55 protein-coding genes and 1 other RNA gene (1 of these 56 running past the window's edge) are annotated in these 56,246 nt (G+C 59.2%); 33 read left to right on the forward strand and 23 right to left on the reverse strand.

The annotated features are described in order from the left end of the window. Nucleotides 1-570 precede the first annotated feature (570 nt). The 5 genes from pilB to yacG all read left to right on the forward strand — a co-directional run bounded on the left by pilB (nt 571) and on the right by yacG (nt 5,541). On the forward strand, nt 571-2,277 hold the full coding sequence (gene pilB, locus RT21_RS20645; protein ID WP_046164233.1) for a type IV-A pilus assembly ATPase PilB: 1,707 nt from the start codon (nt 571-573) through the stop codon (nt 2,275-2,277). Between the two features lie 2 nt (nt 2,278-2,279). Continuing rightward, on the forward strand, nt 2,280-3,503 hold the full coding sequence (locus RT21_RS20650; RefSeq protein ID WP_046164234.1) for a type II secretion system F family protein: 1,224 nt from the start codon (nt 2,280-2,282) through the stop codon (nt 3,501-3,503). Nucleotides 3,504-3,507: 4 nt separating this feature from the next. Next, nucleotides 3,508-4,371, forward strand: coding sequence for a prepilin peptidase (locus RT21_RS20655; protein WP_046164235.1), 864 nt, complete (start codon nt 3,508-3,510; stop codon nt 4,369-4,371). Between the two features lie 367 nt (nt 4,372-4,738). Beyond that, nucleotides 4,739-5,347, forward strand: coding sequence for a dephospho-CoA kinase (gene coaE / locus RT21_RS20660; protein ID WP_046164236.1), 609 nt, complete (start codon nt 4,739-4,741; stop codon nt 5,345-5,347). Continuing rightward, nucleotides 5,344-5,541: a DNA gyrase inhibitor YacG gene (yacG, locus tag RT21_RS20665; protein ID WP_046164237.1), complete on the forward strand. Its 198-nt coding sequence runs from the start codon at nt 5,344-5,346 to the stop codon at nt 5,539-5,541. The genes coaE and yacG overlap by 4 nt, the downstream gene beginning before the upstream one ends. Nucleotides 5,542-5,594: 53 nt before the next feature. Here the strand turns inward: yacG and RT21_RS20670 are convergent, their stop codons facing one another. Together RT21_RS20670 and RT21_RS20675 are read right to left on the reverse strand one after the other, a co-directional pair. Next, nucleotides 5,595-6,287 (reverse strand): energy-coupling factor ABC transporter permease, encoded by a 693-nt coding sequence (locus RT21_RS20670; protein WP_046164238.1) that lies wholly within the window; start codon nt 6,285-6,287, stop codon nt 5,595-5,597. A gap of 90 nt (nt 6,288-6,377) precedes the next feature. Then, nucleotides 6,378-7,415, reverse strand: a complete 1,038-nt coding sequence (locus tag RT21_RS20675) for an NADP(H)-dependent aldo-keto reductase (protein ID WP_046164239.1) — start codon at nt 7,413-7,415, stop codon at nt 6,378-6,380. 397 nt (nt 7,416-7,812) lie between these two features. On the opposite strand from RT21_RS20675, the gene rplM reads away from it, so the two are divergent. From rplM to RT21_RS20710, 7 genes are all read left to right on the forward strand, one after another. Beyond that, on the forward strand, nt 7,813-8,241 hold the full coding sequence (gene rplM / locus RT21_RS20680) for a 50S ribosomal protein L13 (protein ID WP_019342644.1): 429 nt from the start codon (nt 7,813-7,815) through the stop codon (nt 8,239-8,241). 14 nt (nt 8,242-8,255) lie between these two features. Continuing rightward, complete coding sequence (gene rpsI / locus RT21_RS20685; protein ID WP_021209313.1) at nt 8,256-8,648, forward strand: 30S ribosomal protein S9; 393 nt, start codon at nt 8,256-8,258, stop codon at nt 8,646-8,648. A 263-nt stretch (nt 8,649-8,911) separates the two neighbouring features. Continuing rightward, complete coding sequence (gene petA, locus RT21_RS20690) at nt 8,912-9,505, forward strand: ubiquinol-cytochrome c reductase iron-sulfur subunit (RefSeq protein WP_045424793.1); 594 nt, start codon at nt 8,912-8,914, stop codon at nt 9,503-9,505. Further along, a complete protein-coding gene (locus tag RT21_RS20695; RefSeq protein ID WP_045424796.1) occupies nt 9,505-10,716 on the forward strand; it encodes a cytochrome b in 1,212 nt (403 codons plus the stop codon). Before petA ends, RT21_RS20695 begins: the two co-directional genes overlap by 1 nt. Continuing rightward, nucleotides 10,716-11,525: a cytochrome c1 gene (locus tag RT21_RS20700; protein ID WP_046164240.1), complete on the forward strand. Its 810-nt coding sequence runs from the start codon at nt 10,716-10,718 to the stop codon at nt 11,523-11,525. The genes RT21_RS20695 and RT21_RS20700 overlap by 1 nt, the downstream gene beginning before the upstream one ends. 88 nt (nt 11,526-11,613) lie before the next feature. Then, nucleotides 11,614-12,231, forward strand: coding sequence for a glutathione S-transferase N-terminal domain-containing protein (locus RT21_RS20705; protein WP_045424802.1), 618 nt, complete (start codon nt 11,614-11,616; stop codon nt 12,229-12,231). Nucleotides 12,232-12,245: 14 nt separating this feature from the next. Continuing rightward, nucleotides 12,246-12,659, forward strand: a complete 414-nt coding sequence (locus RT21_RS20710; protein WP_046164241.1) for a ClpXP protease specificity-enhancing factor — start codon at nt 12,246-12,248, stop codon at nt 12,657-12,659. 86 nt (nt 12,660-12,745) lie between these two features. On the opposite strand, the gene RT21_RS20715 is transcribed toward RT21_RS20710, so the two are convergent. The 4 genes from RT21_RS20715 to RT21_RS20730 all read right to left on the reverse strand — a co-directional run bounded on the left by RT21_RS20715 (nt 12,746) and on the right by RT21_RS20730 (nt 16,155). After that, complete coding sequence (locus tag RT21_RS20715) at nt 12,746-13,324, reverse strand: BON domain-containing protein (protein ID WP_046164242.1); 579 nt, start codon at nt 13,322-13,324, stop codon at nt 12,746-12,748. Further along, entirely contained in the window at nt 13,321-13,914 is a 594-nt protein-coding gene (locus tag RT21_RS20720; RefSeq protein WP_045424810.1) for a phosphoheptose isomerase, read from the reverse strand. Before RT21_RS20720 ends, RT21_RS20715 begins: the two co-directional genes overlap by 4 nt. Before the next feature lie 109 nt (nt 13,915-14,023). Further along, nucleotides 14,024-14,392, reverse strand: coding sequence for a YraN family protein (locus RT21_RS20725; RefSeq protein ID WP_046164243.1), 369 nt, complete (start codon nt 14,390-14,392; stop codon nt 14,024-14,026). Next, complete coding sequence (locus tag RT21_RS20730) at nt 14,389-16,155, reverse strand: penicillin-binding protein activator (protein WP_046164244.1); 1,767 nt, start codon at nt 16,153-16,155, stop codon at nt 14,389-14,391. The genes RT21_RS20725 and RT21_RS20730 overlap by 4 nt, the downstream gene beginning before the upstream one ends. Before the next feature lie 92 nt (nt 16,156-16,247). Here RT21_RS20730 and rsmI point away from each other — a divergent pair, with 92 nt between their 5' ends. From rsmI to lpxC, 18 genes are all read left to right on the forward strand, one after another. Further along, a complete protein-coding gene (gene rsmI / locus RT21_RS20735) occupies nt 16,248-17,153 on the forward strand; it encodes a 16S rRNA (cytidine(1402)-2'-O)-methyltransferase (protein ID WP_234463413.1) in 906 nt (301 codons plus the stop codon). Nucleotides 17,154-17,246: 93 nt separating this feature from the next. Further along, nucleotides 17,247-17,605: RNase P RNA component class A (gene rnpB, locus RT21_RS23085), an RNA gene on the forward strand. Between the two features lie 292 nt (nt 17,606-17,897). Beyond that, entirely contained in the window at nt 17,898-18,353 is a 456-nt protein-coding gene (mraZ, locus tag RT21_RS20740; protein ID WP_046164246.1) for a division/cell wall cluster transcriptional repressor MraZ, read from the forward strand. Continuing rightward, on the forward strand, nt 18,350-19,297 hold the full coding sequence (gene rsmH, locus RT21_RS20745; RefSeq protein WP_046164247.1) for a 16S rRNA (cytosine(1402)-N(4))-methyltransferase RsmH: 948 nt from the start codon (nt 18,350-18,352) through the stop codon (nt 19,295-19,297). The genes mraZ and rsmH overlap by 4 nt, the downstream gene beginning before the upstream one ends. Before the next feature lie 17 nt (nt 19,298-19,314). Further along, nucleotides 19,315-19,584, forward strand: coding sequence for a cell division protein FtsL (gene ftsL, locus RT21_RS20750; RefSeq protein WP_234463424.1), 270 nt, complete (start codon nt 19,315-19,317; stop codon nt 19,582-19,584). Further along, a complete protein-coding gene (locus RT21_RS20755) occupies nt 19,581-21,311 on the forward strand; it encodes a peptidoglycan D,D-transpeptidase FtsI family protein (RefSeq protein ID WP_046164249.1) in 1,731 nt (576 codons plus the stop codon). The genes ftsL and RT21_RS20755 overlap by 4 nt, the downstream gene beginning before the upstream one ends. Continuing rightward, on the forward strand, nt 21,311-22,774 hold the full coding sequence (locus RT21_RS20760) for a UDP-N-acetylmuramoyl-L-alanyl-D-glutamate--2,6-diaminopimelate ligase (protein ID WP_046164250.1): 1,464 nt from the start codon (nt 21,311-21,313) through the stop codon (nt 22,772-22,774). The genes RT21_RS20755 and RT21_RS20760 overlap by 1 nt, the downstream gene beginning before the upstream one ends. Further along, complete coding sequence (gene murF / locus RT21_RS20765) at nt 22,767-24,143, forward strand: UDP-N-acetylmuramoyl-tripeptide--D-alanyl-D-alanine ligase (RefSeq protein ID WP_046164251.1); 1,377 nt, start codon at nt 22,767-22,769, stop codon at nt 24,141-24,143. The genes RT21_RS20760 and murF overlap by 8 nt, the downstream gene beginning before the upstream one ends. Next, on the forward strand, nt 24,143-25,225 hold the full coding sequence (gene mraY, locus RT21_RS20770; RefSeq protein ID WP_046164252.1) for a phospho-N-acetylmuramoyl-pentapeptide-transferase: 1,083 nt from the start codon (nt 24,143-24,145) through the stop codon (nt 25,223-25,225). Before murF ends, mraY begins: the two co-directional genes overlap by 1 nt. Before the next feature lie 6 nt (nt 25,226-25,231). Further along, nucleotides 25,232-26,575 (forward strand): UDP-N-acetylmuramoyl-L-alanine--D-glutamate ligase, encoded by a 1,344-nt coding sequence (gene murD, locus RT21_RS20775; protein ID WP_046164253.1) that lies wholly within the window; start codon nt 25,232-25,234, stop codon nt 26,573-26,575. Beyond that, nucleotides 26,575-27,807, forward strand: a complete 1,233-nt coding sequence (gene ftsW, locus RT21_RS20780) for a putative lipid II flippase FtsW (RefSeq protein WP_046164254.1) — start codon at nt 26,575-26,577, stop codon at nt 27,805-27,807. The genes murD and ftsW overlap by 1 nt, the downstream gene beginning before the upstream one ends. Then, complete coding sequence (gene murG, locus RT21_RS20785) at nt 27,797-28,867, forward strand: undecaprenyldiphospho-muramoylpentapeptide beta-N-acetylglucosaminyltransferase (protein WP_046164255.1); 1,071 nt, start codon at nt 27,797-27,799, stop codon at nt 28,865-28,867. Before ftsW ends, murG begins: the two co-directional genes overlap by 11 nt. After that, a complete protein-coding gene (murC, locus tag RT21_RS20790; RefSeq protein ID WP_046164256.1) occupies nt 28,860-30,320 on the forward strand; it encodes a UDP-N-acetylmuramate--L-alanine ligase in 1,461 nt (486 codons plus the stop codon). The genes murG and murC overlap by 8 nt, the downstream gene beginning before the upstream one ends. Next, complete coding sequence (locus tag RT21_RS20795) at nt 30,317-31,261, forward strand: D-alanine--D-alanine ligase (RefSeq protein WP_046164257.1); 945 nt, start codon at nt 30,317-30,319, stop codon at nt 31,259-31,261. Before murC ends, RT21_RS20795 begins: the two co-directional genes overlap by 4 nt. Before the next feature lie 3 nt (nt 31,262-31,264). After that, complete coding sequence (locus RT21_RS20800) at nt 31,265-32,122, forward strand: cell division protein FtsQ/DivIB (RefSeq protein WP_046164258.1); 858 nt, start codon at nt 31,265-31,267, stop codon at nt 32,120-32,122. A 12-nt stretch (nt 32,123-32,134) separates the two neighbouring features. Beyond that, nucleotides 32,135-33,382 carry a cell division protein FtsA gene (gene ftsA, locus RT21_RS20805; RefSeq protein WP_045424855.1) on the forward strand — a complete coding sequence of 416 codons (1,248 nt, stop codon included), beginning with the start codon at nt 32,135-32,137 and terminating at the stop codon, nt 33,380-33,382. 47 nt (nt 33,383-33,429) lie between these two features. Continuing rightward, entirely contained in the window at nt 33,430-34,617 is a 1,188-nt protein-coding gene (ftsZ, locus tag RT21_RS20810) for a cell division protein FtsZ (protein WP_045424857.1), read from the forward strand. A 111-nt stretch (nt 34,618-34,728) separates the two neighbouring features. Next, nucleotides 34,729-35,640: a UDP-3-O-acyl-N-acetylglucosamine deacetylase gene (gene lpxC / locus RT21_RS20815; protein WP_046164259.1), complete on the forward strand. Its 912-nt coding sequence runs from the start codon at nt 34,729-34,731 to the stop codon at nt 35,638-35,640. 81 nt (nt 35,641-35,721) lie between these two features. On the opposite strand, the gene RT21_RS20820 is transcribed toward lpxC, so the two are convergent. The 3 genes from RT21_RS20820 to RT21_RS20825 form a co-directional block, all read right to left on the reverse strand. Next, the gene (locus RT21_RS20820; protein ID WP_046164260.1) at nt 35,722-36,255 is read right to left on the reverse strand and encodes a ferritin-like domain-containing protein; all 534 of its coding nucleotides are present in this window, start codon (nt 36,253-36,255) and stop codon (nt 35,722-35,724) included. 106 nt (nt 36,256-36,361) lie between these two features. Next, on the reverse strand, nt 36,362-36,493 hold the full coding sequence (locus RT21_RS24225; RefSeq protein ID WP_256203910.1) for a hypothetical protein: 132 nt from the start codon (nt 36,491-36,493) through the stop codon (nt 36,362-36,364). Between the two features lie 11 nt (nt 36,494-36,504). Further along, nucleotides 36,505-36,903, reverse strand: a complete 399-nt coding sequence (locus tag RT21_RS20825; RefSeq protein WP_046164261.1) for a Rho termination factor N-terminal domain-containing protein — start codon at nt 36,901-36,903, stop codon at nt 36,505-36,507. A 375-nt stretch (nt 36,904-37,278) separates the two neighbouring features. Between RT21_RS20825 and rfbD the strand changes: the two genes are divergently transcribed. Beyond that, a complete protein-coding gene (gene rfbD, locus RT21_RS20830) occupies nt 37,279-38,205 on the forward strand; it encodes a dTDP-4-dehydrorhamnose reductase (protein WP_046164262.1) in 927 nt (308 codons plus the stop codon). 134 nt (nt 38,206-38,339) lie between these two features. Beyond that, on the forward strand, nt 38,340-39,239 hold the full coding sequence (locus RT21_RS20835) for an AEC family transporter (RefSeq protein WP_046164263.1): 900 nt from the start codon (nt 38,340-38,342) through the stop codon (nt 39,237-39,239). A gap of 9 nt (nt 39,240-39,248) precedes the next feature. On the opposite strand, the gene RT21_RS20840 is transcribed toward RT21_RS20835, so the two are convergent. Then, complete coding sequence (locus tag RT21_RS20840; protein WP_045431606.1) at nt 39,249-39,995, reverse strand: VC0807 family protein; 747 nt, start codon at nt 39,993-39,995, stop codon at nt 39,249-39,251. Between the two features lie 88 nt (nt 39,996-40,083). After that, complete coding sequence (locus tag RT21_RS20845) at nt 40,084-41,034, reverse strand: lysylphosphatidylglycerol synthase transmembrane domain-containing protein (RefSeq protein ID WP_046164264.1); 951 nt, start codon at nt 41,032-41,034, stop codon at nt 40,084-40,086. Nucleotides 41,035-41,356: 322 nt separating this feature from the next. Between RT21_RS20845 and RT21_RS20850 the strand changes: the two genes are divergently transcribed. After that, on the forward strand, nt 41,357-41,788 hold the full coding sequence (locus RT21_RS20850) for a cytochrome P450 family protein (protein WP_052724783.1): 432 nt from the start codon (nt 41,357-41,359) through the stop codon (nt 41,786-41,788). A gap of 123 nt (nt 41,789-41,911) precedes the next feature. Here RT21_RS20850 and RT21_RS20855 read toward each other — a convergent pair whose 3' ends face one another. From RT21_RS20855 to RT21_RS20910, 12 genes are all read right to left on the reverse strand, one after another. Further along, the gene (locus RT21_RS20855) at nt 41,912-44,710 is read right to left on the reverse strand and encodes a hybrid sensor histidine kinase/response regulator (protein ID WP_046164265.1); all 2,799 of its coding nucleotides are present in this window, start codon (nt 44,708-44,710) and stop codon (nt 41,912-41,914) included. A 115-nt stretch (nt 44,711-44,825) separates the two neighbouring features. Then, nucleotides 44,826-46,115, reverse strand: coding sequence for a phosphoribosylamine--glycine ligase (purD, locus tag RT21_RS20860; RefSeq protein ID WP_046164266.1), 1,290 nt, complete (start codon nt 46,113-46,115; stop codon nt 44,826-44,828). 87 nt (nt 46,116-46,202) lie between these two features. Further along, on the reverse strand, nt 46,203-47,807 hold the full coding sequence (purH, locus tag RT21_RS20865; RefSeq protein WP_046164267.1) for a bifunctional phosphoribosylaminoimidazolecarboxamide formyltransferase/IMP cyclohydrolase: 1,605 nt from the start codon (nt 47,805-47,807) through the stop codon (nt 46,203-46,205). Between the two features lie 83 nt (nt 47,808-47,890). After that, on the reverse strand, nt 47,891-48,211 hold the full coding sequence (fis, locus tag RT21_RS20870) for a DNA-binding transcriptional regulator Fis (RefSeq protein ID WP_021208373.1): 321 nt from the start codon (nt 48,209-48,211) through the stop codon (nt 47,891-47,893). Then, nucleotides 48,208-49,221 carry a tRNA dihydrouridine synthase DusB gene (dusB, locus tag RT21_RS20875; RefSeq protein WP_046164268.1) on the reverse strand — a complete coding sequence of 338 codons (1,014 nt, stop codon included), beginning with the start codon at nt 49,219-49,221 and terminating at the stop codon, nt 48,208-48,210. Before dusB ends, fis begins: the two co-directional genes overlap by 4 nt. A gap of 200 nt (nt 49,222-49,421) precedes the next feature. Continuing rightward, nucleotides 49,422-50,696, reverse strand: coding sequence for a DUF3426 domain-containing protein (locus tag RT21_RS20880; RefSeq protein WP_046164269.1), 1,275 nt, complete (start codon nt 50,694-50,696; stop codon nt 49,422-49,424). Between the two features lie 96 nt (nt 50,697-50,792). Then, the gene (gene prmA / locus RT21_RS20885; RefSeq protein ID WP_046164270.1) at nt 50,793-51,674 is read right to left on the reverse strand and encodes a 50S ribosomal protein L11 methyltransferase; all 882 of its coding nucleotides are present in this window, start codon (nt 51,672-51,674) and stop codon (nt 50,793-50,795) included. Between the two features lie 144 nt (nt 51,675-51,818). Beyond that, complete coding sequence (gene accC, locus RT21_RS20890) at nt 51,819-53,168, reverse strand: acetyl-CoA carboxylase biotin carboxylase subunit (protein WP_045424888.1); 1,350 nt, start codon at nt 53,166-53,168, stop codon at nt 51,819-51,821. A gap of 17 nt (nt 53,169-53,185) precedes the next feature. Beyond that, on the reverse strand, nt 53,186-53,641 hold the full coding sequence (accB, locus tag RT21_RS20895) for an acetyl-CoA carboxylase biotin carboxyl carrier protein (RefSeq protein WP_046164271.1): 456 nt from the start codon (nt 53,639-53,641) through the stop codon (nt 53,186-53,188). 80 nt (nt 53,642-53,721) lie between these two features. After that, the gene (gene aroQ, locus RT21_RS20900) at nt 53,722-54,165 is read right to left on the reverse strand and encodes a type II 3-dehydroquinate dehydratase (protein WP_046164272.1); all 444 of its coding nucleotides are present in this window, start codon (nt 54,163-54,165) and stop codon (nt 53,722-53,724) included. 152 nt (nt 54,166-54,317) lie between these two features. After that, on the reverse strand, nt 54,318-56,099 hold the full coding sequence (locus tag RT21_RS20905; protein WP_046164286.1) for a protein-disulfide reductase DsbD: 1,782 nt from the start codon (nt 56,097-56,099) through the stop codon (nt 54,318-54,320). A gap of 71 nt (nt 56,100-56,170) precedes the next feature. Further along, on the reverse strand, nt 56,171-56,246 hold the 3' end of the coding sequence (locus tag RT21_RS20910; RefSeq protein WP_046164273.1) for a Rieske (2Fe-2S) protein. The gene runs 248 nt beyond the window's last position; the window shows 76 of its 324 coding nt (coding positions 249-324); its start codon lies beyond the right edge, outside the window; the stop codon is at nt 56,171-56,173.

Here is a 56,246-nt window from a genome sequence, read left to right on the forward strand (position 1 = left end):
TCAGGTGTTGCACTCAGTTTTTGCCGCCGCCCCCTTTTGCTTCTTAATGGACTTCATGGAAAAGCTCCTTTGTTGGTGAGGTCGTTGGACCTGTAAATACATGAGCAGCTTCTGTGCCAGGCGAGGGAGGGTGGTCGGGCTGGAATCTGCAGTTGTGCGGTGGCGCACTTTTTTTGGGCCGTGAGGCTTCTGCTTTGCGGATCGTCATTTGTGCGTCGGGAAATTGTTTTCGCCGCGGGGCGCGCTTTCCATAGGGCGGGTGCTGGACTGATAGCCCCGCTGGGCTGGGGTTGTGGGCTTTGCGCGGAGCGTGTCGGATGGTGGGCCGGAGGCGGACAAAAGCCGGTAGATAAGGTAGGGGTGAAGCGTTCGCCGCGGAGCGCGCCTCCCCCATAAGAAAGCGGTGGGGGTGTGCGGGTTGGTAGGGAAAAGGACGGCTGGCTTGGGGATTGATTTAGCCTTTCAAGTCAGCATGTGACAAAAATTGCCACTTAGTTTTCATGCGTTTGGCACGCCTCTGGAACTACGTTATAAGGGCGCCACATTTCCCTGGCCTCTATAGGCAGTTCAATGAACGAAAACGCTCCCCTCGGTGGCTTGGCTCGCCAGTTAGTATTGGTCGGTCAGCTTGATGAAAAGATTGCGCTGCAGGCGCAGCAGCAGGCCCAGCGCAACCAGGTGCCACTGGTGTCCTGGCTGGTGCAGAACAAGCTGGTTAAGAGCCGGGCGGTGGCAGAGCTGGCGGGGGAGCATTTCGGCGTTCCGTACTTTGATCTGACTACGTTGGATAAAGAAACTCAGCCTCAAGATCTCGTCAGCGAAAAGTTGGTCCGGCAGCACCGGGTGCTGCCTCTGCAGCGCCGTGGCAATAAACTGTATGTGGCGGTGTCCGACCCAACCAATCACCAAGCCATCAGCGATATCCAGTTCAATACTGGGCTGTCGGTAGAGTCGGTGTTGGTGGAGGATGACAAGCTAGGTGAGGCCATCGAAAAGCTTTTCGAGTCGGCCAATACGGCGCTTGATGGACTGTCCGACTCCGATCTGGACGATCTGGACATCGAAGTGGGGGGCGGTGCGGCCGAGAAGGAAGAGGGCGAGCATAACGAGGCGGATGACGCCCCGGTTGTCCGTTTCGTCAATAAGATGCTGCTGGATGCAATCAAGCGCGGCTCATCCGACCTGCACTTCGAGCCCTACGAGAAATCCTATCGTGTTCGGTTCCGTACGGATGGCGTGTTGCATGAAGTGGCGAGGCCACCGGTGCAGTTGGTCAGTCGCATTTCGGCACGGCTAAAGGTCATGGCGGCGCTGGACATTGCCGAGCGGCGCAAGCCCCAGGATGGCCGGATCAAGATGAAGGTTTCCAAGACCAAGTCCATCGACTTTCGTGTCAACAGCCTGCCCACGCTGTGGGGCGAAAAGATCGTGATGCGAATCCTGGATTCGTCCAGCGCCAAGATGGGTATCGATGCGCTGGGCTATGAGGAAGAACAGAAAGCATTGTACATGGCCGCGCTCAAGCAGCCGCAGGGCATGATCCTGGTCACCGGGCCGACCGGCTCGGGCAAGACCGTTTCCCTGTACACCGGGCTAAATATTCTTAACACCGTCGATGTGAACATCTCTACGGCCGAAGACCCGGTGGAGATCAACCTCGAGGGTATTAATCAGGTCAACGTCAATCCGCGCCAGGGCATGGACTTTGCCCAGGCGCTACGTGCCTTCCTGCGTCAGGACCCGGACATCATCATGGTGGGGGAAATTCGAGACCTGGAGACTGCGGAGATTGCCGTCAAGGCCGCCCAAACCGGCCATATGGTCATGTCGACCCTTCACACCAACAGTGCTGCGGAGACGCTCACTCGTCTGCGTAACATGGGCGTACCGGCCTTTAACATCGCTACCTCAGTCAACCTGATCATTGCCCAGCGGCTCGCTCGTAAGCTTTGCTCTAGCTGTAAAAAGGAAGTGGAGGTGCCACGCGAGGCGCTTTTGAAGGAAGGGATACCAGAAGACAGGATTGGCACGTTTCAGCTCTACGGGCCGGTGGGTTGTGATAATTGCAACGGCGGCTACAAGGGCCGTGTCGGTATTTATGAAGTGGTTAAAATCACGCCTGCCCTGCAGCGGCTTATCATGGAGGAAGGTAACTCCATCGATATCGCCATTCAGGCGCGCAAAGATGGTTTCAATGATTTGCGCATTTCCGGTCTGGTTAAAGCCATGAATGGCATTACCAGCCTGGAGGAAGTCAACCGTGTGACCAAGGATTAACCATGGCGCAGCAGAAAGCGTTGAAAACCAGTGTGTTCAGCTGGGAAGGGACGGACCGCAAGGGCAGCAAGATCAAAGGGGAGCTCTCAGGCCAGAGCTCAGCGCTGATCAAGGCACATCTCCGCAAGCAGGGCATCAATCCGCTCAAGGTGCGCAAGAAGGCTGTCTCGCTGTTCGGGGCCGGCAAGAAAATCAAGCCGATGGACATCGCCCTTTTTACTCGGCAGATGGCCACCATGATGAAAGCGGGCGTGCCGCTGTTGCAGTCTTTCGACATCATCGGTGAGGGCTTCGACAACCCCAGCATGCGCAAGCTGGTGGACGAGGTTAAGCAGGAGGTGGCGGCGGGTAATAGCTTCGCTGGCTCGCTGCGCAAGAAGCCGCAGTACTTCGATGACCTCTATTGCAACCTGGTCGAGTCCGGCGAGCAGTCGGGTGCGCTGGAGACTTTGCTTGATAGGGTCGCTACATATAAGGAAAAGACCGAGCAGCTCAAAGCGAAGATCAAAAAGGCAATGACCTATCCCATTTCGGTCATTGTGGTTGCGATTGTGGTCTCAGCGATATTGCTAATCAAAGTAGTGCCGCAATTTCAAGATGTGTTTGCTGGCTTCGGGGCCGAACTACCCGCTTTTACGCTTATGGTAATTGGGTTGTCAGAGGCATTGCAGGAGTGGTGGTGGCTGGTTTTGTTTGTTGCTGGTGGTACGGCCTTTGCTTTCAAGGAAATGCTCAAACGTTCCGAGCGTTTTCGTAACGGTGTTGACCGAACTATGCTCAAAGTCCCAATCGTTGGGGCTATTTTGTATAAATCTGCTGTAGCCCGCTACGCTCGGACATTATCAACAACTTTCGCGGCGGGTGTCCCACTGGTGGATGCGTTGAATTCCGTTTCGGGGGCGACCGGTAACGTTGTGTTCAGGAACGCTGTCGATAAGATCCGCAACGACGTTTCATCAGGTGTGCAGCTGAACTTCTCGATGAGAACAACTGGGGTTTTCCCGTCTATGGCCGTCCAGATGACTGCCATCGGCGAAGAGTCTGGCTCTCTGGATGAAATGTTGGATAAGGTGGCTGGCTTCTACGAGGAAGAAGTAGACAATATGGTCGACAACCTCACCACATTGATGGAGCCGATGATCATGGCGGTCCTGGGCGTATTGGTGGGTGGTCTAATCATTGCCATGTATCTGCCTATCTTCCAGCTAGGCGGCGTGGTCGGATAAAGCAATGATTCTCGACGTTCTGGCCAGCAGCACGCTGGCCTTTGTTTTATGTGCACTGGTGCTGGGTTTGCTGGTGGGCAGTTTTCTCAACGTTGTTATCCACCGTCTTCCGATCATGATGCAGCGGGACTGGCGTGCTCAGGCGCGTGAATATCTTGATTTGCCGATCGAGCCGACTGCGACCTTCAATTTGGTTCTGCCCAACTCTCACTGTCCGCAGTGCGATCATGAAATACGCCCGTGGGAGAACATTCCCTTGGTCAGCTGGCTAGCGCTGCGTGGCAAATGCTCGTCGTGCCGTGCGCCGATCAGCAGTCGCTACCCCTTGGTCGAACTGCTGTGCGGTGTTTTGTCCGGCTATGTGGCCTGGCACTTTGGCTTTTCCTGGCAGGCCGGTGCGATGCTGTTGCTGACGTGGGGCCTGCTGGCGATGAGCATGATCGATGTTGATCATCAGTTGTTGCCTGACTCCCTTGTGTTGCCTCTGCTTTGGCTGGGCTTGATCGCTAACCATTTTGGTTTGTTTGCGCCGTTGCCTGATGCAGTGTGGGGGGTTGTTGCTGGCTATCTGAGCCTGTGGTCGGTGTACTGGCTGTTCAAACTTGTAACTGGCAAGGAGGGCATGGGTTACGGCGACTTCAAGCTGCTGGCGATGCTGGGCGCTTGGGGTGGTTGGCAAGTTTTGCCGCTGACCATTTTGCTTTCGTCCGTCGTGGGGGCGGTGTTGGGTACGATCATGCTGCGCATGCAGAAGGCCGATAGCGGCACGACAATTCCCTTTGGCCCCTACCTCGCCATTGCGGGATGGGTCGCTTTGCTCTGGGGCGACCAGATCACTTCGGCCTATCTGCAATTTGCCAGGTTCTAGCGGTTGGTGTATCCGGGGCTGGTTCGCTTTAGCGGTTTCCCGCCGGCTAGTTGGCCACCCCACGCACTAGCGGGGGAGTGATAGGCTGGCCCCATAGGCAGAGCAGGAGCTCACTGCTGGTCTCGCTTCTGAGAGCTGCTTGTAGCACCACGATTGCAAAGATAAGTGCAGCGACGTCGACTCCCCGCCATCGCTCAATAGGCTGCAACGTGTTGCTTTGGTATGACGTTCGTCCCCCTTGGCTAATGCTGGCTTCTTCAGTGCTAGAAAGGTCGGTCAACTCGGGCACGCATCGACCTTGCTCTTGCACACTCGCAATCCAAACGTTACTACTGCGCGTCGTTTTTTGCCTTTTGGACGGTTCCTGATGAAGCCTTGGGTGCTTGGTTTGACCGGTGGTATCGGTAGCGGCAAGAGCGCGGTTGCGGAAGCGTTCGGCCGCCTCGGGGTGCATTGGGTCGATGCTGACCATGCCGCACGCTGGGTTGTCGAGCCAGGCCGGCCGGCCCTAGGGCTGATTGTCGAGCGGTTCGGTGAGATTGTTCTCGCGTCTGACGGTGGTCTGGATAGAGCGGTACTGCGTGAGCTGGCGTTTAGAGAGCCGGACCAGCGCAAGTGGCTTGAGCAACTGTTGCATCCGCTGATACGCCAGGAAGTCGCTGAGCATCTTGCTCGGGCGACCTCGCCGTACGCGATCATGGTATCGCCCTTATTGGTGGAGTCCGGTCAACACCAGCAGGTTGCGCGCGTGCTGGTTGTCGATGTGCCAGAGGCGCTGCAGTTGGAGCGCGCCATCCAGCGCGATCAATCCAGCGAAGCGCAGATCCGCGCCATTCTCGACGCACAGACCAGCCGCGAAGAGCGTTTGCGTCATGCTGATGATGTGCTGGTCAATGATCGGGACCGGGCCTGGCTGGAGAGTGAGGTTAAACGTTTACATGATTTTTATCTGACGCTAAGAGGAGGTCAGGAATGAGTATTCCTGTTGTCGAGTGCCCGACATGCGGCGCGCCGGTCGAGTGGAGTGTCAAAAGTGCAAATCGACCTTTCTGTTCGGAACGGTGCAAGCTGATCGACTTAGGTGCCTGGGCATCGGAAGAGCATGCGATCCCGAGTAATGAGCTTGAGGATGATCTTTTCTCGGAGGACATGCCGCCGCGCCAGCACTGAGCTGGCGGTGGAGGAAGGCTCTAGTATGGGGTCGGTTTGCGCAAGAGGCTCGCTCAAACTTCGTCGCTGCCGTCATCCTTCCATGGGGCTTGCAGATAACGACTGCGGTTGAAGGTTTCCATCCAGTCCGGGTAGAACACCACTAATGCACTAACGACCGCGCCGTTGATAAAAGCCTCGGGAAACATCACCAACCAGATGTACCCGGCGAAGTCATCCAGCCAGGGCGGCATTGGATAGAGGCCGTCGATTAGCAAGATTCCGAGCCCTGCCAAGATGCAGATCAGGGTCGCGAGGCCGGCCGCAAAAAAACCTGAGAAGAATATATAGACGAATAGGTTGCGAGGCTGGGTGCGCTCCACGGCGATCGCGCAAGCTTCAGTGACCGTCACGGGTATCAATACCAGCAGCACGCCATTCAGGCCGAGGGCAACCAATTGCTGGTGGCCTGTGACCGTCAATCCAAGTTGGGCGACAAAGGCAGCGAGAATCGCCAAGGGCCAGTCGAGCAGTAGCGTGACCGCAGTCAGTCCAATGAAGTGGAAAGACAAACCCGAATCGAAGTCTCGGCGGACCAGCCAAAGCAGAAAGACCGCGAGGACCGCGCCGAACAGCAGGTGCTGGCGCCGCGTATCGCTAAACAGCTCGACCCAGGGCGCACGGATGCAGGCCCATATCAGTCCGGCGGCGTATAGCAGCCAACCCAGCACAAGGCTGGTCGGGGCAAGCAATTCGGCAGCGATCATCTATGCGCTCCTTGCGCCAAAGGCTATGAGTGGTGGCGCCGGCAGGGTTTGCGCAGTGCTGCCATTGCCGGGTGGTTGGTCCATTATCCCTCAGGGTGCGGGATTGGGTTGCGCAGTGTGAATGGCTTCTATGGCTTCGAGCACCTCGGCTGATAAATGCAGTTCCGAGCTTGCGAGATTGCTTTCTAGCTGTTCGATTGAAGTTGCGCCGATGATGTTGCTGGTTACGAAAGGCTGTTGGGTTACATAGGCCAGGGCCATTTGTGCAGGGTCCAGTCCGTGCTCCTTGGCAAGCGCCACATACCGTGAGCAAGCCGCCTGCGATTCCGGCTTGGCGTAGCGCGCGAAACGACTGAATAGCGTCAGTCGTGCTCCGGCTGGCTGTGCGCCTTGCTCGTACTTGCCGCTGAGCATGCCGAAGGCCAGCGGAGAGTAGGCGAGGAGTCCGCATTGCTCGCGCATGGCGATTTCGGCGAGCCCGACCTCAAAGCTTCGATTGAGCAGGTTGTAGGGGTTCTGGATGGATACGGCGCGCGGCCAGCCTCGGGCTTCCGCGATCTGCAGGAACTTCATGGTGCCCCATGGTGTTTCGTTCGATAGCCCGATATGGCGGATCTTGCCGGCTCTTACTTGCTCGTCGAGCACCTCTAGCGTTTCCTCGGTCGGCGTGAAGTCCTGATCCTGGTGACGGTAGCCGAGCTGGCCGAAGAAGTTTGTGCTGCGCTCCGGCCAATGCAGCTGATAAAGATCTATCCAATCCGTTTGCAGGCGCTGCAGGCTCGCATCCAATGCAGCAACGATGTGCTGGCGATTCATCTTCAGTTGGCCGTCGCGGATGTGGCTGATGCCGTTGCCGGGGCCGGCGATCTTGCTGGCCAGGATCCAGTCGGCACGATTACCGCGTGCCTTGAAGTAGTTACCTATGTAGCGCTCAGTGGTGGCATAGGTGTCCGGCTTCGGCGGTACCGGGTACATTTCGGCGGTGTCGACGAAATTGATGCCTGCAGCTTTCGCGCGATCCATCTGGGCGAAAGCTTCACTTTCATTGTTCTGCTCGCCCCAAGTCATGGTGCCCAGGCAGAGTGCCGTGACGTCAAGATCAGTACGGCCTAGTTGGCGCTTTTCCATGCAGTGTCCTTGCGTTTGAAGAGATCTCGGTTGGGATGGTAGTGCAGGCGATAAGTTTCCTGCTTCGCAGTGGTGCGGGGGTATTCGTCACGGTAGGCGGGTACTGGCAGCAGCTCCCTGATTTCGCCGCGGCACGCCGTCTGCTCAGAACGGCGATAAGCTGCTTGCTATTTGGCTGGTAATCCGGATAATTCCGCAGCCTGTCGCCGGGGATGCCTAGCCCGTTGACGCAAAAACAAGGTAGGGGATGCCTAGCCTACCGAACACTGCCGTAGCGGACGCGCTGACCCGAGCCCCCGATAGCGTCTGTTTCCGGCTGTCCTGGTCTTGCCAGGGCGAGCACCATTCAGTAAGATTCGCCGTCTTATTTTCAGGGCGGCCCCTGAGGCTATAACGAATGAAGACTTTTACTGCTAAACCGGAAACCGTCAAGCGCGACTGGTTCGTCGTCGACGCTGCCGGCCAGACCCTGGGTCGTCTGGCAACCGAAATCGCTAGCCGCCTGCGTGGCAAGCACAAGGCGGAATATACCCCTCACGTCGATACCGGTGATTACATCGTCGTTATCAATGCCGAGCAAGTGCGTGTTACCGGTGCGAAAACCACCGACAAGATGTACTACTCTCACTCCGGTTTCCCGGGTGGCATCAAGTCGATCAACTTCGAGAAGCTGATCGCCAAGGCGCCAGAGCGTGTGATCGAGACCGCGGTCAAGGGCATGCTGCCTAAGAACCCGCTGGGTCGCGACATGTACCGTAAGCTGAAGGTGTATAAGGGTGCCAATCATCCGCATACCGCTCAGCAGCCCCAAGAACTGAAGATTTAACGGAATAGTTCATTATGTCGGCGACTCAAAACTACGGCACTGGCCGTCGTAAGACTGCAACCGCGCGCGTATTCCTGCGTCCGGGTACTGGCAAAATCTCAATCAATAACCGCGAGCTGGACAACTTCTTCGGGCGTGAAACCGCTCGCATGGTCGTTCGTCAGCCTCTGGAACTGACCGAGACCGTCGAAAAGTTCGACATCTACGTAACCGTTCTGGGTGGTGGTGTGAGTGGTCAGGCCGGTGCGATCCGTCACGGTATCACTCGTGCGCTGATGGAGTATGACGAGACTCTGCGTCCTGCTCTGCGCAAGGCTGGCTTCGTCACTCGCGATGCTCGCGAAGTTGAACGTAAGAAAGTCGGTCTGCGTAAGGCGCGTAAGCGTCCGCAGTACTCGAAGCGCTAATTCAGGCTTCTCAAAAAGAACGCCCAGCTTCTCACGGAGCTGGGCGTTTTTTTATGGCTGCCGTTTCGCTGCTGCGACAGCTTGTCACGCGTCAGGCCCCGATTTTAGGGGCCTGACGTAAGGTTGTATCCTGTTATTACCTTGTCATGCGAGGGGGTTTTCTTTACCATTTGGCGAATTTTTAGCGGCCTCGTTTTACAGTAGACGCACGTAGTAGACGCCTGCTTTCGGTAGGCCATAAGAAACTGATGGGAGACGACTGAATGAGCAATGACGGCGTGAATGCTGGCCGGCGTCGCTTCCTGGTAGCCGCTACTTCGGTAGTAGGTGCTGCAGGAGCGGTGGGTGCCGCGGTCCCGTTTGTGGGATCGTGGTTCCCAAGTGCCAAGGCCAAGGCAGCCGGTGCACCGGTTAGGGTCAATATCAGCAAGATCGAGCCAGGCCAGCAAATGGTGGCAGAGTGGCGCGGTCAGCCGGTGTTTATCGTTCGTCGTACCGATGAGGCGCTGGCGAATCTGGATAAGCTCACCGATACGGTAGCCGATCCCAAGTCCGAGGCCTCGGTGCAGCCTGCCTATGTGGATCCGCAGGTTCGCTCGATCAAGCCGGAAGTTCTGATTGTCGTCGGGCTCTGTACGCACCTTGGTTGCGCTCCATCGTTCCGTCCGGAAGTGGCGGCGGCTGACCTCGGAGCTGATTGGCTTGGTGGCTATTTCTGTCCGTGCCATGGTTCGAAATACGATATGGCTGGCCGTGTCTACAAGGGTCAACCTGCGCCATTGAATCTGCCGGTTCCCCCACACACCTACGAAACTGACTCTGTGGTCATTATCGGCGTGGATCAGGAGAGCGCGTGATGAGCAAATTCATGGAATGGGTCGATGCGCGCTTCCCCGCGACCAAGATGTGGGAAGACCATCTAAGCAAGTACTACGCGCCGAAGAACTTCAACGTTCTGTATTTCTTCGGCTCCCTCGCCTTGTTGGTTCTGGTGAATCAGATCCTGACCGGCATTTGGTTGACGATGAGCTTCGAGCCGTCTGCAGAGGGTGCATTCGCCTCAGTCGAATACATCATGCGGGACGTCGAATACGGCTGGATCATTCGCTACCTGCATTCTACGGGGGCGTCGGCATTCTTCGTCGTGGTCTATCTGCACATGTTTCGTGGGATCCTGTATGGCTCCTATCAGAAGCCGCGCGAGCTGGTTTGGATCTTCGGCATGATGATCTATCTGGCGTTGATGGCTGAGGCCTTCATGGGCTACCTCCTGCCGTGGGGTCAGATGTCCTACTGGGGCGCCCAGGTGATTATCTCGCTGTTCGGTGCCATACCTGTCATCGGCGACGATCTGACTCAGTGGATTCGCGGTGATTACCTGATCTCCGGCATCACCCTGAATCGCTTCTTTGCGCTGCATGTCATCGCACTGCCGATCGTGATCCTCGGGCTGGTCGTGCTGCACATCCTCGCGCTGCATGAGGTGGGGTCGAACAACCCGATGGGTGTCGACATCAAGAAGACCAAGAACGAAGCTGGCGTGCCGCTCGATGGCATTCCGTTCCATCCGTACTACACGGTTAAAGATATCGTGGGTGTGGTGGTGTTCCTCTTCGTGTTCTGCGCCATCGTGTTCTTCTTCCCGGAAATGGGCGGCTATTTCCTCGAGAAGCCGAACTTCGAAGTGGCGAACGCCTTTAAGACGCCTGCTCACATCGCTCCGGTTTGGTACTTCACTCCGTTCTACGCAATTCTGCGTGCCGTACCGGACAAGCTGCTTGGCGTGATTGCCATGGGTGCCTCGATTGCCGTGCTATTTGTGTTGCCATGGCTTGATCGCAGTCCAGTTAAGTCCATGAAGTACAAGGGCTGGATGAGCAAGATCGCGCTGCTGGCGTTCTGCATCTCCTTCATCATTCTCGGTGTGCTTGGCGTACTGGCTCCGACTCCTGAGCGCACGCTTCTCGCGCGGATCTGTACTGCTATCTACTTCGGCTACTTCATCCTGATGCCGTTCTATACCAAGCTCGAGAAGACCAAAGTGGTTCCGCAAAGGGTGGCTGGCTGATGAAAAAGCAATTTGCTGCATTGATTCTTGCTCTCGTGCCGGCATTTGGTTTCGCCGCTGGTACTGATGTTCATCTTGATCCGGTCGATATTGACCTAACCGATAAGGTGGCCCTGCAGGACGGTTTACAGACCTTTACAAACTACTGCATGGGCTGCCACAGCGCGAAGTACCAGCGGTACGAGCGTGTTGCGACAGATTTGGGTATCCCCGAAGAGATTATGCTCGACAACATCGTGTTCACTGGCGCCAAGATCGGCGACCACATGAAGATCGGCATGACGCCGGACGATGCAAAGACCTGGTTTGGTGCCGCTCCGCCGGACCTGACGCTGGTAGCGCGAGTGCGTGGGAACGACTGGCTATATACCTACCTGCGCAGTTTCTATGAAGATCCTACGCGTCCGTATGGGGTCAACAATACGGTGTTCCCTAATGTCGGCATGCCGCATGTTCTGGCCCCGCTGCAGGGGCGTCAGGTGTTGCCAAGCAAGCTGCCTGAAGGTGAGTCGGTAGCGTGTAAGCAGGTTCAGATCGTCGAAGACGGTCGTAAGCAATTCGATCCGCTGACCGGTACTCCGATTACGCACGAAGACTGCCATGCCATGACGGTCGTGCCGGGTAGTGGTGAGCTCACCGAGGCCGAATACGACGAGAAGATCAAGAACCTGGTGACCTTTCTCGCTTACTCGGCCAACCCGGTCAAGCTGGAAAGCCAGCGCATCGGTACCTATGTGTTGTTGTTCCTGGCGTTCTTCTTCGTATTCGCTTATCTGCTCAAGCGGGAATACTGGAAAGACATTCACTGATCCTGTGCTGTTTTGCGTTACCCTGCGCGCGCCCTGATGGGCGCGCGTTTTTTTCTGCCATTACATAATTCCAATGAGGAGGGACCCTATGGCCGCTACCAATCGGTTGGCCTGCTATTCCGATCCCGCCGACCACTATTCGCATCGTGTGCGTTTCGTCCTGGCCGAGAAGGGCGTCAGTGTCGAAATCATCGACGTCGACGCAGCGCATTGCCCAGTAAGGTTGACCGAAGTAAATCCCTACGCGAGCGTGCCCACGTTGGTGGATCGTGATCTAGCGCTCTACGAGCCGAGCGTGATCACTGAGTATCTCGAGGAGCGTTACCCTCATCCGCCCCTGCTACCGGTTTATCCCGTGGCCAGAGCGAACACTCGTCTTCTGGTGCACCGGGTTCAGCGGGATTGGTGCAGCCTGGTGGACAGGATCGCTGATCGCCGTACTGCCGATGCTTCGCGAGCGCAGGCGCGCAAGGAATTGCGTGAAAGCCTCACCGGCGTTTCCCCTGTCTTCGCCGAAAAGCCGTTCTTCATGAGTGATGAGATTAGTCTTGTGGATTGTTGCCTGTTGCCTATCCTTTGGCGTTTACCGAAACTGGGGATTGAGTTGCCGCGGGCGGCGAAACCGCTTCTCGACTACATGGAGATCAACTTTGCTCGCGAGGCATTCCAGGTCAGTTTATCCACCGTTGAGCGCGACATGCGCTAAAGAGGGGGTTGTATATGACATCGAGTCGACCTTATCTGGTACGGGCGTTGTACGAGTGGATCGTCGACAATGACTGCACTCCGCATCTGCTGGTCAACGCTGATCATGCAGGCGTTCAGGTGCCGGATGGTTTTGCCGGTGATGGCCAGATCGTCTTGAATGTGGCGCCCAGTGCGGTGCGTCAATTGAAGATGGATAACCAGGCGATCAGCTTCGAAGGGCGCTTCGGTGGTGTTCCGCATAGCTTGCACGTCCCGGCTGCAGCGGTCATGGCTATCTACGCAAGGGAGAATGGGCAGGGGATGGTATTCGAGGTTGAGCCTACTCCGCCGGATGGCGAGACTCCATCCGATGATGCCTCGGCCGGCACCAGCGCGCCGTCACGTCCAGCCCCAGGTGGGCGTCCTAGCTTGAAAGTAGTTAAATAATAGAAATCGATAGGCGCTTGAGGCTGAAAGGCAAGGCGGTGGTATGCAAGGCTGCATCCACCTGTGCGCTTGCCGCCTCCGGGCCTTTAATCGATATATTCGAACAGTTTGACGATGCGCTGCACGCCGGAAACGCCTTGCACCACGCTCGTTGCACGATTGGCTTCCTGTCTCGTGACGAGGCCAAGCAGGTAAACAATGCCGTTCTCGGTAATGACTTTTATGCGTGAGCCAGGAACGCTAGCGTCTGCCAGCATCTGTGCCTTGATCTTGGTTGTCAGCCAGGAATCGTTGCTGCGAGCCAGGGCGGATGAAGGTTTCAGAACCTGAATTTCGTTGTGTACACGTTTGACGCGCTGAACTGAGCTGGCGGCCTGTTCGGCTAGCTGCTTCAATTCTGCACGTGGTGTTTGGCCTGCCAGCAGAACCACGCCGTTGTAGCTGGCAACGATGACATGGGATGCCTGATCGAGGTCCGGGTGGGCCTTGGCAATATTCACGGCTGCTTTCGTTTCGATTAGCGAGTCGTCAATGGTGCTGCCGATCGTGCGGGTTCCCCGATTATCGTCAATTGGGTCGTCGCGTGTGGCGGTAAGCACGGAACTGCAGCCAGTGACGGCGAGGCACAGCGCGAGCGTAAGCGCATGCAGGTGAACTGAAGTCATTCTTCGCTCCCAAAGAGTTGGTTGTCGATCAGGTCGCATAGGCAATGAATGGTCAGCAGATGGACCTCTTGAATGCGTGCGGTCACCTTGGCTGGCACTCGGATTTCAACGTCTTCCGGTAGCAGTAGCGAAGCCATTCCACCACCGTCGCGACCGGTGAGGGCGACCACCACCATTTCCCGGTCGTGCGCGGCCTGTATCGCCTGGATAACATTAGCGGAGTTGCCGCTGGTTGAAATTGCCAGCAGCACATCGCCCGGCTGACCCAGTGCGCGGATCTGCTTGGAAAACACCTCGTTGTAGCTGTAGTCGTTGGCGATGGATGTCAGTGTCGAACTGTCCGTGGTCAGCGCGATTGCCGGCAGGCTAGGGCGCTCCCGCTCGAAACGGTTGAGCAGCTCTGAGGAGAAATGCTGTGCATCGCCCGCGGAGCCGCCATTTCCGCAGGTCAGGATTTTTCCTTCACTGAGCAAGGTATTGACCATCACTTGCCCGGCCTGCTCGATGCTGGGTGCGAGCACTTCCATCGCGCTTTGTTTGGTTTCGATGCTGGCGAGGAAGAGCTGACGTATACGGGATTGCATGTCCATCGGAAATAAACCTTCAGGTGACGGGCTGGGCTGCTTTAGCCGTGCCGCAAGGAATCTTTGGTGCAGATGTGATGCTGACGAGATGCTGCGAAACCCGCATGTCGCGTTTTTAGCTATCGAAGGCATTTCGAATCCAGCTGGGCTTCGTTCCGCTCTCGGTCGAATCTATGGCAACGACATCGAAGCGACACGGATGCTTTGCCCAGCGACTCTCCTTTAGTAGGAACAGCTGGGCCGCCTTGATCAGCTTCTGCTGTTTGCGCAGGTCTACGCTCTCGAGTGCGCCGCCCCATGCGGCATGGCGCCTGTACCGAACCTCGACGAATACTACTGTATCGCCATCGAGCATGACCAGATCAAGCTCGCCACTACGGCAGCTCCAGTTGCGACAGAGCAGGTGTAGACCGTGCGCCTGGAGGTGCTGCAGTGAAAAATCTTCTGCGCGCTTTCCACTGAGCTGTTTGCTGGTCGCTATCAATCTGGAATATCCGCGAGCGGTTGGACTTCCCCGTCGCGGAACTCGGCCCAAGGCAAGCGCCGTTCGATCCGCTGCTGCGGAGTTAGGCTGAGCGTTCCTGAAAGGCCATCAATCCGTGTGTCAGGTAGCGCAAGAAGCTGATTCAGGCGCGGCGCCAGCTGGTAGGCATCGGCGCCCATGGCATACAGCCTGCCGAGGCTGCCCCGGGCTTGCGGCCACTTGCGCTCGATCTCCTGGCGCAGGGGCAGTTGCGGGTCAAGCAGCCATGGGGTTTCGGTAAAGCGAATGCCTTCGAGATCCAGGTATTGCGTGCGGTTATCAGTGGCGGCATGAAGGTGCGAAGTCGCGTAGACCGGGAGGTCGCCGGCGTACTGAAAAATCAGGGTGGGTTTGACTTGTTGCGCCTGTTGCGGCGTGGCGGCAAGAAAAAGGAAATCAATATCTTGGCGACGCGATGGCTGCGACTCATCGCTGCCTCCGTTGCTGCGTATCTGCAGCATATCCGCAATCTGGTTTGCCAGCTCGATGGGCTCGGCCAGGGGTTCAGCGGCAACCACTGTGCCACCTAGCGTCTGCCATTCCTGGCGGAAAGCTTCAAACACCCGATTGCCCCAGTCGCCGCGAGGCGTCAACGCCACTGCGCGGCGGTGCCCATCGGCCCAGGCGCGGCGCGCAACTTCACGAGCTTCGTCTTCTGCCGCCAGTCCGAACTGGAACAGTTGCGGCGGCACCTGTTGGTTCGCATCGCTGTAGTTCAGGGCCAGGGTCGTAATGGGCAGCTGTTCGCGATCGGCCAGTTGGCGGACCATATCCTTTTCCAATGGGCCGATCACCAATTCAACACCCGAGGCAGACGCTTGCCGGTAAAAGTCGTCTAGAGAAGACAGGCGGGTGCTGTCGAACAGTTCGATTTTCAGGTCCTGTTGCCCTGCAAGATGGGCTGCTAGGAATCCGTCGCGCAAGGCGCGTGCAACGCTGGCCAGCGGCCCTTCCATCGGCAGCAGAAGCGCTACGTGCGATAAGGGTTTGTCTGCCAGCTGCTTGAGCTTTAACAGCGGGTCGGGCAGGCGCCGTGCGGCTGGGTGATTAGGGTTTTGCTGCTGCCAGGCCTCGATGGCGCGTTTTTGCTGGCCGAGCGTGCCGGCCTGCTTAACGGCTGTGGCCAGCGATATCCAGCCTGCGAGGTCGGTGTCGGCGGTTTGTTGCAGTTGCTCCGGCGCGAGATTCGAGACCAGAGACCAGATCGTCTCATGATTTTGCTCAGCCGCTTCACCGCTGAGTAGGGGTGCGATGAAGGTGCGCTCGCGCGCTGCATCGAGCGGCTGGTTGTTTGCTTCGAACGCCTCGGCGCGAGCCAGTTGGGTGCGAAGCTGTTGCTCTACAGGGAGTTCTGCGAGACGTTCAAAGGCTGGATGCTGTAACGCCTGGAGCGCACTTTCGGGCTTCCCAGCGGCCAGGGCCAGCTCGGCTTCCAGCGTTTTGGCGAACATCTGCTGGGCTGGCATCAACTGGTCAATGGCGACTTGTTCCAGTATCTGTCGCGCTTGGGTCAGGTTGTCTTGCTGCATGCTCTGGTCGGCCGCTGACAGCCGCAGCAACGCAGCCTTGCCTGGATCACTGGCATCGGCATCTTTCAGCAATTGTTGCGTCGATGCCTGTGGGGTGCGAGGCAGTTCGCCGAGGGTGGAGGATGGTGAGCTGGCGCAGGCCGACAGCAAGGCAGCAATGCATAAGAAGATTAGCGGGCGAAAGCGGGCCGTCATGTGTTCATTCCTGAAAAGGCGCTGGCGGGTGTCGGTGGATTGTACCCAAGCGTTGGCGGGGTCGCGATGTCGCGGCCCGTAAACGGGCTACAATGCGCGTTTTAGTGACTGAGGTAAGCGTTGTGACTGCGACAGATGATGTGAATTCCGCGGCGGGAACGCTCTATGTCGTCGCCACACCTATCGGTAATCTCGAAGATATAAGCGCGCGGGCTTTGCGCGTGTTATCCGAGGTCGCGCTGATTGCGGCGGAAGATACCCGGCATTCATCTCGCCTGCTGCAGCACTTTGGCATCACCACACCCTTGGCTGCATGTCATGAGCATAACGAGCGAGACGAGGGAGGGCGTTTCATCCGGCGGCTGTTGGCTGGCGAAGATGTGGCCTTGATCTCCGATGCTGGCACGCCTTTGATATCCGACCCGGGTTACCACCTCGTCAGGCTGTCTCGCGCCGCGGGTGTCCGGGTCGTTCCGCTGCCCGGTGCGTGTGCGCTTATTGCCGCGCTTTGCGCCGCTGGGCTGCCGTCCGATCGTTTTATCTTTGAGGGGTTTCTGCCTGCTAAGCAGGCTGCACGCCTTGCTCGCCTAGAGCATCTTCGGGCTGAGCCGCGTACGTTGATCTTCTACGAGGCGCCGCATCGTATTCTTGCTGCGCTTGCTGACCTCGAATCAGTGTTCGGTTCCGACCGACCTGCGGTGTTGGGGCGGGAGCTGACCAAGACGTTCGAGACGTTGAAAGACCTTCCTTTGGGTGCATTGCGCGCTTGGGTAGAGTCCGATGCCAATCAGCAGCGCGGCGAGTGCGTGCTTGTAGTGGGGGGCTGGCAAGCGCCGAATGAAGACGAGGCGGTCGATGCGGATGCGCGCCGGATTTTGGATCTGCTCTTGGCTGAGCTGCCGGTCAAACGAGCCGCGGCGCTTGCTTCTGCAATTACCGGAGTCAGAAAGAACCTGCTTTATCAGCTGGCCTTGCAAGAAAAGGGTGCGAGTCAGTAAGTGCACTGGTGGCCAGTTCGAGTGCTTCTGAGGCTAAGGTGGCCAACTATCAAGCTTGCGGGTGTCGGCGTAGACAAGTACCCTGGCCGCCGGAGAGTCGATCGGACAGTCGCTGTCTCTTTTTGTTCCGCAAGAAGGGAGGGAGGAAAGTCCGGGCTCCATAGGGCGAAGTGCCAGGTAACGCCTGGGAGGCGTGAGCCTACGGAAAGTGCCACAGAAAATAACCGCCTAAGCGTTTCGGCGCCGGTAAGGGTGAAAAGGTGCGGTAAGAGCGCACCGCGCGGCTGGCAACAGTCCGTGGCTAGGTAAACCCCACTTGGAGCAAGACCAAATAGGGATCCATTGGCGTGGCCCGCGCTGGATCCGGGTAGGTTGCTAGAGGCAGTCAGTGATGGCTGTCGTAGAGGAATGACTGTCCTCGACAGAACCCGGCTTACAGATCGACTCTCCGACTTTTCTTGAAATATCCCGCCTGTCTTAGTCCAAAAAATTCTTGCTCTTCACAAAGTACTTTAACTTCGAAGTGCAGGCTTCTGCGTTTGCTGAATATCTCTATCAGCTATCCCTTCCGGTTTACCGTTTATCTCCGTTTCGGTTGCTAAATTCCCGTCACATAAGGGTTTTTCCCGTCAGGCGTACCTTGACGGTGGGGCTGCTGCATTTCTATAGTGCGCACAAGTGGTAGAAAGTGGAACGAAGTGGGTATTTATGGGCATGGAAAGCTAAATCAGGGGAAGCGCAACCGTGTTTCGCGGAGCAAACGCCATCAGTCTCGATGCCAAAGGCCGGCTAGCCATGCCCAGCCGGTATCGTGACGAGCTCGTTTCGCGTTGCGAGGGGCAGCTGATCATCACCATTGATGCCGTCGACCGTTGTCTCGGAATTTACCCATTGCCGGAATGGGAGCAGATCGAAGCCAAGTTGCGCGAGCTGCCCTCTCTCAGAGAAGAAAGTCGCCGGCTGCAGCGCTTGCTCATTGGTAATGCGGTCGATCTTGAGATGGATGGCAATGGTCGCGTCCTGGTGCCACCGCGTTTGCGCGAATACGCCGGTCTGGACAAGCGGGCCATGCTGGTCGGTCAGCTGAACAAGTTCAGCCTGTGGAACGAGGACGACTGGAACGCGCAAGCAGATGCGGACCTGGCGGCCATCAAACAACCCGGTGCTTTGCCGGAAGAATTGCGTGATCTAATCCTGTGAACCAGACCAGCAGCTATAACCATGTGACCGTTTTGCTCGACGAGGCCGTCGCGGCACTCGCCGTGCGCCCGGATGGCCGCTATCTGGACGGGACCTTTGGGCGCGGCGGGCATAGCCGTCTGCTGTTGCGGCAGCTTGGGCCTGATGGCTGTTTGCTAGGATTCGATAAAGACCCGCTAGCAATCGTTACGGGGCAAGCACTGGCGGCCGAGGATGGCCGCTTTGTCGTTGTGCAGAGAAGTTTTGCCGAGCTTGGCGCAGAGCTCGCGCAGCGCGGCTGGACTGGCACATTGAGCGGTGTGCTGCTAGATCTTGGCGTGTCTTCGCCGCAGCTGGACGACCCCGAGCGCGGTTTCAGCTTCCTGCACGATGGCCCATTGGACATGCGCATGGACCCAAGTCGAGGGATCAGCGCTGCCCAGTGGATCGCAACGGCCGACGAAGACGATATCGTCCGAGTGCTCAGGGAGTACGGTGAGGAGCGCTTTGCCAAACGCATGGCCCGTGCCGTGGTACAGCGTCGGGCTGTGCAGCCTTTCGAGCGTACGGCGGATCTCGCCCAAGTGTTGACGGTGGCCAATCCCGCTTGGGAGAAAGGCAAGAACCCAGCGACACGCGCCTTTCAGGGGCTGCGCATTTTTATCAATAACGAGCTTGGCGACCTGGAAGCTGGGCTTGAAGCCGCTCTTGAAGCGCTGGACGTCGGCGGCCGGCTGGTGGTCATCAGCTTTCACTCGCTGGAAGACCGCATCGTCAAACAGTTCATGCGCCGGCATGCGAAAGGCGAGGCCGATACCTTGCCGCGCGACCTCCCGATCATTCCTGAAAAATTCGTGCCGCGTCTGAAGCTGCTGGGCAAACCGCAATACGCGTCCGCCGAAGAGGTCAAAGCAAACCCCCGTTCGCGCAGTGCAGTGATGCGTGTGGCGGAGAAGTTGCGGTGAATCAGCTGCGCCGCGCCATGCCCCACGGCAGCCTGCTGATGCTGGTGTTGTTTATTGCCGTGCTGATGTCGGCGATTGCTGTCGCCTATAGCGCGCACTGGAACCGCCAGTTGCTCAATGAGCTGTACGGCGAACTCAGTGTGCGTGACAAGGCGCAGGCTGAATGGGGCCGCCTGATACTTGAGCAGAGCACTTGGACTGCTCACAGCCGCATCGAGACCTTGGCTTCCGAGCAGTTGAAGATGCACATTCCTGAAGCGGGCGCTGTCAGGCTGGTGGCTCCATGAAACTCCAGGGCGCGCTCTATCCATGGCGTTTTCGCATCGTGCTCGCTCTGCTGGCACTGATGGTAGGGGCCATTGCTTGGCGAATTGTCGACTTGCAGGTGCTGGATCAGGGGTTTCTAAAAGGGCAGGGAGATGCGCGCAGCGTGCGGCATATTCCAATCCCCGCACACCGTGGCCTCATGACCGATCGTCATGGCGAGCCTCTGGCGGTGAGTACCCCTGTCACCACGCTTTGGGCGAACCCACGCGAAATGCAAAGTGCACAGGCCCGCTGGCCCGAACTGGCTGAAGCGCTGGGGCAGGACACTGCTGGGCTGCATCAGCGCCTCAAGGATCAGGCCGAGCGAGAGTTCATGTACCTGGTACGCGGCCTGACCCCTGAGCAGGGGCAGCGAGTTCTGGATCTGAAGATACCGGGCGTTTACGCGCAAGAAGAGTTTCGCCGCTTCTACCCCGCTGGCGAAGTGGCCGCTCACGTGGTGGGTTTTACCGATATCGATGACCACGGTCGTGAAGGCATGGAGCTGGCCTATAACGAGTGGCTGGCCGGTGTTCCGGGCAAGCGACAGGTGCTCAAGGACCGTCGTGGCCGTCTGATCAAAGATGTTCAGGTCGTCAAGAATGCCAAGGCCGGCAAGGCGCTTGCGCTGTCCCTTGACCTGCGCCTGCAGTATCTGGCGCATCGCGAGCTGCGTAACGCTTTGCTGGAGTTCGGCGCAAAGGCCGGCAGCTTGGTCGTGCTCGACGTGAAAACGGGCGAAGTGCTGGCCATGGTCAATCAGCCGACCTATAACCCGAACAATCGCCGGAATCTGCAACCAGCGGCGATGCGTAACCGGGCAATGACGGACCTGTTTGAACCGGGTTCGACGATGAAACCCATCTCTATGAGCGCGGCCCTTGAAACGGGCCGGTGGAAGCCCAGCGACCTGGTTGAGGTATGGCCAGGGTCGCTGCGCATCGGTCGCTACACAATCCGCGACGTCTCCAGAACAGAAGGCCGTGAGCTTAGCCTGACGGGCATCCTCATTAATTCTTCCAACGTCGGTATGAGCAAGGTTGCTTTTGATATCGGCGGCGCTGCGATTCATGAGGTCATGCGTAAGATCGGTTTTGGACAAGACACCGGTTTGGGCTTCCCTGGCGAACGAGTCGGCAATCTTCCAACACATCGTGAATGGCGCCAGGCCGAAACTGCCACGCTTTCATATGGTTATGGCCTGTCGGTAACCGCCGTGCAACTGGCTCACGCCTATGGCGCGCTAGCCAACGATGGCCGCTTGGTGCCGATGTCATTGACCAGGGTCGATCACAAGCCAGAAGGCGTAGAGGTGGTGTCGCCGGAGGTCGCGAAAACCCTCCAAGGCATGCTGCAGGAGGTCATCGAGGCCCCGCGTGGAGTGTTCCGCGCCCAGGTGCCGGGTTATCACGTAGCTGGCAAGAGCGGTACCGCGCGCAAAGCTTCGACCGACAGTCGGGGTTATCAGGAAAATGCCTACCGTTCGATGTTTGCAGGTTTCGGGCCCATGAGTGATCCGCGTATTGCCATAGCAGTGGTCATCGATGAGCCCAGCAAGAGCGGCTATTACGGTGGACTGGTTTCGGCTCCGGTGTTCAGTCGCGTGATGTCCGGCGCGCTGCGCCTGATGAATGTTGCTCCTGACAACTTACCGCCCGAAGACGTCAAAACCGCCGACGCTGACAAGAGCAAGGGAGGGCGTATCTGATGCCGATGCCGCTGAATCAGTTACTGCCTCAAGCTGCCAGCGATACCCTCATTCGAGAGCTGACGCTGGACAGCCGCAAGGTCCGTCCGGGCGATTTGTTTCTGGCTGTGCCCGGTTACCAGCAAGACGGCCGCGTGCACATTGCCGATGCGATTGCCCACGGCGCAGCCGCTATCGCCTACGAAGCCGAAGGTGCTGCGAAAATGACTGCGGCAAGCGCCGAGTTGGTGCCGGTTCGCAACCTGGCAGGGCAGCTATCGGCTATCGCAGGGCGGTTCTACGGCGAGCCAAGCCGCAGTCTGCACCTGGTCGGCGTTACCGGGACCAATGGCAAGACCAGCGTGACCTACTTGATTGCCCAGGCTCTGGATCGTTTGGGTGAGCGTTGCGGGATCATCGGCACCCTCGGGACCGGCTTTCACGGAGAGTTGGTCCTTGGTCAGCACACCACGCCTGATGCCATCGGTGTACAGGCCAATCTGGCGAGCCTGCGGAAGCAGGGCGCGCGCGCCGTTGCCATGGAGGTGTCCTCGCATGGCCTGGCGCAGGGCCGGGTTGCCGCGCTCGCGTTCGATGTGGCGGTGTTTACCAATCTTTCCCGAGACCACCTCGACTATCACGGTTCCATGGAAGCCTACGGCGAGGTCAAGGCGCGGCTGTTCAATATGCCGGGGCTCGGCTGTCGGGTGATCAATCTGGACGACGCGCTGGGCCGATCGCTCGCGCAAGAGCACCCGGAATCGCGCTTGATCACTTATAGCCTGGAGGATGCTTCGGCTTACCTCTATTGCCCAGAGGCGCGGCTGGACGACAGCGGAATCCACGCGCGTCTGGTGACCCCGCAAGGGGAGCGCTCGCTGCGTAGCCCGCTACTGGGTCGGTTCAATGTCAGCAATGTGCTTGCGGCGGTAGGCGCCTTGCTGGGCATGAATTACGCCCTCGACGAAGTTTTAGCAGTGCTGCGTGAAATTGACGGCCCTGCCGGCCGCATGCAGCGGCTAGGTGGTGGCGATTGTCCGTTGGTGGTGGTCGATTACGCCCATACGCCGGATGCGCTTGAAAAGGTACTTGTCGCTCTACGCCCGCATGCCAGCGGCCAGTTGCTGTGTCTGTTCGGCTGCGGTGGCGACCGTGACCGTGGCAAGCGCACGTTGATGGCTCAGGTTGCCGAGCGTTTGGCAGACCGCGTTACAGTCACCGATGACAACCCGCGTAATGAGGATCCGCAGCAGATCCTCGATGAGATTCGTGCAGGTTTCAACGCGCCCGAACAAGCGCTATTTGTGCCAGGGCGCGCTGCGGCCATTGCTCGCTGTATTGAGAGCGCCAGCATTGACGATGTGGTGCTGCTGGCCGGCAAGGGGCATGAGGACTACCAGGAAATAAAAGGCGAGCGCCTGCCATTCTCCGATCTCGAACAGGCCTTGACGGCCCTGGCTGCCTGGAGGGGTTCTCATGCTTGAAGCCAAGCGTCTTAGTGCTCTGGTCGAGCCGTTGTCAGCCAAGTTGATCAATGCCGATGCAGCGTTTAGCTCTGTCAGCACCGACAGCCGCGCAATCGAAACTGGGCAGCTTTTCGTCGCGCTCACCGGGCCTCGCTTCGACGGCCATTCCTACCTTGCAGAAGTTGCGGCCAAGGGCGCCGTCGCTGCGCTGGTTGAGCGCCATGTGCCAGAGGTTTCGTTGCCTCAGCTTGTTGTTGCTGATAGCCGTATCGCCCTAGGCCAGCTGGGCGCATTGAACCGCAACGCGTTCAACGGTCCGGTCGCGGCCATTACCGGCTCCAGTGGCAAGACCAGCGTCAAGGAGCTGCTTGCCAGCATCCTGCGCGCTGCCTATGGCGACGATGCGGTTCTCGCCACCCGCGGCAATCTAAACAACGATCTGGGCGCACCGCTCACGCTGCTGGAGTTGGGCGCACAGCACAAGGCTGCGGTGATTGAGCTAGGCGCTTCACGTGTCGGCGAAATTGCCTATACCGTCAGCCTGACTCGGCCAGATGTCAGCTTGATTACCAACGCGGGCACGGCTCATGTTGGAGAATTTGGTGGTCCGGAGAAAATCGTCGAGGCCAAGGGCGAGATTCTCGATGGCCTCAGCCCAAAGGGCGTTGCCGTGCTCAATCGAGACGACCGCGCCTATTCAGTTTGGGAGCGCCGAGTAGCAGGCAAGCACGTCGTGAGCTTTGCGTTAACGAGTCCGCTGGCCGACATCCACCCCGCTTCGATTGCCTACGACCTTCGCGGCTGTCCCAATTTCGTCCTGACTGGACCGACCGGGTCGGCGCGCGTCCAGCTGAACTTGCTCGGACGCCACAGCGTAGCCAATGCCCTAGCCGCCGCCGCCGCCGCCAGCGCGTTGGGCGTTTCGCGGGAACATATCGTCGCCGGGCTCGAGAGCCTGCAGCCGGTGAAGGGGCGAGGCGTCGCGCAAATGCTGAGTAATGGCGTTCGCCTCATAGACGACACCTACAACGCCAATCCGGCCTCGGTCTGCGCAGCTATTGACGTGCTGGCGGGCTTTGCCGGACGCACAGTTCTGGTACTGGGTGACATGGGCGAGCTGGGCTCGTGGGCCGAGCAGGGGCACCGAGACGTCGGCAGTTATGCCGTAGGTAAAGTGGACACCTTGTTTGCGGTCGGGCCGCTAATGAAGCACGCCGTCGATGCCTTCGGCCATGGCGCACGCCATTTTGCCGATCAGCAGAGCCTGATCGAGTCTTTGCGACTGGAGCAAGGCAATGCGACCACCATTTTGATCAAGGGATCACGGAGCGCTGCGATGGACAAAGTCGTCGCAGCGCTTTCCGCGTCCGGCATGGAGAAACATTAATGCTGCTGCTACTCGCCGAGTACCTGCAACAGTTCCACACGGGCTTCGCGGTCTTTCAATACCTATCCCTGCGTGGAATTCTTGGCGTACTGACCGCGCTGGTCCTGTCGCTGTGGTTGGGACCCTGGCTGATCCGTACGCTTCAGCTGCGCCAAATTGGCCAGGCGGTACGCACTGATGGGCCACAAACGCACCTGTCGAAATCCGGCACGCCAACCATGGGCGGGGCACTGATCCTCAGCGCGATCGCCATTAGCACATTGCTCTGGGCCGATCTGTCTAATCGCTATGTTTGGGTAGTGCTGGCTGTGACCTTGCTGTTTGGCGCGATAGGTTGGGTTGACGACTACCGCAAGGTGATCGAGAAGAATTCTCGCGGCCTCCCGAGTCGCTGGAAGTACTTCTGGCAGTCTGTCTTCGGTGTCGGCGCTGCGATCTTCCTTTATATGACCGCACAGACCCCGGTCGAAACCACCTTGATATTGCCGCTGCTGAAGGACATCGAGATCCCGCTGGGGATCGGCTTCATCGTGCTGACCTATTTCGTCATCGTCGGCTCAAGCAATGCGGTAAATCTCACCGATGGGCTGGACGGCCTGGCGATCATGCCGACTGTGATGGTTGGTGGTGGTCTGGGCATCTTCTGCTACCTGTCGGGCAACGTGAATTTCGCCGATTACCTACTGATTCCATACATCCCAGGAGCCGGTGAGCTGATCGTGTTTTGTGGTGCGCTGATCGGCGCCGGGCTCGGCTTTCTCTGGTTCAACACCTATCCAGCGCAGGTGTTTATGGGCGATGTCGGCGCCCTAGCGCTTGGCGCGGCCCTGGGCACCATTGCCGTGATCGTTCGGCAGGAGGTGGTGCTGTTCATCATGGGCGGGGTCTTCGTGATGGAAACCCTGTCGGTGATGATCCAGGTCGCCTCGTTCAAGCTGACCGGTAAGCGCGTGTTCCGCATGGCGCCGATTCATCACCATTTCGAGCTCAAGGGCTGGCCAGAGCCCCGAGTGATCGTGCGCTTCTGGATCATCACGGTGATCCTGGTGCTGGTCGGTCTCGCCACGCTGAAATTGAGGTAATAAAGAGTGCTCATCGCTTCCGATCAGTTCCGCATCGTCGTAGGTCTCGGCAAGAGCGGCATGTCCTTGGTTCGCCATCTGGCCAGCCGCGGTGTGCCGTTTGCCGTCGCCGATACGCGTGCGAACCCACCGGAGCTGGCCACTCTGCAAGCGCAGTACCCGAATGTCGAGGTTCGGTGTGGCGAGCTCGATCTGCAGTTCCTCAGCCGCGCCAGCGAGCTGTTGGTAAGCCCGGGCCTGCCGGTCAGCACGCCGGCATTGCAGGCTGCAGCGGCCAACGGGGTGAAGCTGTCCGGTGACATCGAACTGTTCGCTCGCGAAGCCAAGGCGCCAATCGTGGCTATCACCGGATCGAACGCGAAAAGCACGGTGACCAGCCTGGTCGGCGAAATGGCTGTTGCGGCCGGTCGCAAGGTGGCCGTGGGAGGGAACCTGGGTACGCCAGCGCTGGATCTGCTCAATGACGATGTCGAGCTCTACGTGTTGGAACTGTCGAGCTTCCAGTTGGAAACCACAGACCAGCTGAATGCCGAGGTCGCAACCTGTCTGAATATCAGCGAAGACCACATGGATCGTTACGACGGGCTGCCGGCCTACCACCAGGCCAAGCATCGGATATTCCGTGGTGCACGTCAGGTTGTGATCAACCGTGATGATCGCCTCAGTCGGCCGCTGATCGCAGATGATCTCCCCACCTGGTCCTTCGGCCTCGGCAAGCCTGATTTCAAGGGCTTCGGGTTGTTCGAAGAAAATGGCGAGAAATATCTCGCCTTCCAGTTCGATGCGCTGATGCCGGCCAACCAATTGAAGGTGCGTGGGGCGCATAACCAGTCCAATGCGCTAGCGGCCTTGGCTCTCGGTCACGCTGTCGGCCTCCCGTTCGGGCCGATGCTCACGACCCTGCGAAACTTCAGTGGGCTGGCCCATCGCTGCCAGTGGGTCGGAGAACGCAAAGGCGTTACCTACTACGACGATTCGAAGGCGACTAACGTCGGAGCTGCTCTGGCCGCAATCGATGGGCTGGGTAGCGACATCACGGGCGAGTTGGTGCTCATCGCCGGTGGCGATGGCAAGGGTGCCGATTTCTCGGCCTTGCACAGTCCGGTCTCGCATCAATGCCGCGCGGTTGTTTTGCTGGGGCGCGATGCTCAGCAGCTAGCGGCTGCGCTTGACGGAGCTGCACCCATCCACCGCGTCCAGACACTCCAAGATGCCGTAGAGCTGGCCGCCAAGCTGGCCCAGCCCGGCGATGCGGTCCTACTGTCGCCAGCCTGTGCCAGCCTCGATATGTTCGAGAATTTTGAAGATCGCGGACGTCAGTTCGCCGCCGCGGTGGGGGCGCTCAGCTGATGCTCGCATTCTTGCGTAGTGCGCCTTCGCCCCTGTTCAGCCGTCGCGGTCTGGACCTCGACTTCCCTATGCTCGCAGGCTGCCTGGCGTTGTTGGGCCTTGGCTTGGTCATGATCACTTCCGCTTCCTCCGAAGTCGCGGCGGTGAACGCCGGCAATCCCATGTATTACATGGTCCGCCACCTGGTGTACGTCCTGCTCGGACTTGTCGCCGCAGCCTTGGTTCTGTTGGTGCCCCTCTCAGTCTGGCAGCGGCTGGACTGGATGCTGCTGATCGGTGCTTTCGTGCTGTTGATCCTGGTGTTGATTCCAGGCATCGGTCGCGAGGTGAACGGTTCCATGCGCTGGATCGGCTTCGGCGCCTTCAACGTACAGCCGTCGGAATTGGCCAAGCTGTTCGTCGTGGTTTACCTCGCCGGTTATCTGGTGCGCCGCCAACAAGAGGTGCGGGAAAGCCTATGGGGCTTCCTCAAGCCGTTTCTGGTTTTGCTTCCCATGGCCATGTTGCTCCTGCTTGAGCCGGACTTCGGTGCGACCGTGGTGATGATGGGCGCGGCGGTCGCCATGCTGTTCCTCGGGGGCGTCGGCCTGGTTCGATTCAGCCTGCTGGTTCTGCTCGCTGTCGGCGCGGTGTTCGTTCTGGTACAGACGCAGGAGTACCGACTGCAGCGGTTGATCACCTTCACCGATCCCTGGGCTGATCAGTACGGTGCGGGCTACCAGCTGACGCAGGCCTTGATCGCATTTGGGCGTGGTGAATGGCTGGGTGTTGGTCTCGGCAACAGCGTGCAAAAGCAGTTCTACCTGCCTGAGGCGCATACCGATTTCGTCTTTTCCGTGCTCGCCGAAGAGCTGGGCATGGTGGGGGCGCTGCTGACCATCCTGCTGTTCGCTTTCGTTGGTGTTCGCGCCTTGTACATCGGGCTTGCGGCCGAACGGGCGCGGCAGTTCTTCGCCGCTTATATCGCCTGGGGCGTTGCGTTCCTTTGGCTCGGTCAGTTCCTGATCAACGTTGGCGTGAATATCGGGCTGTTGCCGACCAAAGGTCTGACCTTGCCGTTCCTGAGTTATGGCGGCAGCTCGCTGGTGGTGACCTGCGCCAGCATGGCCTTGCTGCTGCGCATCGAGTGGGAAAGCCGCACGGTGCTGGGCAGTGAAGATGCCGAATTCAGCGAAGAGGATTTTGCCGAGGCGCCTGCACCCCAGAGCAAGGGGGCCGCGTATGGGCGGTAATGTTTTGATCATGGCGGGCGGAACCGGGGGACATGTATTCCCGGCGTTGGCCTGCGCTCACGAGTTCCAGAACCGTGGCTATAGCGTGCACTGGCTGGGCACGCCGCGAGGCATCGAAAACGAAGTGGTTCCTGCTGCTGGATTGCCGCTGCACCTGATTCAGGTAAGCGGATTGCGTGGTAAGGGACTGGCGTCGTTGCTCAAGGCGCCGTTCCAGCTGCTGCGATCGCTTGGTCAGGCGCGGCGGGTGATCCGTGAACTCCGACCGGTTTGTGTACTTGGACTTGGCGGCTACGTGACGGGCCCGGGCGGGCTGGCCGCTAAGTTGGCAGGGGTCCCTCTGGTGATCCACGAGCAGAACGCTGTCGCCGGAACTGCCAATCGCAGCCTGGTGCCCTTTGCGCAGCGCGTCTGCGAGGCGTTTCCGAATACATTTGGCGCAAGCTCGAAGCGTCGCACCACCGGTAATCCCGTGCGCCATGAGTTGTTTCTCGAGACGCCGAGACAGACGTTGCTTGGCCGCCGCCCACGGCTGCTGGTGCTAGGCGGCAGCCTGGGTGCTGAACCGCTGAACAAGCTTTTGCCGGAGGCGCTCGCCCAGTTGCCTAGCGAGCTGCGTCCTGAGGTCTTCCATCAGGCGGGCAAGCAGCACGCCGAGATTACTCAAGAGCGCTATGGCGCGGCGGGTGTCGACGCTGATGTCGCCCCGTTCATAAAGGATATGGCGCGGGCTTATGCCTGGGCTGATCTGGTGATCTGCCGCTCCGGCGCGCTGACGGTGTGCGAGTTGGCAGCTGCCGGGCTGCCTTCGTTTCTGGTGCCGCTGCCCCACGCGATCGACGACCACCAGACCCGTAACGCCGAATATCTGGCGAAGGAAGGCGCCGCCGTTCTTCTTCCCCAAGCAAAGACCGATGCTGCCGCACTGGCCGCGCAGTTGACCGAGGTAATGATGCAGCCGGAAAAACTCAAGGCCATGGGAGCCACGGCACGTCGCCTGGCTCGGCCGGACGCCACCAGAACCGTCGTCGATATCTGTCTGGAGGTGGCGCATGGCTAAGTCCCCAGCTGCAGTCAAAGCCGAAGTACGGCGCATGCGCCGCATCCGCCGGATTCACTTCGTCGGAGTGGGCGGCGTTGGCATGTGCGGCATCGCCGAAGTGCTGTTGAACCTCGGTTACGACGTTTCCGGTTCGGATCTCAAAACCTCGGCCAGCACCGAGCGTCTGCAGAATTTCGGCGCGCACATTTTCATCGGTCATCAGGCTGGTAACGTCGCTGGGGCTGATGTACTGGTGGTTTCCAGCGCGGTCAACGCTTCCAATCCGGAAGTGGCCTTTGCGCTCGAGCAGCGAATACCGGTCGTGCCGCGCGCCGAGATGCTCGCCGAGCTGATGCGCTATCGCCATGGCATTGCCGTAGCAGGTACCCATGGCAAGACCACCACTACCAGCTTGTTGGCGTCTGTGTTTGCTGCGGGTGGGTTGGATCCAACCTTTGTGATCGGCGGCCGCCTGACCGCGGCTGGCACCAATGCCCAGCTGGGTTCCAGCCGGTATCTGATTGCCGAGGCCGACGAAAGCGACGCCAGTTTCCTGCATTTGCAGCCGATGGTCGCTGTCGTCACCAACATCGATGCCGACCACATGAGCACCTATGGCGGCGATTTCGGCAAGCTAAAGAAGACGTTCGTCGAGTTCTTGCACAACCTGCCGTTCTACGGGCTGGCGGTGCTGTGTGTCGACGACCCGGTAGTGCGCGAAATCATTCCACAGGTGGGGCGCCCAATCACTACGTACGGCATGCATGAAGATGCTGACGTAAGGGCGATAAATGTTCGTCAGGAAGGGATGCGCACCTATTTCACGGTGCTGCGGGACGGCTTCGACGCGCTCGATGTGTCGGTCAACATGCCCGGCAACCATAATGTGCTCAACGCCCTGGCAACTATCGCGATTGCCACTGACGAGGGCATCGACGACGAGGCGATCGTTCAGGGCTTGTCTCAGTTTGGTGGGGTCGGCCGGCGTTTCCAGGTTTACGGCGAGTTACCAGTCGACGACGGCAGTGTGATGCTCGTCGACGATTACGGCCATCACCCTCGTGAAGTGGCCGCCGTGATCCAGGCCGTCCGGGGCGGGTGGCCCGAGCGTCGCTTGGTCATGGTCTATCAGCCGCACCGCTTCAGCCGGACACGTGATCTCTACGACGACTTCGTGCAGGTGTTGAACGACGCGAATGTGTTGCTCGTGATGGAGGTGTATCCAGCCGGCGAGGAACCTATTCCTGGCGCCGACAGCCGCCATCTTTGCCACAGCATCCGCCAGCGCGGCCAACTCGACCCGATCTACATCGAGCGCGGTGTCGACTTGGCTCCGTTGGTCAAACCGCTGCTGCGTCCGGGCGACATTCTGCTTTGTCAGGGCGCCGGCGACATAGGCGGGTTGGCCCCGCAACTCATCAACAGTCCCCTGTTTGCTGGCGCTGCAAGCGCCACGAGGAAGAGCGAATGACGGCCCTGCAATCGACCCGTGACCCCCAAACGTTCGGCCGGGTCGCCGTGCTCTACGGTGGCAAGAGTGCCGAGCGCGAGGTGTCGCTGAAGTCTGGAGCGGCAGTGCTCGCGGCTCTGCAATCGGCCGGTGTCGACGCGTTCGGCATCGACGTTGACGATAATCTGTTGGCTCGGCTGAGCAGCGAACGCATTGATCGCGCCTTTATCGTGCTGCATGGGCGTGGCGGTGAAGATGGCAGCATGCAAGGCCTGCTCGAGTGCGCCGGAATTCCTTATACCGGGAGCGGCATCCTTGCATCGGCGCTGGCGATGGACAAGCTGCGCACTAAGCAGGTGTGGCAGAGCCTTGGTCTGCCGACCCCGCGGCATGCCGTGCTGGCCAGCGAGGCCGATTGTCGGGCCGCGGCCGAGAGTCTGGGTTTTCCGCTGATCGTCAAACCGGCGCACGAGGGCTCGAGCATCGGCATGGCGAAGGTCGGCGGTGTCGCTGAACTTATCGCTGCCTGGCGCGGCGCGAGTGCTTACGACTCGCAGGTGCTGGTCGAGCAATGGATCCAGGGGCCGGAGTTCACTATCGCCACTCTGCGCGGCACGGTGCTCCCACCGATTGGTCTGGGTACGCCGCACACCTTCTACGACTACGACGCGAAGTATGTCGCCAATGACACCCAGTACCGGATCCCTTGCGGGCTGGATGCGGCCAAAGAACAGGAGCTGAAGGACTTGTCCGCTCGCGCCTGCGAAGCAGTGGGTATCCAGGGCTGGGCGCGTGTCGATGTTATGCAGGATGACACGGGGGCTTTCTGGCTACTGGAAGTCAATACCGTACCGGGCATGACCGATCACAGCCTGGTGCCGATGGCTGCGCGGGCAGCAGGGCTGGATTTCCAGCAGCTGGTACTTGCAATTCTGGACGCCAGCCTGGCGACGGAGAACTGATCGATGATCACCACGCTGCGTCACTCTCAACCCGCCACCGGCCGCACCTCGCGCAAGCCGGTACAGCGGGGTGCGAGCCGCCTGGTGCAGCGCGAACCGCTTTCGGCGCGCTTGCCGCGGCCGAGCCTGGGTTCGCTCAAGCGTGCACTGTGGCCGGTATTGCTTGTGGGGCTGGCTGTGGGGCTTTACCAGCTGGGTGACTATCTCGCGCCCTATGCCGATCGGCCGATTGCCAAGGTAAGCGTTCGGGGCGAGCTGACCTACGTCGATCAGGAAGCGGTGCAGGCGCGCATGGCGCCGTTTGTCGAAGCCAGTTTCTTTAAGGTTGATCTCGATGCTTTGCGTCGCGACCTTGAACAGATGCCGTGGATAGCCCATGTCGAAGCGCGCCGAATCTGGCCAGATGAGGTCATGGTGCGTCTTGACGAGCAATTGCCCATTGCCCGCTGGGGCGACGAATCGCTGCTGAACAACAACGGTCAGGCCTTCGCGCCGGACAATTTGGCTCGGTATGAACACTTGCCGCAGTTATATGGTCCGAAGCGGGCCCAGCAGCGGGTGATGCAGCAGTACCAAGTGCTCAGCCAGATGCTGCGGCCCCTCGGTTTCTCCATTGCTCGCCTGGAACTGCGAGCACGGGGCAGCTGGTTTGTGACGACCGGGCAGGGCGTCGAGCTGCTATTGGGAAGGGATCAGATAATCGAAAAAATGCGGCGCTTCACTGCCATCTACCAGCAAGAGCTGGCGCAGGAGAGCGACAAAATTGCGCGGATCGACCTTCGCTACGCCAATGGCCTCGCCGTTGCGTGGCGGGAGCCGAGCCCGACCACGACGGACGAATCCGTCGTAGCGAAGAATTGAGGAATGAAACACATGTCTAGCGTGCAAAGCGGCAAGATGATCGTCGGTCTCGATATCGGCACCTCCAAGGTGGTGGCGCTGGTCGGCGAAGTGACGCCGGATGGCGAGCTCGAGATCGTCGGGATCGGGACCCATCCGTCGCGTGGATTGAAAAAAGGCGTGGTGGTCAATATCGAGTCCACCGTTCAGTCGATCCAGCGCGCCGTTGAAGAAGCTCAGCTGATGGCGGGCTGCCGCATCCATTCTGCGTTCGTCGGCCTGGCTGGTAACCATATCCGCAGCCTCAACTCGCACGGCATCGTTGCCATCCGTGATCGTGAAGTCAGCACCGCAGACCTCGAGCGTGTGCTCGACGCTGCACAGGCTGTGGCGATCCCGGCCGATCAGAGGGTTCTGCACACGCTGCCGCAGGATTACGTGATCGATAACCAGGAGGGTGTGCGCGAACCACTGGGCATGTCCGGGGTACGCCTGGAAGCCAAGGTCCACGTGGTCACCTGTGCGGTCAATGCAGCGCAGAACATCGAAAAGTGCGTACGTCGTTGTGGTCTAGAGGTTGACGACATCATCTTGGAACAGCTCGCCTCGGCCCATGCTGTGCTGACCGATGATGAGAAAGAGCTGGGCGTCTGCCTGGTCGATATCGGTGGCGGGACCACCGACATTTGCATCTTCACCGAAGGCGCTATCCGGCACACCGCTGTCATTCCGATCGCAGGTGACCAAGTCACCAACGACATCGCCATGGCGCTGCGCACTCCGACTCAGTATGCGGAAGAGATCAAGATCCGCTACGCCTGCGCACTGGCCAAGCTGGCTGGGCCCGGCGAGACCATCAAGGTACCGAGCGTCGGCGAGCGTCCGCCGCGGGAACTCTCACGTCAGGCTCTGGCCGAAGTCGTGGAGCCGCGCTATGACGAACTCTTCACCTTGATTCAGGCCGAGCTGCGTCGCAGCGGCTACGAGGATCTGGTTCCAGCAGGGATCGTTCTCACCGGCGGTACAGCCAAGATGGAAGGCGCCGTCGAACTCGCAGAAGAAATCTTCCACATGCCGGTGCGCCTAGGCGTACCCCATAGCGTCAAAGGACTCGCGGACGTGGTCCGCAATCCCATCTATTCAACGGGTGTGGGCCTGTTGCTTTACGGAATGCGCAAGCAGACCGACGGCGCATCCATGTCCGGTCTCGGTAATTTCGCCGAAGAACCCAAAACATCTGTCGTGGACCGGCTCAAGAGCTGGATCCAAGGCAATTTCTGAGCAGTGCGGCTGTACCTAAAACTAGAAAGCTGGAAGGAGAGAGGGAAATGTTCGAACTCGTAGATCATACCCCGCAAAGTGCAGTGATTAAGGTCATTGGCGTAGGCGGAGGCGGCGGCAACGCCGTCAATCACATGGTGCGCAACAACGTTGAAGGTGTGGAATTCATCTGCGCCAACACCGATGCTCAGGCGCTGAAGAAAATCGAAGCGCGGACCGTACTGCAGTTGGGGTCGGCCATTACCAAGGGGCTGGGCGCCGGTACCAATCCTGATATCGGTCGTCAGGCCGCGATGGATGACCGCGAGCGCATTGCCGAGGTGCTGCAGGGCGCCGACATGGTATTCATCACCACCGGCATGGGCGGCGGTACCGGCACCGGCGCCGCGCCGGTCATCGCTTCGGTGGCCAAGGAAATGGGCATTCTCACCGTTGCTGTCGTGACCCGTCCGTTCCCGTTCGAAGGGCGTCGTCGTATGCAGGTCGCCGACGAAGGCATTCGCCAGCTGTCCGAGTGCGTCGACTCGCTGATCACCATCCCCAACGAAAAGCTGCTGACCATCCTCGGCAAGGATGCGAGCCTGCTTTCCGCCTTCGCCAAGGCTGACGATGTGCTGACCGGTGCCGTGCGCGGCATTTCCGACATCATGCAGCGTCCAGGCCTGATGAACGTCGACTTCGCTGACGTTAAAACGGTCATGGGCGAGATGGGCATGGCCATGATGGGGACTGGTTGTGCCACCGGTCCGAACCGCGCTCGCGAGGCCACCGAGGCCGCGATCCGCAACCCACTGCTGGAAGACGTCAACCTGCAAGGCGCACGTGGCATTCTGGTTAACATTACCGCTGGTCTGGATCTTTCGCTGGGCGAGTACGCTGCGGTGGGTGAGATCATCGAGGCGTTCGCCTCCGACGAAGCGACTGTAAAGGTGGGTGCAGTAATCGACCCCGATATGCTGGACGAACTGCACGTGACGGTGGTGGCCACTGGTCTCGGGCCGCGCAATGAGAAACCGGTCAAGGTTGTAGACAATACCCTGCAGACTGCAGCCGTCGCGCCGCAGACCGCCCCAGCCGCGCGTCAGGATCAGGCCGCGGTGAATTATCGTGACCTGGACCGCCCGACCGTGATGCGTAATCAGGCACACGCAGCGGCTACCGCGGCGAAGATGAATCCTCAGGAGGACTTGGATTACCTGGACATCCCGGCATTCTTGCGCCGTCAGGCTGATTGATTGGATGTATCAGGACTATCGGGGTGATTGGTATTCAGCAAAGTTGGGTTCTGCTATGATCGCCACCTTTGTTGGAAACCATTCGCAACAGCGCACTAGCGAAAACGAGCCATGATCAGACAACGCACCTTGAAGAACATCATTCGCGCCACTGGCGTCGGCCTGCACTCGGGGGAGAAGGTTTACCTCACCCTGAAGCCGGCTCCCGTGGATACCGGAATCGTGTTCTGTCGCACCGATCTCAACCCGCCTGTGCACATCGCCGCACGGGCCGAGAACGTTGGCGAGACGACCATGTCGACTACGCTGGTCAGCGGTGACGTCAAAGTCGATACGGTGGAGCATTTGCTTTCAGCGATGGCTGGGCTGGGCATCGACAACGCCTATGTTGAGCTTTCCGCTTCGGAAGTGCCGATCATGGACGGTAGCGCTGGGCCCTTCGTATTCCTGATTCAATCGGCCGGACTGCAGGAGCAGGACGCTCCCAAGAAGTTCATCCGCATCATCCGCGAGGTTTCGGTGGAGGATGGCGACAAGCGCGCCACATTCCTGCCATTCGAAGGCTTCAAGGTGAGTTTCGAGATCGATTTCGACCATCCGGTTTTCCGAGGCCGAACCCAGACTGCCAGCGTGGATTTCTCCAGTACTTCCTTTGTCAAGGAGGTCAGTCGCGCGCGCACGTTCGGTTTCATGCGCGACATCGAGTTCCTTCGCTCGCACAACCTGGCCCTGGGTGGAAGCGTCGAAAACGCCATCGTGGTCGATGAAGACCATGTGCTTAACGAAGACGGCCTGCGGTATGAGGACGAGTTCGTGAAACACAAGATTCTCGATGCAATTGGTGATCTTTACTTACTGGGCACTAGCCTGATCGGCGAATTCCGCGGCTTTAAATCCGGACATGCCTTGAACAACCTTTTGCTGCGCACTCTGATGGAACAAAAGGATGCGTGGGAAGTGGTGACGTTCGAAGAGTCCCAGACCGCACCGATCTCCTACATGCGTCCGGCGGCTGCCGGCTGAGCTGTACTCTCTTTCCTTTTTTTGAGGCCACCTTTTGGGTGGCCTTTTTTTTGGGGGCAGCGACAGGTGCGTACGATTCGGTCAGTTCATACCATCTAGCAGACCGGCCATGTCGTCAGCGTGCTCTTCTTCCTGAGCGAGGATGTCCTCGAAGATGCGTCGCGTAGTGGGGTCTTTATCTCCAATGTATTGGACGATCTCGCGGTAGCTGTCGATCGCGATGCGCTCCGCCACTAGGTTCTCGAACACCATGTCACGCAGGCCGTTTCCCTCAGCATATTGCGCATGGGCACGCTCGGTGAGACCGTCCGGGTTGAAGTCCGGGGCACCACCAAGCTGAACGATGCGTTCGGCCAGACGGTCGGCATGCTCTTGTTCTTCATTGGCGTGCTCAAGAAACTCCTCAGCGGCGACGCTCGATTTCAAGCCTGTGGCCATATAGTAGTGGCGCTTGTAGCGCAGGTAGCAGACCAGCTCGGTCGCCAGCGCCTCATTGAGCAGGTTGATCACCGTATCGCGATCGGCCGAATAGCTTTCGGTCACCGCGCCGTTCTCGACATGCTGGCGCGCGCGCTCGCGCAAAGTCTGTTTATCGCTCAATTGCACGTAACTCATCACGGTCTCCTAGGTCTGTGGCGCGCGATATGCGCAGCCGGGTGGCCGTCGCGCCTGCTGGCGTCTCGCTGGGCCCTAAGCTGTGATAGGCAGGGATGCGGAAAGTTTAGCCGCGTCCGTCACTGGGGCGTTCCGGCTTGCCCGGCTCTTCAATAGGAATTGGCTCACCGGGTTCTTTGCGTTCAGGCTCGGGAATCGGGCTTGGTGTCCCGTCGTCGCGAGGGTCGGGTTCCTGCATTCTATATCTCATCAACTGAGCGCCTTTATCAGCTCGTCCTTGCGCATCTTCGAACGACCGTGCACATCACGCTCCTGCGCTTTATGCATCAGTTCGTCGCGGGTGAGATCAGTAAGGGATGTGCTACCTGAACGGTCGCTACGTGTCGAGCTCTTGTTGGGTGAATCGCCGGAGCGAGCCTCCGCCGCTCGATGTGCTGAATCCTTGCGGTCGGCTCGCTTGGCTGTCTCGCTTTTCTCCTGCCCCGAACCGCCTTTGCGTTCGCCCCCACCGGATTGTTTGTTGACAGTGGCCCAAGCTCGCGCTTCTGCTTCTTTAGCTGGTACGCCGCGCTCTTCATAGCTGTCTTCGATATGTTCGGCTTTACGTTGTTGTGTATCGGTGTATTTGGATTTCTCGCCTCTAGGCATGACGGCGTCCTCCTGGTGGGATAGCGATGTGGACCTACTGGCAGTGGCGTCTGGCGATTTGCCGCGCCGCCTATTCTGTTTGGTCCCCGTTGCCGGCCTCGAGTTTCACTCGTGTTAGCATTGCCGGCTGGCGCAACCGGCCCGCCGATGGCATGGATGGGACATCCTGCTCACGGCCCGAGGCGACGCGTTAGGTCAGCGCGAGCACAATAATTCTTGCTACGCCTCGATCGGGCGGAACAAAACGCATTTATGCTGGCCTGAACCAAGCGCGGGCCGCGCTATCTCGGTAGCTGCAGACTGATGCGTGTATCGAGTTTGTTACGAATCCATGCCTGCCGTTTTACGGCAGGCCTTGAACGAGGCGCTAACCAGATGCGAATCCTAGTATGCGGAGCCGGTGGCCAGGTCGGTCACGAATTGATAAACCGTGCCAGCGGGTACGGTCTCGAAGCGCTCGGCATGACTCGCGACAATCTTGACATCACGGACGCGGGGCAGGTGGCTGATCTGGTTAGCCGGCTCAAGCCGGGGCTTATCATCAATGCGGCCGCTTACACGCATGTCGACAACGCCGAGACGCACAGTGAGAGGGCCTATAGCGTAAACCGCGATGGTGCAGAACGGCTGGCGCACGCGGCTCGTCAAGCCTCCATTCCTCTGCTGCACATCTCCACTGATTATGTGTTTTCCGGAAATGCTCAAACGCCTTATAGAGAGGAAGATGAAGTCGCGCCAACAGGTGTTTATGGTGCGAGCAAGCTGGCGGGCGAAGCGGCCATTCAAGCCGTGCTGGACGAGCACATTATTTTGCGAACCAGCTGGGTCTATGGGGTGCATGGCCACAATTTCGTGAAAACCATGCTACGCCTTGGCTGCCAACGCGACGCCCTATCGGTGGTTGCCGATCAGTATGGCTGCCCCACTCAGGCTGGTAGCATTGCCGATGCGTTGCTGGAACTGGCGCAGCGTTATGCCCAGAACGGCGTTTTGGCGTGGGGGCTCTACCATTACAGTGGGCGCTCCCCGTGTACCTGGTTCGATTTCGCCGTGGAAGTTTTCCGTCAGGCGGAAGCCAAGGGCATGCTTGCTGCCCGCCCCAAGGTATCGCCTATTAGCACCGCTCAATACCCTACTCCCGCGCGCCGGCCGGCTTGGTCGGTACTCGATTGCTCGAAGTTCGAGACGACCTTTGGCATCGAAACCCACGACTGGCATGACGACCTTTCCATTGTGCTCGATGCGCTCGCCGAGGCCGCAGCTGTTGCAGCCGCGGGTGCCGCGCAGCACACCCAGGCCTGAGCGCCCAGCGTGGCGATATCTACGCTGGGGCGCATCGGCCTAGGCGTGATGTGGTGATCTGACGCGAGACTCGGGTATTCTGCGCGGTCTTTTGCGGGGCGACATGAAGTCGCAACGATTGCTGGAGAAGCCGCGTGGTGGTGTTTCAGGCAATATTGCCGATCTTCGGCTTGATCATGCTCGGCTACTTGTTGGGCTGGCGTGGCTGGCTGGCGGGGGAGGCGGCAGCTGGGCTCGCCAATATCACCTTCAAATTGTTCATGCCGGCAGTCTTGTTCACCGGCATTGCCCGTGCGCAGCTTAGCGACGGGATGTCAGTGACACTGTTATTGGCCTATTTCGGGCCGGTACTCACCGTTTTCGTGGTGGTGGCGCTGATTGCTCACCGTCTGCTCGGGCGAGCGTCGCCCCTAGGCTTGACCGCGGCCTACTCGAATAACGTGTTGGTCGGGATCCCTCTGGTGACCACGTTGCTCGGGCCGGCGAGCCTCGTGTACGTGTTCGCCATTCTGGTGTTTCACAGCCTGGTCCTGTTCTCGCTACAAAGCTTTTACAACGCGTTCGGCTCGGGGCAAAAGGTCAATGCCGTGGCGTTGCTGAAGAACTTGGCCAACCCGCTCATTGTTGGCCTGTTGCTCGGTGCGTTGTTGAACATATCCGGCTGGGACCTGCCGCTGCCGATCTGGCGTGTCGCTGATTGGCTCGCCCAGGCTGCGTTGCCTTGTGCGCTGATGGTGCTGGGCATTAGTCTTTCACGTTATCGGTTGCGGCCTAGCGCCACGGCTCTCGGGCTGACGCTGGTGAAGCTAGCTCTGTTTCCGTTGCTGGTCTGGTATGTCGGCGGATGGTTGCCGGGCCTCAGTCATGACGCCTTGAGCGTGTTGGTATTGCTGGCCGCGTGCCCGAGCGGTGTCAACGTGCTGGCCTTCGTAGTCAATCAGGAAGACACCCGCGCAGTCAGCTCGACGGTGTTTCTCTCGACACTTTTAGCGGTGATCAGCTTGCCCTTGTGGATGCTGCTACTGTCGGCCTGACTGCGTTGGTCAGGTCTGCTTATCGGTACGCGCATGGTTGGCGACGATGTCTTCCAGGCGCAGGCCGGTCAGGCCGTGGATGGTCTTCCAGAGGTAGTAGAAGATCGCCATCATCATCACCATGCTCGGTATTGCAATCATTGGATAGCTGAGCAAGGTCATACGGCCGAGTTCTGCGTTGAATGCCTCGCTACCGGCGGGGCTATTGACGATCCATTTGGCTAGTACGTAGTTCATGAACGACGAAAAGAAGAAGGTGACGCTGAGAAAGTAGGTCGCGCGCAGCAATCGCGTCTCGAAGTGAGCGGTTTGCCCGTTGCGCTCAAGTTGCTCATGGACCTTGTCGACGTTCAGCACCTTGGGGTTGTAGAGCAAGGTGCGAATCAACGGAAAGCGTGTGCGAGTGGAGGCCAGTACGGCGACACCGATGATGCCGGGAATTGCCGCTTCCTTGATCGCCAGCCATTTCGGATCGAGCTGCAGCAAGCCGATGCCGCCGGTAAGCAGCACGCTGACCAGGCCCAGCAGGGCTATCCAATTGAACTTGCGGTATTTCACCAGCTCGAACAACCCCCAGCCGAGTGGGAAGGCCAGCGCCAGCAAAAGTGCGCCATCCGCGCCGAGGCGGTCTTCGCCGCTGAGTTTCATCAGGATCAGCGATGGGATGACGATGCTGATGGCCAGGTCCATTAAAGGGCGCGGCTTGTGCGCGGCCGGTTGCTCGGAGCTGGGTCGGTTAGTGCGGGTATTGGTCATGTGATTCGATTTCGTCTCGTAAGAGGGCGAATGATCGCCCGGCAAAGCGCGCATAGCCATAGGGCAATGGTGTCGTTTCGTGACTCGCTCAGCGCCTCGCAGGGCCGGCGCGTCGCCGCAGCGACCACTGTCCCGCTTCAAACAACGCGACTACCAAGATTGCCAGGGCAAGCGGCAGAAGCAGGTAGAAACCCCTGAATACGATTAGCGCGGCTAGCACATCAGCCGTAGGCAGCTCCGGCATGGCGGCCAGGAAAGTCACTTCGAGCACCCCAAGTCCACCGGGTGCGTGTGACAACAACGCCAGCGAGAATGAGGCAAGGAATACGCCGAGCACCACCAGATAGCCGGGATTGCCTGTCTCGGGCAGCGCAAAATAGATGATTGCCGCGGCACATGCGAGCTCCAGCGGCGCAGCAATCAGCTGCCTCCCGACAATAGGCAGCCTCGGGTAAGTGATTCGCCACTTGCCTAGCTGCATTGGCGGGAAATGTCGCCAGGCGCCGATCACGTAAAGCCCGACAAGGCATAGCAGCGAAACGCCTATTGCAATCGACAGCCATGGCTCGGCATCGACGAGTCTGTTGAGCAATTCCGGTCTGCAGATCAACACGATGCCGCTGGCCGACAGCGTACCAAGCAGAAAGGTTAACGAGCAGAACACGATCAGTACGCCGATCTCGTGAGGCGTCAGTCCTTTGCTGCGGTATGCACGGTAACGCACGACTGCACCAGAAAATACGGACGCGCCAACATTATGGGCGAGGGCGTAGGTAGTGAACGAGCAGAGCGTGATGAACCACCATGAGATGTGCTTACCCAGGTGGGCTATGGCGATTCGGTCGTACCAGGCCAATGCAAAGTAGGCGCCCAGCGTTGCCAGTCCGGCCAGCATCCAATTACGGGCGCTGATCGCGGCGAGGCTGTCGGTCAGTTCGGCCAGTGAAAGATCACGTATTTCCTGATAGAGCAGATAACCGGACAGCACTACCGCCGTGATACCCACAAGGGTCCAGGCGACATCGCTCCTCTTCATCATTGCGTGGGCTCCTTGGCGACGGCTCATGCCTCGAAGCGAAGGTTCGGACAATGGGTAATGCTACGTCGCTGAATAATTCGGCCGGTCTTTTATCGGCAGCGGACCGGGCGTTTTGTTCATTGTTGGACGAAAGGTACCTAACTGGGGCACCCCTGTACCGCGGTGGAGTCCATCGTGGAGCAACTACATAGGTGTGCTCATGCCAGATATTCCCCGCGTTTCCCAGGCAGAAAGCTCGCTTTCGTTACTTGGCGAAGGCTATTCATTTATCCCCAGTCGCTGCCACAGGCTTGGAACAGATATTTTCCAGGTTCGGCTGCTTATGCAGAACACCATCTGCATGAGTGGTAAAGAAGCGGCGAAATTGTTCTATGACGAGCGGTTTTTCCAGCGTCAGCACGCAGCGCCGCGCATGTTGCAGAAGACGCTGTTCGGTGAGGGTGGTGTGCAGGGCTTGGATGACGAAGCCCACCGGCATCGCAAGGCATTGTTCATGTCGCTGCTGTCCGACGAGGCCGTGGTAGAGCTGGTCCGTTTGAGCGAGGCCTATTGGCAAGCGGCCATCGAGACGTGGCAACACCGTAATCGCCTGATTCTGATGACCGAGGTGCAGACGATCCTTACCCGCACCGTATGCGAGTGGGCCGGCGTGCCGCTTGCCGAAGACGAAGTGACTCAACGTCGTGACCAGTTGGCCGCCATGATTGACGGCGCGGGTGGCATTGGGGCCCGTCATTGGCATGCCCGACGATGAGCTATGCGGTGCCGGCCCAAGACCTTGAGATCAAAGCGTCTCGGATGCCCGCCCAACCTGAAAGCCTGCTGATCATCAGCGATGTCAGGTATGTGCCGCCAACCCGCAAGGCATGACTAAAGCCTAGCGATCCGCTGTGGCTGCTCGGGTCCGGGCCCAGTGTTCGATCAGCTCGCGTAGCTGGGACATTTCGACAGGTTTGGCCATGTGTCCATCCATCCCGGCTTCGCGGGCGCGCTCTCGGTGCTCGCTGAGAATATGCGCAGTCAGCGCCACCACTGGTGTGCGCGGCCTGGCCTCGGAGGTTTCCCAAGCGCGTAGCTGTGCGGTTGCCTCAAAGCCGTCCATCACCGGCATCTCACAGTCCATGAGCACCAGGTCGTAGGGGTGCGTTTTGATCAGTGCAAGCGCCTCCGCTCCATTGCTGGCGGTATCCGGTTTAAGGTTGAGTTTGCTCAGCATGCCGCGGATGACTTTGGTGGATATGCTGTTGTCCTCAGCGACCAAGATGCGGAAATCGTCAGGCACCGTGAGCGGTGCGTTGGCTTGGGTCGCCGACGACTGCGTGATTGCGCTGGTGCGGCGCGCAAGCTCGTCCGCTAAGGTGGTTTTCAGTGTGTAGCCGGCGACGGGTTTAGCCAGGATGCGTTTGATGCCAGCGTTGCGTGCGATGATCTTGCTCGGCGCGCTGCTCATGCCGGTCAGCATGATCAGCAGGATGTCGTGATTGAGGCTGAAGTCTTCCTTGATTCTGCTGGCCAGCTGCATGCCCGTCATACCGGGCATGTCCTGATCAAGCAAAACCACGTCGAAATAGTCGCGTAGGTGCGCCTTGGTTCGCAGCAGCGCCAACGCCTCTTTGCCTGAGGCAACCGCACTGACCTCCATGCCCCAGCTGCTGCACTGCTGGCCGAGCACTTTTCGGCAGGTATCGTTGTCATCCACCACCAGCAGCCGGGCGCCTTTGAGCTGGTTATCCAGATCGCTAGCGGGCTCGGCGATCTCGGCCGCCAGCGGCAAACTCATCCACAGCGTGTTACCGGCGATGCCGCCGGTCTGAATGCCGAACTCGCCATCCATCAGGTGTATCAGCTGTCGGGCGATGATCAAGCCGAGGCGGCCACCATGGCGCGTCGCGGCGAGAAAGTCGCGGCTATCCAACGCAGCGTTGAGCAGAGCATCCCGCTCCTCTGTTTCCAGCGGTCTTCCACTGTCCTGCACGGTGATGCGCAGGCGGGGCTGGCCCTCGCGGTCGTCCACCGCTGCGGTCAGTAACACCTCGCCTTCTTCGGTTTGCTTGAAGGCGTTCTCTAGCAGATTCAACAATGCCTGGCGCAAGCGAGTCGGGTCGCCAGCAACCACATGCGGCATCTGAGGCTGGACAAAGCTGATCAGCTCGACTCGCTGCTGTTCGGCCTTGGCGCGGAAAATACTGAGGCAATCTTCGATCAGGGCGTTGAGATCAAACTGCACGTCGTCCAGTTCGATCTGTCCGGACTCCAGCTTGGAAATGTCCAGTATCTCGTTGATCAAATTGAGCAACTCGTTACCGGAGCTGTGAATGGTCTGGACGTAGTCACGTTGTTTGGCTGATAGCGAGGTGCTGAGTAGCAGTTCACTCATGCCAAGCACACCGTTCATCGGAGTACGAATCTCGTGGCTGATCTTTGCCAGGAAGTCCGCTTTGGTCCGCAATTCCGCGCTATTAACGGCTTCGGCTGTATGTTGATTGCGGTTGTCCGACTGAATTTGTCGCTGCCGCTCGAGCAGCGCGAAGCTGAGGATCAACCCAGAGCAGGTGGCCACGCTGAACATGATCCCGGTCAGCCAATCCGGGTCGAATTGATTGAAGCCCAGCAGAACGGGCAGGACGAGGACGAAACCGCCATCGAACAACAGCATGCCAGCAACCAGCAATCGGGCGGGTTCGTAGCGCTGCCGCCAATGATGAATTGCCACGACAGTAACGGTGGCAGCGGTGCCGAGCACCAGCGCATATATCAACCAGCTGAACCAGAGATGGCCGGTGAACAGTATGGTTGCTCCGAGTGCGCTGACGAGGCCTGCTTCCAGCGCTAGCACCCCGGTTATCCAGGGGACCTTGCGGTTATGGAAGAAGCCGTATGTGAAGGCTAGTAAGGAAATACAGGTCAGCAATGCGGCCATATCGGCGATCAGCGGCTGGCTATAGATCAGCTTCGGCGACCAGACTGCAAGCAGACCCAGATTCGCAATCGCCGAGGTCAGGAGGGCGCTGTGTAGCAAGGCAAGCCATACATGGCTGTAGCTCAAGGTGTAGGCAAAGCGCAGTAGGTTGTAGATAGTCAGCAGGGCCAGGGCACCAAACAATGCACCAAATAGGTAAGCCGGTTGCGCCAGCCCGACAAGCCCTATCTCATCCACGGTGCTGAACCATGCCATGATCGGGTGGGACGATTGCAGGCGGATGTAGGCCTCGCGAGGCGTGTCGTCATTGGGAAGCGAAAACAGATATGCACGAGTAGGCAGGGGGCGCGACTCGAGAGGCCTGAGCTCGCCTGTTTGAATATGGCGTTCCAGTTCGCCATCGCGCAGCAAGTAAAAATCGAGGTATTGCACGCGTGGCGCGAAGATCCACAACCAGTTCGGATCGATGAACGCCGGAAGGGTCACCTGCAACCAGACGGCGTTTTCACTGGCGGGTGCGGCATAGGCATGTTTGTCGATTCGCTGGAACAGGCTGCGTTGAGCCAGAACCTCGTCAAGGGTGAGAAGACCGGATTGGTCGATGAGCAAACGCCAGTTGGGCTCTGTCGCTGGTAGAGCCTCGGGCGATACGGGAAGGGGAGCCGGCTCGCTAATGGCGGCGAATACAGGCCATGCGACCAGCGCAGCCAACAACAGACTGAAGGTAAAAGCAATGGCGACCCAGAGTCGACGCACGATTGAAGTCCCTTCATGTGTGTGACGGTGGATTATAACCACCGTACTGGCGCTCAGTGATGCGCGCAACGACCGATAGGAGCTGCCGTCGCGCACATTGCCGCGAATTTCGCGCTTAGCTTCCGCCCTGCTCACGTGCAATTGCACGATAACCGATGTCATGCCGGTAAAAATGCCCGTCCCACTCAATGCGAGCGGCCAGTGCATAAGCATTTTGCTGAGCTGCGGAGACCGTATCGCCAAGGGCTGTAGCGCAGAGCACGCGACCGCCAGCGGTAGTCACCGCTCCGTCCACCAATACGGTCCCGGCATGGAACACCTTACCTTCCAGTTGAGCAGCGGCGTCCAGGCCACGGATCGCGGCGCCTTTGCTGTAGTCACCCGGATAGCCTCCCGCAGCAAGTACTACGCCCAAGCTCGGGCGCGGATCCCACTGCGCTTCGATCTTGTTCAGCGCCCTCGCCAAAGCTGCTTCGACCAGCAGCACCAGGCTCGATTGCAGGCGCAGCATGATCGGCTGTGTTTCCGGATCGCCAAAGCGGCAGTTGAATTCGATGACTTTGGGCGCGCCGTTGCGGTCGATCATCAAGCCGGCATAGAGGAATCCGGTATAGACGCTGCCCTCGGCAGCCATGCCCTTAACGGTCGGCCAGATCACCTCGTCCATCACACGTTGATGGACTTCGGCGGTCACCACCGGCGCCGGAGAATAAGCGCCCATCCCACCCGTGTTTGGGCCGGTGTCGCCGTCGCCGACACGCTTATGGTCTTGGCTGGTGGCCATTGGCAACACATTGGTGCCATCGACCATGACGATGAAGCTGGCTTCCTCGCCGTCGAGAAATTCTTCGATCACTACCCGTGCGCCCGCATCACCGAACGCGTTGCCGGAGAGCATGTCGCGCACGGCTTCTTCCGCTTCGGCCAGGGTCATGGCGACGATCACGCCTTTACCGGCCGCCAGGCCGTCGGCCTTGATCACGATCGGCGCGCCTTTTTCTTGCAGATAGGCCAATGCCGGTTGGACTTCGGTGAAATTCTGGTAGTCGCCGGTAGGAATGTTGTGACGGGCGAGGAAGTCTTTGGTGAACGCCTTGGACCCTTCCAGTTGTGCTGCAGCAGCGGTCGGGCCGAAGCAGTCGAGCCCGCGCGAACGGAACAGATCGACGACACCTTTGACCAGTGGCGCCTCGGGACCGACGATGGTGAGCTGCACGTTCTGCTCGGCGAAGTCTGCCAGTTGCTCGATGGCAAGTACGTCGATCGCGACGTTTTCACACTTCGCTTCAGTTGCCGTACCGGCATTGCCAGGCGCGACGAAAACTTTCTCTACGCGTGGATCCTGCGCGACCTTCCAGGCCAGGGCGTGCTCGCGGCCGCCGCTGCCGATGATTAAAACGTTCATACTCGAGTCTCTCGTCTGAGAGCAGGAAGCCGAAGCAGGAAGCAGGAAGCAGTAGGCTTCAGTCTTCCAGCTTCAAACTTCGAGCTTTTAGTGCCTGAAATGGCGCATGCCGGTGAACACCATGGCGATGCCGGCTTCGTCTGCAGCCGCAATCACCTCGGCGTCGCGCATCGAACCACCTGGCTGGATTACCGCGGTAATACCGGCTTTGGCGGCGTTATCGATGCCATCCCGGAACGGGAAAAACGCATCGCTGGCCATCACCGCACCGGGCACCGGCAGGCCGGCATGCTCGGCCTTGATCGCTGCGATCCGTGCGGAGTTGACCCGGCTCATTTGTCCGGCACCGACCCCGACTGTCTGCCGATTTTTGGCGTAGACGATGGCATTGGACTTGACGAACTTGGCTACTTTCCAGGCGAAAATCAGGTCGTGGATTTCCTGTTCGGTCGGGGCGCGCTGAGTGACGACCTTCAGGTCGGCTTCGCTGATCATCCCAATGTCGCGGCTCTGTACCAAAAGACCACCGTTGACGCGCTTGAAGTCCCAGCCCGGTGCACGATCGGCCGGCCACTGGCCGCATTCGAGCAGGCGTACGTTGGCTTTGCTTGCGACCACTTGGCGGGCTTCGGCCGATATGCTTGGTGCAATGATCACCTCGACGAACTGCCGTTCGACGATGGCTTTTGCCGTTTCGCCATCCAGCTCCCGGTTGAAGGCGATGATGCCGCCGAATGCCGACTCGCTGTCGGTCGAATAAGCCAGTTCATAGGCTTGACGGATGCCGCCCTCAGCATCCGGAACGACGGCGACGCCGCACGGGTTCGCGTGTTTGACGATTACGCAGGCTGGCTTGACGAAGCTCTTCACGCACTCAAGGGCCGCGTCGGTATCGGCGACGTTGTTAAACGACAATTCCTTGCCCTGCAGCTGGCGGGCGGTGGCAACGCAGGCTTCGTCAGCGGTCTCGACGTAGAAGGCCGCAATCTGATGTGGGTTCTCACCGTAGCGCATGTCCTGCGCCTTGACGAACTGGGTGGTGAACGTCCGCGGAAGCAGGCTGCGTCCCTCGGTCGACAGCGTCTCAGCGCTCTGGTCGACGGTCCCCAGGTAATTCGCGATCATGCCGTCATAGGAGGCCGTGTGTTCGAAGGCCTTGAGCGCCAGGTCGAAACGCTGCGCATAGGTCAGGCCGCCGTTTTTCAGGTTGTCGATGACGTGAGCGTAATCGTCGGCGTTGACGACGATGGCGACGTCCTTATGGTTCTTTGCGGCGCTGCGGACCATGGTCGGGCCACCGATGTCGATGTTCTCGATGGCGTCCGGCAGCGTACAGCCAGGCTTAGCGACGGTAGCTGCGAAGGGATACAGGTTGACTGCGACCAGGTCGATCGGGTTGATGCCATGCTCGGCCATGACTGCGCTATCCATATCACGGCGGCCAAGGATGCCCCCGTGAATCTTCGGATGCAGCGTCTTGACCCGACCGTCCATCATCTCCGGAAAGCCGGTGTAGTCGGCTACTTCGACGGCGGCGATGTCGTTGTCGCGCAGCAGCTTAAAGGTGCCGCCGGTGGACAGGATCTCGACGCCCAGAGTGACGAGTGCGCGGGCAAAATCAACGACGCCGGTCTTGTCGGACACACTGATCAGCGCGCGGCGGACGGGAAGGCGGGTGCTTTGGTCGGTCATGGACATTTCCTAAGAGCTACAGGCTGCAAGCGGATAGCTCTTAGGAAGACGGCTTGCACCGTTCCATCGGAGCTCAACGCTAATCAGAGAAGGTCGTACTGCTTGAGTTTCTTACGCAGGGTGCCACGGTTCAGGCCCAACAGCTCCGAGGCCTTGGTCTGGTTGCCCTTGACGTAATTCATCACGGTTTCCAGCAGTGGGGCTTCCACCTCGGAAAGCACCAGGTTGTAAACGTCCGTAACGTCCGCGCCTTCTAGGTGCGCGAAATAGTTATGCAACGCCTTCTCCACACTGCCTCGCAAGGTCTGACCTGCTTCGCTCGGCGTATTAAGGTGTTGCTTGAGGTTCACGTTGTCGCTCACGGATGTTGTTCCAGTTAACAAGGTTTCGTTCAACAGCGTCATGCAGCCACCCCTTTTCCTTCCCCCGAATCAGGGCGTGTACGGCGTTCGGCGAAAAATCCCCGAACGCTGGCGCATTGCGCATCCCTGTCTTCCAAACCGTTGAACCGGCCGCGGTATTCCTGCGCGCCGGGTAGTGTTGCCAGGTACCAACTGACGTGCTTACGGGCGATACGTACACCCATCACATCGCCGTAGAACGCATGCAGTGCCTCGAGATGCTGCAGCAGAATACCCTCGATCTCTCCCAGCGTCGGAGGTGCCATTAGCTCGCCTGTCGCGAGGTAATGGTTTATCTCACGAAAGATCCACGGCTTACCCTGCGCGGCCCGGCCAATGAGCAGTCCGTCCGCACCCGTCGTGTCGAGCACTAGGCGGGCTTTTTCTGGTGTATCGATGTCGCCATTGGCAAACACCGGTATCGACACGGCTTGCTTGATCGCCGCGACGGTCTCGTATTCCGCGTCACCTGTGTAGAGATCGGCACGCGTGCGGCCATGAACGGCCAGCGCGGCGATCCCGGATTGCTCGGCAATTCTCGCCACCGTGAGCCCGTTCTTGTTCTGCCTGTCCCACCCAGTACGAATTTTCAGGGTTACTGGCACATCAACCGCAGCGACCACAGCCTCGAGTATTTCCGAGACCAGCTTTTCATCTTTCATCAACGCCGAGCCGGCGGCCTTGTTGCACACTTTCTTGGCTGGGCAACCCATGTTGATGTCAATAATCTGCGCGCCCAGTTCGACATTGCGAGCGGCCGCTTCGGCCAGCATTTGTGGGTCGCCGCCGGCGATCTGCACCGAGCGCGGTTCTGGATCCCCGTCGTGCAGCAAGCGCAGGCGCGATTTGCGGCTGTTCCACAGGCGCACATCGCTGGTCACCATTTCCGACACCACCATGCCAGCGCCCAGACGTCGGCATAACTGGCGGAACGGCTGATCGGTCACGCCGGCCATGGGCGCAAGGATCAATCGATTCGGAAGGATATAGGGGCCGATGCGTACCGCTGACATGAAGATTCCCTGCTTGGAGCCTGCTTGTTAGGTCGATCGGGACAGCAAAAAAGGGTGTGCATAATACCCGCTACGGATGACGGGTTAAAGGCTGTTCTGAACAAAATCTGAACAGCTCCGAGCTTATAACCAGCAGTAGCATGCCGCCCCGAAAAAGGGGGGGCGGCAAAGGCCGCTTATCGTCTCAGGCTGTGCGGTCGTTAATCGGGGGAGCGAAACGCGAGGCTGTAATTTACTGCCGTAATGCCCGGGTCGAGAATATCCAGCGCAATGTGGATAGGAATCTGCGAAGGCATTTCCCGCTGTCCGGCGAGCTCTCCTGAGAGGTATTCGCCGGGCTTGAAGGTACGCCGCGCAAGTGTCTGGCCCTGAATGTCGGCGAAGCGCACTTCCAATAATGGGAACGGCTGGGCAAAGGGTGCGCGGTTGTAGATGATCGCATCGACAACCAGCGCCCCAGCGAAGTCCGGGTGGCTGCGTACCACTAGATTGCTGCTCTTGATCTGGCTGATGTCGACTCTGGGCGGCAACTCGCAGCCAATAGCAGGACAGATTTTCTCCAGCCAAGGACGGTACTCATCTTGTCGCGCGAGCTCGTCGAAGTTATAGGCGGCATACTGCGCTGCTAACCCAAGCAGGGCGATCAGGTTCAATAAGCCCCAACCCAACCAGCGGCCCCAGGGGCGCCGGCGCGCCTGCCAATCGAGTTGCAACGGTTCATCGTCCAGTTCGAACAGCCGCTCCCCACGGCCGTATTCTCGCTCGGTGCTGACTCCGTTTCGGCCCGCCAGCGCAGCCTGCCCACTGTTTTCATCGGAATCGAACGGCCGGTCGAGCAGTGGCTCGGTGCGTCCCGCTGAGTTGAGCTGGCCGATCAATGGATCAGTAGTGCTTGCCAGCGGGCTCGGCGGGGCAGGGTGTTCGGCGCTCACTGGGGTGAAGTGAATATCCGAGATATCGGTGCCGGGCTCGGCGGTATGTTCTGGCTCCGCCTTGAGCGGCTCGTTGCGTGTTTGGGGCGCTGATTCCGCGCTCAACAGCTGCTCGGCCCACGCTTCGTCGTCATCAATTGAATGGTCGGTGTGTTCGCGGTGCTGCTGTTCACCAGGTTGCGGTTCAAGCTCCAGGAATTCGCGGGACAGTTCCAGCTCCTGGCGCTCAAGCTTTGCCAACTCTTCATCAAGATCAAGGCTGTCCAGATCCAGATCGTCGTGGATCCAAAACGTGTCGTCTTGATCTGCAGGTTTGTCTGGCAGCGCTTGCGCTTTTGGCGCGTCGCTGGTGGCGGAGAGGCGAGTGGCATCTGCGCTCGCGTCGCTTTTGCCAGTCGCGTCAGCTTCTTGCAGGTAGCGGGCGGCATTGAAGAGCTCCATGCATGCACCGCACCGCACCACACCCTGGGCAGCGGCGAGCTGGGTGCGGCTGACGCGGAAGCTGGTCTGGCAATGGGGGCACTGGGTGACGAAGCTGGTCATGCGTTGGTCCGGCTTAAATGGCCGTAGTCTAGCGCATGCACGCCAGTGAGCAGCAGTGGAGAACGGCCGAGTTGAGTGCTCGGCCAGAGACTTTAATCACAGCCGACGGGTGCCGGTAATTCGCACCCAACCATCTTTGTCCGCCGTCGCGTCAAGCGCGAATTGATCTGCATAGGCCGCACGGACCTCTTCAGCCTGCTCGGCCAATATTCCCGACAGGGCCAGACGGCCGCCGGGCTTGACCTTTTCGATGATGCGCGGTGCCAGTGCCACCAGCGGGCCGGCGAGGATGTTGGCGACCACCACGTCAGCCTGGCCATCGGGAAGCTGCTCGGGCAGATAGAGCGGGAAGCGTGCTGGGTCGATGCCGTTGCGCCCGGCATTGTCACGCGATGCCTCGAGCGCCTGTACGTCGATGTCGGTTCCCACCGCTTGCTTCGCCCCTAAAAGCAGGGCAGCAATGGCCAAAATGCCGGAGCCACAGCCGAAATCCAGCACGTCCAAACCATCTAGCGGCTGCGCGTCCAGCCACTCCAGACAGAGCGCCGTGGTCGGGTGAGTGCCGGTGCCAAAGGCTAGGCCGGGATCGAGCGATAGGTTCACCGCGTCCGGCTCTGGAGCAGCATGCCAGCTCGGCACGATCCACAAGCGACTGCCGAAACGCATCGGGTGAAAGCTGTCCATCCAGCTGCGTTCCCAATCCTGGTCCTCGATCCGCTCAAGCTGGTACTCGGGCAGCTCGCCGCCTGTTAGTAGCTGCAGGTGGGCCAGGAGGTTGGTTTCGTCGGTATCGCCTTCGAATAGCGCCAGCAAATGTGTGTGCGACCACAGCGGAGTGGTGTTGAGATCGGGCTCGAATATTGGTTGATCTTCGGCGTCCATAAAGGTTACGGACACTGCGCCAACGCCCAATAGAGCGTCTTCGAGGGCTTCCGCCTGTTCCGGTGAGATGGCGAGACGAAGTTGTAGCCAGGGCATTGGGGCCTCTCGGAGCGAACGGCCGGGATAGCTGGCCGGGGAAAAGTCGAAATATTACTGGAGCATGCGTGCAGCTTCCATCCGGCTGAAGCCAGAAACGACAAGGGCTGCCAATCGGCAGCCCTTGTCGATGTCAGCACTGGATCAGTGCTTGTCCATTCCCAGCTTCTTTTCCAGGTAATGGATGTTCACGCCGCCTTTGCAGAAGCCGTCATCTCGGACCAGATCCCGGTGCAGCGGGATGTTAGTCTTGATGCCGTCGACAACGATTTCGTCCAGAGCGTTGCGCATGCGAGCCATGGCTTCTTCGCGTGTCGCGCCGTAGGTGATCAGCTTGCCGATCAGCGAATCGTAGTTCGGTGGCACCGAATATCCGCTGTACAGGTGTGAATCGACCCGGACGCCATTGCCGCCAGGCGCGTGGAAGTGCTTCACCTTGCCAGGGCTGGGCAGGAAGTTCGAGGGATCTTCGGCGTTGATCCGACATTCCAGTGAGTGCCCGCGAATGACCACGTCTTCCTGCTTGATCGACAATTTGTTGCCGGCAGCGATGCTGAGCATCTCCTTGACGATGTCGATGCCAGTGACCATTTCGGTTACCGGATGCTCTACCTGAACGCGCGTGTTCATTTCGATGAAGTAGAAACGGCCGTCTTCGTAAAGGAACTCGAAGGTGCCGGCGCCCCGGTAGCCGATCTCGACGCAGGCATCGGTACAGCGCTTGAGTACTTCGGCACGTGCTTTTTCGTCGATATAGGGGGCAGGTGCTTCTTCCAGAACCTTCTGATGGCGGCGCTGCAGCGAGCAGTCGCGGTCGCCCAGATGCACAGCGTTGCCCTGTCCATCGGACAGAACCTGAACTTCGACGTGGCGCGGATTGCCCAGGAATTTCTCGAGATAGACCATCGGATTGCCGAACGCCGCGCCCGCTTCGGTACGGGTCAGCTTGGCCGATTTGATCAGGTCTTCTTCCTTGTGGACCACGCGCATGCCGCGCCCGCCACCGCCGCCTGCTGCCTTGATGATCACTGGATAGCCGACTTCGCGTGCGATGCGCAGCGCTTCGGTTTCATCTTCCGGTAGCGGCCCCTCGGAACCCGGTACCACAGGCACGCCTGCTTTGATCATGGCTTCCTTGGCAGAGACCTTGTCGCCCATCAGGCGAATGGTTTCCGCTTTAGGACCGACGAAGGCAAAACCGGATTTCTCCACCTGCTCGGCAAAGTCGGCGTTCTCAGCCAGAAAGCCATAGCCGGGATGGATCGCCGTGGCGCCGGTCACTTCTGCGGCGGCAATAATCGAGGGGATGTGCAGGTAGGAGTTGGTGGCGAGGGCCGGGCCGATGCAGACGGACTCGTCGGCCAGGGCCAGGTGCATCAGCTCTCTGTCTGCGGTCGAGTGAACTGCAACGGTCTTGATCCCCAGCTCTTTGCAGGCTCGCAGAATCCGCAGGGCAATTTCACCGCGGTTGGCGATTAGTACTTTTTCCAACATCGCTGGTTCTCCGCGGTTCAAACGATGGTGAACAGCGGCTGGTCGTATTCGACCGGCTGACCATTCTCCACCAGGATGGATTCGATGGTGCCGCTGGTTTCGGCCTCAATGTGGTTCATCATCTTCATCGCTTCGACGATGCAGAGGATGTCGCCTTTCTTAACGCTCTGGCCAACTTCGACGAAGTTTGCCGATTCCGGCGACGATGCGCGGTAGAAGGTGCCTACCATCGGCGAACGGACCACGGTGCCGTTTAGCTTCGGCTGCACCGGTGCGGCGTCGGCGGCTGGCGCTGCAGCAGGAGCGGCTGCCGGTGCTGGCATCGGTGCCTGGGCGTAGTAGGGCTGCTGCATTGCAACCTGCTTGCTGTGACGGCTGATGCGAACGGACTCTTCGCCTTCGTGAATTTCCAGTTCGTCGATACCGGACTCTTCCAGCAGTTCGATCAGTTTCTTGACTTTGCGAATATCCATGAAGCGGTGACTCCCAAGTAGGTTCAAAGGGCATTGCTGCTCGCTTCTTCGAGGCCGGGCGCGTGTCGCGCGCGGTCCTGTCAGGAAGCAGCGAGTTGTTCCAGGGCGGCCTCCAATGCCAGGCGGTAGCCGCTGGCGCCAAGGCCGCAGATCACCCCTACCGCGACATCCGAGAAGTAGGAGTGATGGCGGAAAGGTTCACGCTTGTGCACGTTGGACAGGTGCACTTCGATGAATGGGATGCTCACCGCCAGCAGCGCGTCACGTAAGGCGACGCTGGTATGTGTGAAAGCGGCGGGATTGATCAGGATGAAGTCCACGCCTTCACCGCGTGCGGCATGGATGCGCTCGATCAGTTCGTACTCGGCATTGGATTGTAGGTACAACAGGTGATGGCCGGCGTCGCGGGCTCGCTGCTCCAGATCCTGATTGATCTGAGCCAGTGTTATGGCGCCATAAACGCCAGGTTCGCGAGTGCCAAGCATATTCAGATTCGGGCCGTGGAGGACCAGAAACGTCGCCATGAGTATTCCTTGTTGTTCTATCCAACCAGCCGCTTGGAGCGCGTCGGTCGGTGAGGGGAAAAACTATGCCCGAAGCAAGGGCTGACTGTCCAGTCATGTCTTGATCGGCGTAAATGCCGACATTATGACTGGAGATTGCCGCAGGGAATCGTCTAGAGAGAGGCTTCTGCGCGGTCCAGTCGTTCAGCAAACTGGCTGGCATCGATTTCACCGACGACCCTGACGTCGGTCAGTTCATTGCCGGCGCGATCAAAGAATAGAACCGCAGGCGGTCCGAACAGCTTATAGCGATCCAGCAAGGCCCGTTGTTCCGGGTTACTGTCCGTAATGTCGAAGCGAACCAGGCGGTAGTCTTCCAAGCGGGGTGCAATTTGAGGGGCGGCGAACACTTCGCGCTCTATCACCTTACAGCTGATGCACCAATCGGCGTACCAGTCGAGCATCAACGGCTGGCCGGCTGCTTGTGCCGCTTTGAGCTGGGCGTCGAGTTCATCTGGGGTGGTTATCGTGCGCCAGGCTTCAGTTTCGCTGGCCAAACTGTTGCCGACGGCTGACGTCGAGCGGGGCAATGGGCGAAGCGGATCGGAGCCACCTTGCAGCGCACCGACCCAAGCCGCCAGGGCATAGACCAGCAGGACCAAGCCCAGTAATTGTGCCAGTTTCTGTTGGGGGGTCTTGAGACCGAACTCCAAGGTGCCAAGGAACAATGCCGTGCCGGCGGCCAGCAAACCCCACAGTGCCAGCGCCAGCGGACCTGGCAAAACCCGCTCGAGCATCCATACCGCGACTGCCAGCAGCAGCACACCGAACACGTTGCGCACCGTGACCATCCATGGTCCGCTCTTGGGGAGCAGGGCGCCGCCGCCAATGGCGAACAGAATCAGCGGTGTGCCCATTCCCAGACCAAGGGCAAACAGTTTGAGTCCGCCACCCAGCGCATCGCCACTGGCGCTGATATACAGCAGAGCGCCAGCAAGCGGTGCCGAGACGCATGGCGAAACCAGCAGGCTGGAGACAGTGCCGAGCAGTGCGGCACCGACGAAGGAGCCGCCCTTGGCGTTACCCGCAATACGCTCGAGGCGGTAGCCCATGGCCTGCGGGACGCGCAGCTCGAACAGTCCGAACATGGCCAGGGCAAAGGCGACGAAAAATAGCGCGAACGGCACTAGGATCCAGGGAGATTGCAGCCGTGCCTGCAGATTCAGCTCGGCTCCGAACATGCCCATGAGCGCACCGAGCACGGCGAAGCCGGCCGCCATTGGCAAGACGTAGGCGAGCGATAGGCCAAAGCTGCGCATCCCGCCGATCTGTCCGCGCAACACGACCCCGGACAGAATCGGCAGCATTGGCAAGACGCATGGTGTGAAGGTCAGCCCCAAACCCGCGAGAAAGAATAACGCCACCGAGCGCCAGGAGAGACCGGCACTGGCATCGGTCGGACTGTCTGGAATCGATGCTTTGGGCGGCCCTGTCGGCGCGCCACCAATGTCGAGAGATTCGGTTTCCGGCGGATAGCACAAGCCTTTGTCTGCGCAACCTTGGTAAGTCACCTGCAAGGTAAAGGGTTGGTTCTGCGGGTTGCGAATCGGTAGCTCGACGTCGAGCACGCCGTAATAGACTTCAACTTCGCCGAAATAGTCATCGGTCTTCTGCTCGCCGGCTGGAAGATTCGCCTCGGCGATCACAACCCCAGGCGTATCGGTCCTGAATTTGAACTGGTGCCGGTAGAGGTAATAGCCTTCCGCCGCAACGAAACGCAGTTTCACCAGCTCCGGCGAGGCGTCGATCAGGTTCAGGCGAAACGCCTCGCGTACCGGCAAGAAGTCCGCGCTGTTGTTCAAGCCGCCAAGCGTCACGCTAGGACGGCTGTCAAACAGGCCTGCGGCGGCAGGGAGGGCGAAGAACAGGAGCAGCAGACTCAGCAAACGGCGCATGGTCATCTCACAGGAAGCAGTGACCGCATGATACCCAACGCGGCCAATCGTCGCTCGTACGCAACGTCGCACTAGCGCACGTTCTGTAACCAGATGGTGCCGTCCTGCTCGATGCATGGCAGCGCTCGCAATGCCTGTCCTGCACAG

Source organism: Pseudomonas sp. 10B238, from assembly GCF_000970615.1.
Lineage (GTDB): Bacteria > Pseudomonadota > Gammaproteobacteria > Pseudomonadales > Pseudomonadaceae > Stutzerimonas.

Coding starts and splice junctions, on each gene's coding strand:
- purH (WP_046164267.1), bottom strand. CDS start 47,807: ATGACCGACCAAAGCACCCGCCTTCCCGTCCGCCGCGCGCTGATCAGT.
- murF (WP_046164251.1), top strand. CDS start 22,767: ATGCTTGAAGCCAAGCGTCTTAGTGCTCTGGTCGAGCCGTTGTCAGCC.
- ftsL (WP_234463424.1), top strand. CDS start 19,315: ATGCCCCACGGCAGCCTGCTGATGCTGGTGTTGTTTATTGCCGTGCTG.
- fis (WP_021208373.1), bottom strand. CDS start 48,211: ATGACGCTGTTGAACGAAACCTTGTTAACTGGAACAACATCCGTGAGC.
- RT21_RS20715 (WP_046164242.1), bottom strand. CDS start 13,324: ATGACTTCAGTTCACCTGCATGCGCTTACGCTCGCGCTGTGCCTCGCC.
- accB (WP_046164271.1), bottom strand. CDS start 53,641: ATGGATATTCGCAAAGTCAAGAAACTGATCGAACTGCTGGAAGAGTCC.
- RT21_RS20880 (WP_046164269.1), bottom strand. CDS start 50,696: ATGACCAGCTTCGTCACCCAGTGCCCCCATTGCCAGACCAGCTTCCGC.
- mraY (WP_046164252.1), top strand. CDS start 24,143: ATGCTGCTGCTACTCGCCGAGTACCTGCAACAGTTCCACACGGGCTTC.
- RT21_RS20655 (WP_046164235.1), top strand. CDS start 3,508: ATGATTCTCGACGTTCTGGCCAGCAGCACGCTGGCCTTTGTTTTATGT.
- rplM (WP_019342644.1), top strand. CDS start 7,813: ATGAAGACTTTTACTGCTAAACCGGAAACCGTCAAGCGCGACTGGTTC.
- rsmI (WP_234463413.1), top strand. CDS start 16,248: ATGCGCGTTTTAGTGACTGAGGTAAGCGTTGTGACTGCGACAGATGAT.
- prmA (WP_046164270.1), bottom strand. CDS start 51,674: ATGCCCTGGCTACAACTTCGTCTCGCCATCTCACCGGAACAGGCGGAA.
- coaE (WP_046164236.1), top strand. CDS start 4,739: ATGAAGCCTTGGGTGCTTGGTTTGACCGGTGGTATCGGTAGCGGCAAG.
- ftsA (WP_045424855.1), top strand. CDS start 32,135: ATGTCTAGCGTGCAAAGCGGCAAGATGATCGTCGGTCTCGATATCGGC.
- rpsI (WP_021209313.1), top strand. CDS start 8,256: ATGTCGGCGACTCAAAACTACGGCACTGGCCGTCGTAAGACTGCAACC.
- RT21_RS20730 (WP_046164244.1), bottom strand. CDS start 16,155: ATGACGGCCCGCTTTCGCCCGCTAATCTTCTTATGCATTGCTGCCTTG.
- aroQ (WP_046164272.1), bottom strand. CDS start 54,165: ATGGCGACGTTTCTGGTCCTCCACGGCCCGAATCTGAATATGCTTGGC.
- rfbD (WP_046164262.1), top strand. CDS start 37,279: ATGCGAATCCTAGTATGCGGAGCCGGTGGCCAGGTCGGTCACGAATTG.
- RT21_RS20650 (WP_046164234.1), top strand. CDS start 2,280: ATGGCGCAGCAGAAAGCGTTGAAAACCAGTGTGTTCAGCTGGGAAGGG.
- RT21_RS20755 (WP_046164249.1), top strand. CDS start 19,581: ATGAAACTCCAGGGCGCGCTCTATCCATGGCGTTTTCGCATCGTGCTC.
- RT21_RS20850 (WP_052724783.1), top strand. CDS start 41,357: ATGCAGAACACCATCTGCATGAGTGGTAAAGAAGCGGCGAAATTGTTC.
- RT21_RS20840 (WP_045431606.1), bottom strand. CDS start 39,995: ATGACCAATACCCGCACTAACCGACCCAGCTCCGAGCAACCGGCCGCG.
- RT21_RS20825 (WP_046164261.1), bottom strand. CDS start 36,903: ATGCCTAGAGGCGAGAAATCCAAATACACCGATACACAACAACGTAAA.
- yacG (WP_046164237.1), top strand. CDS start 5,344: ATGAGTATTCCTGTTGTCGAGTGCCCGACATGCGGCGCGCCGGTCGAG.
- RT21_RS20800 (WP_046164258.1), top strand. CDS start 31,265: ATGATCACCACGCTGCGTCACTCTCAACCCGCCACCGGCCGCACCTCG.
- RT21_RS20905 (WP_046164286.1), bottom strand. CDS start 56,099: ATGCGCCGTTTGCTGAGTCTGCTGCTCCTGTTCTTCGCCCTCCCTGCC.
- lpxC (WP_046164259.1), top strand. CDS start 34,729: ATGATCAGACAACGCACCTTGAAGAACATCATTCGCGCCACTGGCGTC.
- RT21_RS20845 (WP_046164264.1), bottom strand. CDS start 41,034: ATGATGAAGAGGAGCGATGTCGCCTGGACCCTTGTGGGTATCACGGCG.
- dusB (WP_046164268.1), bottom strand. CDS start 49,221: ATGTCAGCGGTACGCATCGGCCCCTATATCCTTCCGAATCGATTGATC.
- RT21_RS20710 (WP_046164241.1), top strand. CDS start 12,246: ATGACATCGAGTCGACCTTATCTGGTACGGGCGTTGTACGAGTGGATC.
- RT21_RS20700 (WP_046164240.1), top strand. CDS start 10,716: ATGAAAAAGCAATTTGCTGCATTGATTCTTGCTCTCGTGCCGGCATTT.
- RT21_RS20675 (WP_046164239.1), bottom strand. CDS start 7,415: ATGGAAAAGCGCCAACTAGGCCGTACTGATCTTGACGTCACGGCACTC.
- ftsW (WP_046164254.1), top strand. CDS start 26,575: ATGCTCGCATTCTTGCGTAGTGCGCCTTCGCCCCTGTTCAGCCGTCGC.
- purD (WP_046164266.1), bottom strand. CDS start 46,115: ATGAACGTTTTAATCATCGGCAGCGGCGGCCGCGAGCACGCCCTGGCC.
- RT21_RS20695 (WP_045424796.1), top strand. CDS start 9,505: ATGAGCAAATTCATGGAATGGGTCGATGCGCGCTTCCCCGCGACCAAG.
- RT21_RS20670 (WP_046164238.1), bottom strand. CDS start 6,287: ATGATCGCTGCCGAATTGCTTGCCCCGACCAGCCTTGTGCTGGGTTGG.
- RT21_RS20720 (WP_045424810.1), bottom strand. CDS start 13,914: ATGGACATGCAATCCCGTATACGTCAGCTCTTCCTCGCCAGCATCGAA.
- RT21_RS20795 (WP_046164257.1), top strand. CDS start 30,317: ATGACGGCCCTGCAATCGACCCGTGACCCCCAAACGTTCGGCCGGGTC.
- murC (WP_046164256.1), top strand. CDS start 28,860: ATGGCTAAGTCCCCAGCTGCAGTCAAAGCCGAAGTACGGCGCATGCGC.
- RT21_RS20705 (WP_045424802.1), top strand. CDS start 11,614: ATGGCCGCTACCAATCGGTTGGCCTGCTATTCCGATCCCGCCGACCAC.
- RT21_RS20820 (WP_046164260.1), bottom strand. CDS start 36,255: ATGAGTTACGTGCAATTGAGCGATAAACAGACTTTGCGCGAGCGCGCG.
- RT21_RS20760 (WP_046164250.1), top strand. CDS start 21,311: ATGCCGATGCCGCTGAATCAGTTACTGCCTCAAGCTGCCAGCGATACC.
- ftsZ (WP_045424857.1), top strand. CDS start 33,430: ATGTTCGAACTCGTAGATCATACCCCGCAAAGTGCAGTGATTAAGGTC.
- pilB (WP_046164233.1), top strand. CDS start 571: ATGAACGAAAACGCTCCCCTCGGTGGCTTGGCTCGCCAGTTAGTATTG.
- murG (WP_046164255.1), top strand. CDS start 27,797: ATGGGCGGTAATGTTTTGATCATGGCGGGCGGAACCGGGGGACATGTA.
- RT21_RS24225 (WP_256203910.1), bottom strand. CDS start 36,493: ATGCAGGAACCCGACCCTCGCGACGACGGGACACCAAGCCCGATTCCC.
- accC (WP_045424888.1), bottom strand. CDS start 53,168: ATGTTGGAAAAAGTACTAATCGCCAACCGCGGTGAAATTGCCCTGCGG.
- petA (WP_045424793.1), top strand. CDS start 8,912: ATGAGCAATGACGGCGTGAATGCTGGCCGGCGTCGCTTCCTGGTAGCC.